Source organism: Peribacillus saganii, assembly GCF_003429095.1.
Taxonomy (GTDB): domain Bacteria; phylum Bacillota; class Bacilli; order Bacillales; family DSM-1321; genus Peribacillus; species Peribacillus saganii.
Map to the genome: position 1 here is coordinate 1 of NZ_QVTE01000005.1, position 57,671 is coordinate 57,671.

General features: G+C 42.2%; 64 protein-coding genes (1 of these 64 running past the window's edge). All 64 read left to right on the forward strand.

Annotation, left to right across the window (positions count from 1 at the left end):
* Positions 1-207: 207 nt before the first annotated feature.
* The gene (locus D0469_RS01750; RefSeq protein ID WP_117324942.1) at positions 208-540 is read left to right on the forward strand and encodes a putative DNA-binding protein; all 333 of its coding nucleotides are present in this window, start codon (positions 208-210) and stop codon (positions 538-540) included.
* Between the two features lie 12 nt (positions 541-552).
* Positions 553-1,908: a signal recognition particle protein gene (gene ffh, locus D0469_RS01755; RefSeq protein WP_117324943.1), complete on the forward strand. Its 1,356-nt coding sequence runs from the start codon at positions 553-555 to the stop codon at positions 1,906-1,908.
* Between the two features lie 207 nt (positions 1,909-2,115).
* Positions 2,116-2,388, forward strand: a complete 273-nt coding sequence (gene rpsP / locus D0469_RS01760) for a 30S ribosomal protein S16 (protein WP_117324944.1) — start codon at positions 2,116-2,118, stop codon at positions 2,386-2,388.
* Positions 2,389-2,398: 10 nt separating this feature from the next.
* Positions 2,399-2,629: a KH domain-containing protein gene (locus D0469_RS01765; protein WP_117325061.1), complete on the forward strand. Its 231-nt coding sequence runs from the start codon at positions 2,399-2,401 to the stop codon at positions 2,627-2,629.
* 144 nt (positions 2,630-2,773) lie between these two features.
* Positions 2,774-3,160, forward strand: coding sequence for a YlqD family protein (locus D0469_RS01770; RefSeq protein WP_117324945.1), 387 nt, complete (start codon positions 2,774-2,776; stop codon positions 3,158-3,160).
* A gap of 11 nt (positions 3,161-3,171) precedes the next feature.
* Positions 3,172-3,690 carry a ribosome maturation factor RimM gene (rimM, locus tag D0469_RS01775; RefSeq protein WP_117324946.1) on the forward strand — a complete coding sequence of 173 codons (519 nt, stop codon included), beginning with the start codon at positions 3,172-3,174 and terminating at the stop codon, positions 3,688-3,690.
* A complete protein-coding gene (trmD, locus tag D0469_RS01780; RefSeq protein ID WP_117325062.1) occupies positions 3,690-4,424 on the forward strand; it encodes a tRNA (guanosine(37)-N1)-methyltransferase TrmD in 735 nt (244 codons plus the stop codon). Before rimM ends, trmD begins: the two co-directional genes overlap by 1 nt.
* A gap of 134 nt (positions 4,425-4,558) precedes the next feature.
* Positions 4,559-4,903 (forward strand): 50S ribosomal protein L19, encoded by a 345-nt coding sequence (rplS, locus tag D0469_RS01785; protein WP_117324947.1) that lies wholly within the window; start codon positions 4,559-4,561, stop codon positions 4,901-4,903.
* A 183-nt stretch (positions 4,904-5,086) separates the two neighbouring features.
* Positions 5,087-5,656 carry a signal peptidase I gene (gene lepB / locus D0469_RS01790; protein WP_117324948.1) on the forward strand — a complete coding sequence of 190 codons (570 nt, stop codon included), beginning with the start codon at positions 5,087-5,089 and terminating at the stop codon, positions 5,654-5,656.
* A gap of 15 nt (positions 5,657-5,671) precedes the next feature.
* Positions 5,672-6,535: a ribosome biogenesis GTPase YlqF gene (gene ylqF / locus D0469_RS01795; RefSeq protein ID WP_117324949.1), complete on the forward strand. Its 864-nt coding sequence runs from the start codon at positions 5,672-5,674 to the stop codon at positions 6,533-6,535.
* Between the two features lie 66 nt (positions 6,536-6,601).
* Entirely contained in the window at positions 6,602-7,384 is a 783-nt protein-coding gene (locus D0469_RS01800; RefSeq protein WP_117324950.1) for a ribonuclease HII, read from the forward strand.
* A 21-nt stretch (positions 7,385-7,405) separates the two neighbouring features.
* Positions 7,406-9,448: a hypothetical protein gene (locus D0469_RS01805; RefSeq protein WP_117324951.1), complete on the forward strand. Its 2,043-nt coding sequence runs from the start codon at positions 7,406-7,408 to the stop codon at positions 9,446-9,448.
* On the forward strand, positions 9,445-9,717 hold the full coding sequence (locus tag D0469_RS01810; RefSeq protein WP_117324952.1) for a FlhB-like flagellar biosynthesis protein: 273 nt from the start codon (positions 9,445-9,447) through the stop codon (positions 9,715-9,717). The genes D0469_RS01805 and D0469_RS01810 overlap by 4 nt, the downstream gene beginning before the upstream one ends.
* A gap of 361 nt (positions 9,718-10,078) precedes the next feature.
* Positions 10,079-11,239, forward strand: coding sequence for an ADP-forming succinate--CoA ligase subunit beta (sucC, locus tag D0469_RS01815; RefSeq protein ID WP_117324953.1), 1,161 nt, complete (start codon positions 10,079-10,081; stop codon positions 11,237-11,239).
* An 18-nt stretch (positions 11,240-11,257) separates the two neighbouring features.
* Positions 11,258-12,160, forward strand: coding sequence for a succinate--CoA ligase subunit alpha (gene sucD / locus D0469_RS01820; RefSeq protein WP_117324954.1), 903 nt, complete (start codon positions 11,258-11,260; stop codon positions 12,158-12,160).
* A gap of 206 nt (positions 12,161-12,366) precedes the next feature.
* Positions 12,367-13,242: a DNA-processing protein DprA gene (dprA, locus tag D0469_RS01825; protein WP_325048923.1), complete on the forward strand. Its 876-nt coding sequence runs from the start codon at positions 12,367-12,369 to the stop codon at positions 13,240-13,242.
* Positions 13,243-13,613: 371 nt separating this feature from the next.
* Complete coding sequence (gene topA, locus D0469_RS01830) at positions 13,614-15,689, forward strand: type I DNA topoisomerase (RefSeq protein WP_117324956.1); 2,076 nt, start codon at positions 13,614-13,616, stop codon at positions 15,687-15,689.
* A 360-nt stretch (positions 15,690-16,049) separates the two neighbouring features.
* Entirely contained in the window at positions 16,050-17,357 is a 1,308-nt protein-coding gene (trmFO, locus tag D0469_RS01835) for an FADH(2)-oxidizing methylenetetrahydrofolate--tRNA-(uracil(54)-C(5))-methyltransferase TrmFO (RefSeq protein ID WP_117324957.1), read from the forward strand.
* A gap of 62 nt (positions 17,358-17,419) precedes the next feature.
* A complete protein-coding gene (xerC, locus tag D0469_RS01840; RefSeq protein ID WP_117324958.1) occupies positions 17,420-18,310 on the forward strand; it encodes a tyrosine recombinase XerC in 891 nt (296 codons plus the stop codon).
* Positions 18,311-18,363: 53 nt separating this feature from the next.
* Positions 18,364-18,906 carry an ATP-dependent protease subunit HslV gene (gene hslV, locus D0469_RS01845; protein WP_117324959.1) on the forward strand — a complete coding sequence of 181 codons (543 nt, stop codon included), beginning with the start codon at positions 18,364-18,366 and terminating at the stop codon, positions 18,904-18,906.
* A gap of 19 nt (positions 18,907-18,925) precedes the next feature.
* Entirely contained in the window at positions 18,926-20,335 is a 1,410-nt protein-coding gene (gene hslU, locus D0469_RS01850; RefSeq protein ID WP_117324960.1) for an HslU--HslV peptidase ATPase subunit, read from the forward strand.
* Positions 20,336-20,495: 160 nt separating this feature from the next.
* Positions 20,496-21,275 carry a GTP-sensing pleiotropic transcriptional regulator CodY gene (gene codY, locus D0469_RS01855; protein WP_117324961.1) on the forward strand — a complete coding sequence of 260 codons (780 nt, stop codon included), beginning with the start codon at positions 20,496-20,498 and terminating at the stop codon, positions 21,273-21,275.
* A 409-nt stretch (positions 21,276-21,684) separates the two neighbouring features.
* Complete coding sequence (flgB, locus tag D0469_RS01860) at positions 21,685-22,074, forward strand: flagellar basal body rod protein FlgB (RefSeq protein WP_117324962.1); 390 nt, start codon at positions 21,685-21,687, stop codon at positions 22,072-22,074.
* A gap of 1 nt (position 22,075) precedes the next feature.
* Positions 22,076-22,534 (forward strand): flagellar basal body rod protein FlgC, encoded by a 459-nt coding sequence (gene flgC, locus D0469_RS01865; RefSeq protein ID WP_117324963.1) that lies wholly within the window; start codon positions 22,076-22,078, stop codon positions 22,532-22,534.
* Between the two features lie 16 nt (positions 22,535-22,550).
* Complete coding sequence (gene fliE, locus D0469_RS01870; RefSeq protein WP_117324964.1) at positions 22,551-22,862, forward strand: flagellar hook-basal body complex protein FliE; 312 nt, start codon at positions 22,551-22,553, stop codon at positions 22,860-22,862.
* Positions 22,863-22,973: 111 nt separating this feature from the next.
* Positions 22,974-24,569, forward strand: a complete 1,596-nt coding sequence (gene fliF, locus D0469_RS01875; protein WP_117324965.1) for a flagellar basal-body MS-ring/collar protein FliF — start codon at positions 22,974-22,976, stop codon at positions 24,567-24,569.
* An 11-nt stretch (positions 24,570-24,580) separates the two neighbouring features.
* On the forward strand, positions 24,581-25,600 hold the full coding sequence (fliG, locus tag D0469_RS01880; protein ID WP_117324966.1) for a flagellar motor switch protein FliG: 1,020 nt from the start codon (positions 24,581-24,583) through the stop codon (positions 25,598-25,600).
* Complete coding sequence (gene fliH / locus D0469_RS01885) at positions 25,584-26,360, forward strand: flagellar assembly protein FliH (RefSeq protein ID WP_117324967.1); 777 nt, start codon at positions 25,584-25,586, stop codon at positions 26,358-26,360. Before fliG ends, fliH begins: the two co-directional genes overlap by 17 nt.
* Complete coding sequence (gene fliI / locus D0469_RS01890) at positions 26,357-27,676, forward strand: flagellar protein export ATPase FliI (RefSeq protein WP_117324968.1); 1,320 nt, start codon at positions 26,357-26,359, stop codon at positions 27,674-27,676. Before fliH ends, fliI begins: the two co-directional genes overlap by 4 nt.
* A 5-nt stretch (positions 27,677-27,681) precedes the next feature.
* Positions 27,682-28,128 carry a flagellar export protein FliJ gene (fliJ, locus tag D0469_RS01895; RefSeq protein WP_117324969.1) on the forward strand — a complete coding sequence of 149 codons (447 nt, stop codon included), beginning with the start codon at positions 27,682-27,684 and terminating at the stop codon, positions 28,126-28,128.
* A 6-nt stretch (positions 28,129-28,134) separates the two neighbouring features.
* Complete coding sequence (locus D0469_RS01900; protein WP_117324970.1) at positions 28,135-28,749, forward strand: MotE family protein; 615 nt, start codon at positions 28,135-28,137, stop codon at positions 28,747-28,749.
* A 37-nt stretch (positions 28,750-28,786) separates the two neighbouring features.
* Entirely contained in the window at positions 28,787-30,154 is a 1,368-nt protein-coding gene (locus D0469_RS01905) for a flagellar hook-length control protein FliK (protein WP_117324971.1), read from the forward strand.
* A gap of 8 nt (positions 30,155-30,162) precedes the next feature.
* Positions 30,163-30,642, forward strand: a complete 480-nt coding sequence (flgD, locus tag D0469_RS01910; protein ID WP_117324972.1) for a flagellar hook assembly protein FlgD — start codon at positions 30,163-30,165, stop codon at positions 30,640-30,642.
* A gap of 145 nt (positions 30,643-30,787) precedes the next feature.
* On the forward strand, positions 30,788-31,174 hold the full coding sequence (locus tag D0469_RS01915; protein ID WP_117324973.1) for a TIGR02530 family flagellar biosynthesis protein: 387 nt from the start codon (positions 30,788-30,790) through the stop codon (positions 31,172-31,174).
* Between the two features lie 72 nt (positions 31,175-31,246).
* Entirely contained in the window at positions 31,247-32,035 is a 789-nt protein-coding gene (gene flgG, locus D0469_RS01920) for a flagellar basal body rod protein FlgG (RefSeq protein WP_117324974.1), read from the forward strand.
* A gap of 51 nt (positions 32,036-32,086) precedes the next feature.
* On the forward strand, positions 32,087-32,299 hold the full coding sequence (locus tag D0469_RS01925) for a flagellar FlbD family protein (RefSeq protein WP_117324975.1): 213 nt from the start codon (positions 32,087-32,089) through the stop codon (positions 32,297-32,299).
* Positions 32,300-32,301: 2 nt separating this feature from the next.
* Positions 32,302-32,730 carry a flagellar basal body-associated protein FliL gene (gene fliL, locus D0469_RS01930; protein ID WP_199478306.1) on the forward strand — a complete coding sequence of 143 codons (429 nt, stop codon included), beginning with the start codon at positions 32,302-32,304 and terminating at the stop codon, positions 32,728-32,730.
* 52 nt (positions 32,731-32,782) lie between these two features.
* Positions 32,783-33,781 (forward strand): flagellar motor switch protein FliM, encoded by a 999-nt coding sequence (fliM, locus tag D0469_RS01935; RefSeq protein WP_117324977.1) that lies wholly within the window; start codon positions 32,783-32,785, stop codon positions 33,779-33,781.
* Positions 33,771-35,045, forward strand: coding sequence for a flagellar motor switch phosphatase FliY (gene fliY / locus D0469_RS01940; RefSeq protein WP_117324978.1), 1,275 nt, complete (start codon positions 33,771-33,773; stop codon positions 35,043-35,045). The genes fliM and fliY overlap by 11 nt, the downstream gene beginning before the upstream one ends.
* An 18-nt stretch (positions 35,046-35,063) precedes the next feature.
* On the forward strand, positions 35,064-35,426 hold the full coding sequence (locus D0469_RS01945) for a response regulator (RefSeq protein ID WP_117324979.1): 363 nt from the start codon (positions 35,064-35,066) through the stop codon (positions 35,424-35,426).
* A gap of 48 nt (positions 35,427-35,474) precedes the next feature.
* Entirely contained in the window at positions 35,475-36,134 is a 660-nt protein-coding gene (gene fliO, locus D0469_RS01950) for a flagellar biosynthetic protein FliO (protein ID WP_407675718.1), read from the forward strand.
* Complete coding sequence (gene fliP, locus D0469_RS01955; RefSeq protein ID WP_117324981.1) at positions 36,131-36,796, forward strand: flagellar type III secretion system pore protein FliP; 666 nt, start codon at positions 36,131-36,133, stop codon at positions 36,794-36,796. The genes fliO and fliP overlap by 4 nt, the downstream gene beginning before the upstream one ends.
* Before the next feature lie 15 nt (positions 36,797-36,811).
* Positions 36,812-37,081: a flagellar biosynthesis protein FliQ gene (fliQ, locus tag D0469_RS01960; protein ID WP_117324982.1), complete on the forward strand. Its 270-nt coding sequence runs from the start codon at positions 36,812-36,814 to the stop codon at positions 37,079-37,081.
* A 3-nt stretch (positions 37,082-37,084) separates the two neighbouring features.
* A complete protein-coding gene (gene fliR / locus D0469_RS01965) occupies positions 37,085-37,861 on the forward strand; it encodes a flagellar biosynthetic protein FliR (protein WP_117324983.1) in 777 nt (258 codons plus the stop codon).
* 1 nt (position 37,862) lies between these two features.
* The gene (gene flhB, locus D0469_RS01970; RefSeq protein WP_117324984.1) at positions 37,863-38,945 is read left to right on the forward strand and encodes a flagellar biosynthesis protein FlhB; all 1,083 of its coding nucleotides are present in this window, start codon (positions 37,863-37,865) and stop codon (positions 38,943-38,945) included.
* Between the two features lie 339 nt (positions 38,946-39,284).
* Entirely contained in the window at positions 39,285-41,321 is a 2,037-nt protein-coding gene (gene flhA / locus D0469_RS01975) for a flagellar biosynthesis protein FlhA (protein ID WP_117324985.1), read from the forward strand.
* On the forward strand, positions 41,318-42,490 hold the full coding sequence (flhF, locus tag D0469_RS01980) for a flagellar biosynthesis protein FlhF (protein WP_117324986.1): 1,173 nt from the start codon (positions 41,318-41,320) through the stop codon (positions 42,488-42,490). The genes flhA and flhF overlap by 4 nt, the downstream gene beginning before the upstream one ends.
* Complete coding sequence (locus tag D0469_RS01985; RefSeq protein ID WP_117324987.1) at positions 42,487-43,359, forward strand: MinD/ParA family protein; 873 nt, start codon at positions 42,487-42,489, stop codon at positions 43,357-43,359. The genes flhF and D0469_RS01985 overlap by 4 nt, the downstream gene beginning before the upstream one ends.
* A 1-nt stretch (position 43,360) precedes the next feature.
* Positions 43,361-44,458, forward strand: coding sequence for a protein-glutamate methylesterase/protein-glutamine glutaminase (locus D0469_RS01990; protein ID WP_117324988.1), 1,098 nt, complete (start codon positions 43,361-43,363; stop codon positions 44,456-44,458).
* 21 nt (positions 44,459-44,479) lie between these two features.
* A complete protein-coding gene (locus D0469_RS01995) occupies positions 44,480-46,537 on the forward strand; it encodes a chemotaxis protein CheA (protein ID WP_117324989.1) in 2,058 nt (685 codons plus the stop codon).
* Between the two features lie 39 nt (positions 46,538-46,576).
* The gene (locus tag D0469_RS02000) at positions 46,577-47,050 is read left to right on the forward strand and encodes a chemotaxis protein CheW (RefSeq protein ID WP_117324990.1); all 474 of its coding nucleotides are present in this window, start codon (positions 46,577-46,579) and stop codon (positions 47,048-47,050) included.
* Between the two features lie 4 nt (positions 47,051-47,054).
* The gene (locus tag D0469_RS02005) at positions 47,055-47,690 is read left to right on the forward strand and encodes a chemotaxis protein CheC (protein ID WP_117324991.1); all 636 of its coding nucleotides are present in this window, start codon (positions 47,055-47,057) and stop codon (positions 47,688-47,690) included.
* Positions 47,683-48,180: a chemotaxis protein CheD gene (locus tag D0469_RS02010; protein ID WP_117324992.1), complete on the forward strand. Its 498-nt coding sequence runs from the start codon at positions 47,683-47,685 to the stop codon at positions 48,178-48,180. The genes D0469_RS02005 and D0469_RS02010 overlap by 8 nt, the downstream gene beginning before the upstream one ends.
* Positions 48,181-48,194: 14 nt before the next feature.
* The gene (locus tag D0469_RS02015) at positions 48,195-48,515 is read left to right on the forward strand and encodes a hypothetical protein (RefSeq protein ID WP_142919146.1); all 321 of its coding nucleotides are present in this window, start codon (positions 48,195-48,197) and stop codon (positions 48,513-48,515) included.
* Between the two features lie 219 nt (positions 48,516-48,734).
* On the forward strand, positions 48,735-49,502 hold the full coding sequence (locus D0469_RS02020) for a FliA/WhiG family RNA polymerase sigma factor (protein WP_117324994.1): 768 nt from the start codon (positions 48,735-48,737) through the stop codon (positions 49,500-49,502).
* A gap of 151 nt (positions 49,503-49,653) precedes the next feature.
* Positions 49,654-49,962: a hypothetical protein gene (locus D0469_RS02025; protein WP_117324995.1), complete on the forward strand. Its 309-nt coding sequence runs from the start codon at positions 49,654-49,656 to the stop codon at positions 49,960-49,962.
* A 9-nt stretch (positions 49,963-49,971) separates the two neighbouring features.
* Positions 49,972-50,697: a DUF6115 domain-containing protein gene (locus tag D0469_RS02030; RefSeq protein ID WP_117324996.1), complete on the forward strand. Its 726-nt coding sequence runs from the start codon at positions 49,972-49,974 to the stop codon at positions 50,695-50,697.
* 156 nt (positions 50,698-50,853) lie between these two features.
* Entirely contained in the window at positions 50,854-51,579 is a 726-nt protein-coding gene (gene rpsB / locus D0469_RS02035) for a 30S ribosomal protein S2 (protein ID WP_117324997.1), read from the forward strand.
* A 134-nt stretch (positions 51,580-51,713) separates the two neighbouring features.
* Entirely contained in the window at positions 51,714-52,598 is an 885-nt protein-coding gene (gene tsf, locus D0469_RS02040) for a translation elongation factor Ts (protein WP_117324998.1), read from the forward strand.
* Between the two features lie 140 nt (positions 52,599-52,738).
* Positions 52,739-53,461, forward strand: a complete 723-nt coding sequence (gene pyrH, locus D0469_RS02045) for a UMP kinase (protein WP_117324999.1) — start codon at positions 52,739-52,741, stop codon at positions 53,459-53,461.
* 2 nt (positions 53,462-53,463) lie between these two features.
* The gene (frr, locus tag D0469_RS02050) at positions 53,464-54,021 is read left to right on the forward strand and encodes a ribosome recycling factor (RefSeq protein ID WP_117325000.1); all 558 of its coding nucleotides are present in this window, start codon (positions 53,464-53,466) and stop codon (positions 54,019-54,021) included.
* Between the two features lie 236 nt (positions 54,022-54,257).
* On the forward strand, positions 54,258-55,031 hold the full coding sequence (locus tag D0469_RS02055; RefSeq protein WP_117325001.1) for an isoprenyl transferase: 774 nt from the start codon (positions 54,258-54,260) through the stop codon (positions 55,029-55,031).
* Positions 55,032-55,251: 220 nt separating this feature from the next.
* Entirely contained in the window at positions 55,252-56,040 is a 789-nt protein-coding gene (locus tag D0469_RS02060) for a phosphatidate cytidylyltransferase (protein ID WP_117325002.1), read from the forward strand.
* A gap of 681 nt (positions 56,041-56,721) precedes the next feature.
* On the forward strand, positions 56,722-57,671 hold the 5' portion of the coding sequence (locus tag D0469_RS02065) for a 1-deoxy-D-xylulose-5-phosphate reductoisomerase (protein WP_117325003.1). The gene runs 202 nt beyond the window's last position; only the first 950 of its 1,152 coding nucleotides appear in the window; the start codon lies at positions 56,722-56,724; its stop codon lies beyond the right edge, outside the window.

The following is a 57,671-nucleotide window of genomic DNA, read 5'->3' on the forward strand; positions in this document are numbered from 1 at the left end:
CGGAATTCGTCTTATGCTTGCCGGACTTGCACAGGATGTGCTGACGCCGACGTTTGGCACAGGACGTGCCAGACGTTAGTCGGCGTTCCTTACTTTAAGACGCTTCCGCATTTGGGTGTAAAGGTTTTACCTTGACATCCAATGTCAAACTGTGTAAACTATACTTTTGTAAAGGGTTTTCACTTAACGCGTAGGGGAGTGTGGCAAATGCTCGAAAAAACGACGCGTATCAATTATTTATACGATTTTTACCAATCGCTGTTGACTGAGAAACAGAAGAGCTATATGTCACTGTATTATCTCGACGATTACTCCCTTGGAGAAATTGCTGAAGAGTACGATGTCAGCCGCCAGGCGGTATATGACAACATTAAGAGAACGGAAGCCATGCTTGAGGAATATGAAGCAAAGCTTTTACTATTTGAAAAATTTCAAGAGCGCAACAGACTGATAGCGGAACTGAAGGAATTGGCCAAAAAGGATTCCATTGCAGGCCAAGAGATTCTGGAAGCTGTCACGAAGCTTGAGAAGTTAGATTAGGAGGCGGCAACAATGGCATTTGAAGGATTAGCCGACCGACTGCAGAATACGATACAGAAGATCCGCGGCAAAGGAAAAGTAACTGAAGACGACGTAAAAGCAATGATGCGTGATGTCCGTCTTGCCTTATTGGAGGCGGACGTTAACTTCAAGGTTGTCAAAGACTTTGTCAAGCGTGTGAATGAACGCGCAATAGGGCAAGAGGTAATGAAAAGCTTAACGCCAGGCCAACAGGTCATCAAGGTTGTTAAGGAAGAGCTTACCGAGCTGATGGGTGGCGAACAAAGCAAGATTGCCGTTTCCAGCAGACCTCCAACCGTCATCATGATGGTTGGTCTTCAGGGGGCAGGTAAGACAACAACATCCGGGAAGCTTGCAAACCTGCTGAGAAAGAAATATAACCGGAAGCCTATGCTTGTGGCGGCAGACATTTATCGTCCGGCTGCGATCAAGCAGCTTGAAACGCTTGGAAAACAGCTTGGGATGCCGGTGTTTTCACTTGGCGACCAGGTAAGCCCTGTTGAAATTGCCAAGCAGGCTATCGCGAAGGCAAAGGAAGAACATCATGATTATGTGCTGATTGATACAGCCGGCCGTTTGCATGTAGACGAAAATCTCATGACAGAGCTGTCGGACATTAAGGATCTCACCAAACCTGATGAAATTTTCCTTGTTGTCGATGCAATGACCGGACAGGATGCTGTCAATGTGGCACAAAGCTTTAATGAACAGCTCGGCCTTACCGGTGTTGTATTGACCAAGCTGGATGGCGATACCCGAGGCGGTGCAGCCCTATCGATCCGTTCGGTAACGAACACACCAATTAAATTTGTTGGTATGGGTGAAAAGCTGGATGCGCTTGAAGCGTTTCATCCGGAGCGCATGGCTTCAAGGATTCTTGGCATGGGTGACGTCCTGACTCTCATCGAAAAGGCTCAGGCTAATGTTGATGAGGAAAAGGCGAAGGAGCTCGAAAAGAAGATCCGTTCAGCGAGCTTTACGCTGGATGACTTTTTGGAGCAGCTCGGACAGGTCCGCAATATGGGCCCGCTCGACGAAATCCTTAAAATGCTGCCGGGGGCAAACAAGATCAAGGGAATGGATAATATTTCCATTGACGAAAAGCAGATTGGCCATGTTGAAGCGATTATCCGCTCGATGACAAAAACTGAAAAAGAACAGCCTGAAATAATCAACGCCAGCCGCCGGAAGCGTATCGCAAAAGGCAGCGGTACTTCGATTCAGGAAGTCAATCGTCTTCTAAAACAATTCGAAGACATGAAGAAAATGATGAAGCAAATGACAAACATGGGTTCAAGAGGCCCAAAAGGCAAGAAAAAGGGTGGCTTTAAATTCCCATTTATGTAAATGCTGGGAAGAAGGTTGAAATCTTTAACTAGTTCTGTTGTCTAGCTGCTGTGCCCATCGTCAGGCCGTGCTAGACCTTAGTCGGTGTTCCGTATGACTGGGCGTTTCAGCTTTTTTTAAACTGTTAAGAAAAAAACCTTTACAAACATATTAACCATTTGGTATTATATTATCTTGTGTGAAACTATTCGGAGGTGCTTATTTAAAATGGCAGTAAAAATTCGTTTAAAGCGTATGGGAGCTAATAAATCTCCTTTCTATCGTATCGTAGTTGCAGATGCTCGTTCACCACGTGATGGCCGTTTCATCGAAACAGTTGGAACTTACAACCCAGTTGCTCAACCTGCACAGGTTGAAATCAACGAAGAGTTGGCTCTTAAGTGGTTGTCAGACGGTGCAAAGCCATCTGATACCGTTCGTAACCTGTTCTCTAAGCAAGGCATCATGGAAAAATTCCATAATGCAAAAAACAGCAAGTAATCGGAAATCAATGAAAGAATTAATTGAAGCGATTGTCACGCCCCTCGTTGAATATCCTGATGAAGTTCAAGTAACATCAAAGGACGAGGATGACCGCATCACCTATTATCTAGCAGTTAACAAAGAAGATATGGGAAAGGTCATCGGAAAGCAGGGCCGTGTTGCCAAGGCAATTCGGACTGTGGTTTATGCAGCTGGAGCATCGCAACATAAGAAAATCTATTTGGAGATTTCCGAATAAGGGAGGGCATACAACCCTCCTTTTTTTGTACATTTAATGAATGATCCCTCATTGGACATACTATAATCAGTTTGTGAAAGCCAATATGCGTGAATTACATATTTATATAGAAAATTAATTGATTACATATTAGGAGGCGCTGGAATGAAAATTCTCCAAACCGTTTTAGTGCATCAAGTGTTGACGGAAACCAGCAAGAATCAACTCCTTGAGAAATATAAAGGCAAACAGGTACAGCTTCAGAAAGAAGGCGACCAGCTTCGTTTTGAACTGAAAAAACTGGAAAAAACCAAGAAATTTCAGCCGACAAGCTTAAAGGCGCACTTTGAAAAGGAAATTAGTAAACGGCAGGAACAAGTCAAACTGCTGGATTTTAAAATAGAACAGCTGGATATATTGCCGGTCGGAAGCGAATTGAAGGAACGCGAGATTCAGGCAATTGTGGAAGTTGAGGTTGGCTCTGATTGGGACGAGCTTGTTCAAACTAAGACGATCATCGTAAAAGACGGAATAGTATCTGAAATTCGATAGAGGTGACAACAATGGAAAAGTGGTTTAACGTTGGGAAAATTGTTAATACTCATGGTATTAAGGGAGAAGTAAGGGTCATTTCCAGAACTGATTTTGCCGAGGAACGGTACAAGATAGGAAATACGTTATTTCTTTTTTTGAATGAAAAGGACCAACCGTTGGAGTTAACGATTACAACTCATCGAAAGCACAAAAATTTTGATTTGTTGTCGTTCGAGGGTTTCAGCAATGTTAATGAAGTGGAACGCTTGAGGGACGGATTACTCAAAGTACCTGAATCGCAGCTTGGAGAGCTGGAGGAAGGAGAATATTATTTCCATGAAATTATTGGCTGCACCGTTTATACGGATTCAGGTGAGGAAATCGGAAGTATCCGTGAGGTACTGGCCCCCGGTGCTAATGATGTTTGGGTGATCAAGGGAAAAAAGGGCAAGGATATACTGATTCCATATATTAAGGATATTGTTTTAGATGTGAATATTGCTGAAAAGAAAATTGTCATTTTTCCGATGGAGGGACTGCTTGAATGATGAAGATCGACATCCTTTCGATATTCCCGGAAATGTTCGCAGGTGTTTTAGGCTCTTCAATCTTGAAAAAAGCAGAGGAAAAGGGTGCTGTTTCATATCGGGTGACCAACTTCCGCGACTACGCAGACAATAAACACCAAACTGTTGATGATTATCCGTATGGCGGAGGAGCAGGTATGGTTTTAAAGCCGCAGCCGATTTTCGATGCCGTCTCTTCTCTATCGGAAGGGAATGAGAAAAAGCCTCGGGTCATCCTGCTATGCCCCCAGGGAGAACGCCATTCACAGGCAAAAGCTGAAGAGCTTGCTAAAGAGGCCCATCTTATATTTATTTGCGGACATTATGAAGGCTATGACGAGCGGATCCGGGAACATCTTATCACTGATGAAATTTCCATTGGAGATTATGTGCTTACAGGCGGTGAGCTTGGTGCAATGGTTATTGTAGACAGTGTGGTCCGTCTTCTGCCCGATGTTCTCGGCAATGAGGAATCACACCGGAAGGATTCTTATTCTTCCGGATTGCTTGAGCATCCCCATTATACCCGTCCAGCTGACTTTCGTGGAATGAAGGTACCGGAAACATTAACATCAGGCAACCACAGCAAAATAGAGGAATGGCGGATTAAGGAATCGCTCAGGAGAACCTGGAAGCGTCGCCCTGACCTGCTGGAGGCATACACCCTGACTGACCTTGAAGCAAAGCTGCTGGATGAAGTGAAAAAAGAAGAGTAAACCCTATTGCAACAGCATTCCTGTTATGGTAAAATGGTTTTTGTGGCTTGGGCTAAAAAACCAAGTCTTATAACGATGTTCCGCTGCAATGACATAATAGCATATGTAAGAGCATCCGGGAGGAGTAGAAGAAGATGAACAACTTAATTCAAGAAATTACAAAAGAACAGCTTCGCAGTGATCTACCTGCATTTCGCCCTGGTGACACAGTACGTGTTCACGTTAAGGTAATTGAAGGTACTCGCGAACGTGTCCAGGTGTTCGAAGGCGTTGTTATTAAGCGCCGTGGCGGTGGAGTCAGCGAAACATTCACGGTTCGTAAGATATCTTACGGCGTTGGAGTTGAGCGTACATTCCCTGTTCACACACCTAAAATTGCAACTCTTGAAGTTGTACGCCGCGGTAAAGTACGCCGTGCTAAGCTTTACTACCTGCGTAACCTTCGTGGTAAAAAAGCACGTATTAAAGAAATTCGCTAATCATTCCTTTACGGGTACTAAGGTAAACGGACAGGAACGATGGAACGATATGTCAAAAAAGGAGCTTGTCCGCAAGCTCCTTTTTCACTTTTTCTTAAGGCAATGCCGAAAGGTTTAATTACTTTCTAATTGTGAAATAACAATGTAATAAGATAAAAGTAACTTTTTTTAAAGGGTGATAACATGTCGGAAGTAACAGAAAAGAAGAAAAAGAATGAGTTTTGGGAATGGTCAAAGGCGTTGGTTATTGCCATCCTACTTGCGGCCGTTATCAGATATTTCTTATTTGCCCCTATTGTAGTAGACGGTGAATCGATGATGCCTACTCTTCATGATCAGGACCGTATGATAGTCAATAAAATTGGATATAATTTAGGCAAACCGAAGCGATTTGACATAATTGTATTTCATGCACCTGAGAACAAGGATTACATAAAACGCATAATTGGTCTGCCAGGTGACCGGATTGAATATAAGGATGACACATTGTATGTAAATGGAAAAGCATACGAAGAGCCATACCTGGATAAGTACAAACAGGAGTTTTTTGATGGTCCTCTTACCCAGCCGTTTAAACTCGAAGATACCGCAGTGGGGAGTGAAACTGTCCCTGAAGGGCATTTGTTCGTAATGGGGGACAACAGAAGGTACAGTAAGGACAGCCGGCATATTGGCGCGGTTTCCATGGAAAAGGTACTGGGTGAGACCAACATGGTTTACTGGCCGGTTGAAGATTTGCGACTTGTAGAATAGAAAGGGCGAAGCCTCTTGACAATACAATGGTTCCCGGGGCATATGGCGAAAGCCAGGCGGGAAGTTACTGAAAAATTAAAGCTAATTGATATCGTGTTTGAACTTGTAGATGCGCGGATTCCGGCTTCTTCCAGAAACCCGATGATTGATGAAATCATCCAGCATAAACCGCGGCTGATTCTCCTAAACAAAGCGGATATGGCTGATGCTGCAAAAACTAAACAATGGCTGGACTATTATGCGTCCCAGGGAAACAAGGCGATTGCAATTAATGCGCACGAGGGGACGGGACTTACGAAAATTACCTCCGCTTCCAAAGAGCTACTGAAGGAAAAGTTTGACCGGATGAAAGCAAAGGGAATCAAGCCGAGGGCTATTCGGGCCATGATAGTTGGCATTCCCAATGTAGGTAAATCAACGCTGATCAATCGCCTGGCCAAAAAGAACATTGCTAAAACAGGCAACATGCCTGGCGTGACAAAGGCCCAGCAATGGATCAAGGTTGGCAAGGAACTAGAATTGCTGGATACACCTGGGATCCTCTGGCCAAAGTTTGAGGACCAGGAAGTTGGCTTAAAGCTTGCACTCACGGGAGCCATTAAAGATACTCTCTTAAACCTTCATGACATCTCCCTGTACGCCATCAGGTTCCTGGAAAAACAGTATCCTGACCGTTTGCAGAAAAGGTACGGTATTAATGAAATACCGGAGGAAATTGTAGAGCTGTTTGATCAAATCGGCACGTTCCGCGGCTGCCTGACGAGCGGTGCCATGGTCGATTATGATAAAACGGCAGAATTGGTTGTCAGAGAAGTGCGGTCTGAGAAAATGGGCCCTCTTACCTTTGAGGTTCCCCAAGACATTCAAGCAGAAGAGTGAAGCTCCTTATTGGGGCTTTATTTTTTATATAGAAATACCGATAAAAAGACTAACGGAGATATAGAGATGAAGGCTGAATTAAGCATAAAAGAGATTGCCGCCAAACTTAAGGTGATTTCTTTTCCCAACGATCCTTTTCTTTCTGAATGTAATAAGGATAAGCGGAAGGGTGTGCAAGATCTACTGAAAAAGTGGCATCGCCAGAATGAAAAAGCTGGCCGGGAAAAAGAGTTATTTGAAACTATGTCGATACATGAAAATGCATTAAGAAAACAGGGATTTCAATCCATAGCAGGGATTGACGAAGCCGGCAGGGGTCCATTGGCTGGTCCAGTAGTGGCTGCGTCTGTAATTCTTCCTGAAGCCTTTTATCTTCCGGGTTTAAATGATTCGAAGCAGCTGACAGAAGCCCAGAAAAATTATTTTCATGATGTAATCCGTTCAGAAGCACTAGCAATCGGAGTCGGAATTTTGCAAAGCGATGAAATTGATCAATTTAACATCTATCAAGCTTCAAAAAAAGCGATGCTTGCTTCCGTTTCAGAATTAAGCATTAAACCTGATTACCTGCTCGTAGACGCCATGGTGCTTACAGTTCCGATGCCGCAGCAAAGCTTGATCAAAGGAGATGCCAAATCCATTTCCATCGCGGCCGCATCAGTAATTGCAAAAGTAACCAGGGACCGGATGATGAAGGATTATGCACAACAATATCCGCAATATGGATTTGAAACGAATATGGGCTACGGTACTCCATTTCACCTCGAAGCATTAAAAAGGTACGGTCCTTGCCCATGGCATAGAAAGAGTTTTGCACCGGTTGCTGAGGCGGTTAAAAGTCGATTGTAAAATTAAAAAGGGAGTGGAACTATGCAGCGGGCCAATGGTATCCAGCTGAACCCCCAGTCAGGAAGCCCACAGAAAGATATTTCTTTTCGAAGCGGGCAGATCATCTACGGAAAAGTGAATAAGATAAATCCAAATCACACAGCTGAGGTTCAAATCGGCAGCATGAAGATCACAGCAGCTTTGGATGCACCATTGCAGACAGGGAGGAAATATTGGCTGCAGGTCCAGCCGGGAGAAGGAACAATCAAACTCAAGCGGATGGCGTCACCTTCAGGACATGAGGCTGCCTCAATTAAATCAACTGTGGAACAGCTGGTGAGCCGCCTGGGCATGCCGAGGAATAAAGAATCATTGGAACTTGCACAGTTTTTATTGAAAAACCAGCTGCCTGTTAGAAAGGATACATTTCAAGCAGCCCTAGAATGGATCAAAGGATCGGAAGCCTCTACTCAGCATGGGTTGAATACTGTTAAAACTATGCACATTCAAAACCTCCCTTTTATAAAAAATGTTTTTCAGGCTCTGCTTTCCATTGAGGAGGGGAAACCATTCCATACATTGCTTGCAGGCCTTGCGGAGCAGCTGGATAAAAGCGGGGAGTCCACGGATACTGCCCTTCAAATTAGGAACCTAATCAGTCAGCAGATTCAGCCGGAAAAAAACCGAATATCGTCAGATGCATTGCAAAGGCTCATAACTGCATGGGCGAGCGGTGAATCTACAGCAGAAAAGCAGCAATCAGCATTCCGCGTTCTTCTGGCTGCAGGTTTTGTTGACAAAAACATCACTGAGGCTGAGTTTGCAGAAAGTTTTGTTCAAAAAGCTCAGGCCTCCCCTCTAGCGGCAAACCCAAGCTCCCGATTAGCAGAAGGGCTAACTCTTATTTCGCAATACAGCCGTGCAATGAAACAAAATAACCTGCCTTTGGCTAATCAGGCTCTGGAAGCGTTTGGACGGCTGATGAGCGGAGTGCTGAATTTAAATGATGGTCCTAATCAGCCGAATGGGATCATGACGGAAACTGGAACATTCACTTTAACGGCGGCCCAAGGCATCAAAAGGCCAGGGGATCCGGCTTCCGATGCGGGCAAGCCGATAGGGGCTCAAGGCGCGGTTCCTCACGCTCCGGCTGAGCAGGCAGTACGAATGGTTAAACAGCTAATCATGGCGTATACAGCGGATGATAGAGGCCCATTAACACTCAATGCTAAGGGGCAGTCTATCGTTCAACTAGAAGCATTGTTTGCAAGTATACAAGGGGTGAAAACGATATCAGAGGCTAAGGATAGCCTCTCCAATATGATTGGAGCCCTTTCGGAATCTGGAACAAGAGCGAATGGTATAGCGGGTTTGGCCTTTCAGGACAGTGAGTTACTGATGAGTCTATCAGATTGGGAATTAAACAGTTCCGACTTTTCAAACGGGACTTTTGTAAGGGACTTTATACAAAAGCTTTCAAAAATGCTAGGGTTAGATATGGAAAGCTATCTTGCTGCCTCCTTCGGCAAGGAGGACTCTGCTGCTTCAGAAGAACTGCTATCGCTGAAGCCATTGCTATTAAAACTTTTGAATGAAAACCAGCCGTACACCGTAAAGGAGGCCGCTGAACAGGCCCTTCACCGATTAACAGCCCAGCAGCTGCTATCAAGTGATGCGGGACCTCTTCAAAACCTGGTTATGCAAATTCCGCTTGCAATGGAAAATCACCGTTCTGATTTAACCATTCAATGGAGCGGCAGAAAGAAAAGTGATGGAAGCATTGATCCGAGTTATTGCCGCATTCTATTCTATCTGGATTTGGCTAATATAAAGGAAACAGTAATCGATTTGCAAATCCAGAATAAAGTCATCAAGGTTACAGTGTATAATGAGTCTGCGGAACAGCTAAAGCCTCTGTTGGATGCTTTCCTTCCAGTCCTGAAACACAATCTGGAGGAAATGGGATATATGCTGTCATCCGTGGGATTTGAACCTTCAGCCGACAGAAATAATCCCGTCAGCAGGCAGCTATCCCCCCTTTCTGTCCATACCGATTCATACAGTGGAGTTGACCTGAGAATATGAAAGAGCCAAAAAGAATAGAAGCAGTCGCCTTATCTTATCAGCGTGACAAAGACAGCGCACCAAGAGTAGCTGCCAAAGGAAAAGGCGTTGTCGCGGAAAATATCCTCCAAACTGCCAAAGAACATAACATCCCGATCCAGGAAGACCCTTCCCTTACCGAACTGCTCGGGAAGCTGGATATTAACACGGCGATCCCCGAAGAACTCTACCAGGTGGTAGCCGAGGTTTTTGCTTTTATTTATAAGGTTGATAAAGAAGTAAAAAGATAGCGCGATAGTGTGGGTAATTATCGCTCTTTTGAATAAATCTTATAGAAAATGATAACCTTGCTTTAAAAAATCTCTCTGGAAAAGTAAACCCAGGGAGATTTTTTTATCATTAAAAGCGGGAGGAACACTTTATTTGCTACTTTCTATTCAAAATATATAAATAATTAAAAGTATTTATAGTCTAATAGTAGACAACTATTTTTAGTTTTAATACAATGAAAGCGCAGTCTATTTTAAGTTTGTAAATATAAGATTGTTAAAGGCTGAGCGAACTGGAAAACAAGAGGGCGATTGGTATACAAACCAATTGGCTTGTACTTGTTTTTATCATTGTGGCTATCGTTGATAAGGAGGATGGGAAATGAATATCCATGAGTATCAAGGCAAGGAAATCCTCAGAAATTATGGGGTATCTGTTCCAAACGGCCGTGTAGCATTTACTGTGGAAGAAGCAGTGGAAGCGGCAAAGGAACTCGGTACTGAGGTTGTTGTCGTAAAGGCACAAATCCATGCAGGCGGCCGCGGAAAAGCTGGCGGCGTTAAGGTTGCCAAAAACCTTGATGAAGCACGTACATATGCAACTGAAATCCTTGGGAAAACGCTTGTTACACACCAAACTGGACCTGAGGGTAAAGAGGTAAAGCGTCTACTGATTGAAGAAGGCTGCGACATTAAAAAAGAATACTATATTGGCCTTGTGCTTGATCGTGCCACTTCACGCGTTGTACTGATGGCTTCAGAAGAAGGCGGAACGGAAATTGAGGAAGTAGCCGAAAAGACACCTGAAAAGATCTTTAAAGAAGTTATCGATCCGGTTGTTGGCCTAACAGGCTATCAAGCCAGAAGAATTGCATTTAATATCAATATACCAAAAGAGCTTGTCAATAAAGCAGTTAAGTTCATGACCGGCCTTTATACAGCATTCGTAGAGAAAGATTGCTCAATCGCAGAAATTAACCCGCTAGTTGTTACAGGCGATGGCAATGTAATGGCATTGGATGCCAAGCTGAACTTTGATTCCAATGCGTTATACCGTCATAAGGACATTTTGGAATACCGTGACCTGGAAGAAGAGGATCCAAAAGAAATCGAAGCTTCCAAATATGACCTCAGCTACATTTCCTTGGATGGAAACATTGGATGTATGGTAAATGGTGCCGGTCTAGCAATGGCTACTATGGATATCATCAAGCATTACGGGGGAGATCCTGCGAACTTCCTTGATGTTGGGGGCGGTGCGACAGCTGAAAAAGTAACAGAAGCTTTCAAAATCATCCTTTCAGATAAAAATGTAAAAGGTATTTTTGTCAATATTTTCGGCGGCATCATGAAGTGCGATATCATCGCGACAGGTGTTGTAGAAGCGGCTAAGCAGCTAGGATTGGAAGTTCCTCTTGTAGTTCGTCTTGAAGGAACGAATGTAGATCTTGGAAAACAGATCTTAAAAGAGTCTGGTTTAAATATTACGCCTGCTGAATCTATGGCAGACGGTGCACAAAAAATCGTAGAGCTTGTAGGATAATAGGCAGGGGGGACCAAAATGAGCGTTTTTATTAATAAAGACACAAAAGTCATTGTTCAGGGTATTACTGGTTCAACGGCTTTATTCCATACAAAACAAATGCTTGAATACGGCACAAAAATTGTAGCTGGCGTTACACCCGGAAAAGGCGGAACAGAAGTAGAAGGAGTTCCTGTATTCAATACAGTCCAGGATGCTGTTGAGGCAACAGGGGCAAATGCTTCAGTCATTTATGTGCCAGCTCCTTTTGCAGCGGACGCAATCCTGGAAGCGGTGGATGCAGAGCTTGATATCGCTATTTGTATCACAGAACATATTCCCGTTCTTGACATGGTGAAGGTAAAGCGCTACATGGAAGGCAAAAAGACTCGCCTTGTAGGGCCAAACTGCCCAGGCGTTATTACGCCTGATGAGTGCAAGATCGGAATCATGCCTGGGTACATTCATACAAAAGGCCACGTTGGAGTTGTATCCCGTTCAGGAACATTAACATATGAAGCTGTTCACCAGCTATCCCAGGCTGGAATCGGCCAATCAACTGCAGTGGGTATCGGCGGAGACCCTGTTAACGGAACTAATTTCATTGACGTATTAAAGGCGTTTAACGATGATCCTGAAACATATGCGGTTATCATGATTGGTGAAATAGGCGGTACTGCAGAAGAAGAAGCTGCTGAATGGGTAAAAGCTAACATGACTAAGCCTGTGGTAGGCTTTATCGGCGGGCGTACTGCACCTCCAGGGAAACGCATGGGACATGCTGGTGCCATCATTTCTGGCGGAAAAGGTACAGCTGACGAAAAAATCCGCGTATTGAATGAATGCGGAATAAAAGTAGCGGATACTCCATCCGTTATGGGTGAAACGTTGATTTCTGTTCTTAAAGAAAAAGGCATTTACGATCAATGTAAAACTCATTAAAATTAATCGTCCTTCACTTGGTGGGGGACGATTTTTAAAAATATCTGTTTTTGTTCAGCTGCGGCATGTTGACTGACTAAAGACGCATATGACGCTGCAGGCAGCAATCCATTTTCCTACACTAACTGTGTATTTTGCAAGGCTGACAGTTCAATGCTGTTCGTTCCGTTTAAAGAAGCAACGCTAAAAAAGGAGAGTGCTTTATTTTGGAAGTCAGAGAAAGGCTGCTTCATCTGCACCATTGCAGGGGAATCGGCTGGAAATCAATCTTTTATCTATTAAAAAAAGATCCTCACCTAAAATCCCTCTACTCAATATCCTTTGCAGAATGGAAACAAATTCTCTCTATTACTGTGAATCAGCTTAACTCCTTTTACCACGATCTCCATACCTTGGATATTTCCAAATTGCTCGGTCAATACGGACGCAGCCACATTGATATTACAACCTTTTTTGATGCCGAATATCCCGACTTGCTTAAAGAAATATATAATCCGCCCTGGGTCCTTTATTCAAAGGGCGATAGAAAAATAATGAAGGAACAAAGCTTATTGGGTATTGTTGGTTCGAGGAAGCCAACAGCTTATGGTTTGGCGGCTATAAAAGAAATTTTGCCGGCGCTTATTAAAGAAAATATTGTCGTAGTCAGCGGCCTCGCATCCGGTATAGATGCAACGGCACATAAGCTAACTTTGGAACACTCAGGCAAAACAATCGCAGTCCTAGGTGGGGGGCTTTTTCACCTTTATCCAAAGGAGGAATTGCCACTCGCATCCAAATTGATCGATCGTGGCCTGCTGATATCGGAAATGCCGCCTAATCGCAGACCTGAACCATGGATGTTTCCCATGCGCAACCGCGTCATCAGCGGCCTTTCAAAAGGGGTGCTTATTGTGGAAGCGGAGGAGAAGAGCGGTTCGCTTATAACCGCTCAATGCGCCATAGAGCAAAACAGAGAGGTGTTTGCTCTTCCGGGGAATATCACCAGCCGATTATCAAAAGGTACAAACAGTCTGATTCAGGAGGGGGCAAAGCCTGTTTTATCGGCCCAGGACATAATTTCCGAAATGAATTTTATTTGATCAGTCGATTTGTAATATAATGCTAAAATCTATCCGGCAGTTGCCGGATTTTTAGTGCACTTATATATAATGAAGAAAAAAGTTCACTGAAAGGGATATAGTATAAAAACCAGGCGAAAAGTCATGTTTTTGTGGCTGATTGCTATTATATATTAAAAATATTTTGATTAAAAAATAATTTTTTAAAAAAATGGTTGAAATATTTATCTAACTGTTATAAATTTTGCAACAAGCGGTTTTTTAATTTGGGATTGAAAGCGGTTTCTTGGGTTTTTTATAAATATAAAAATTGTCAAAGCATTGACAAACGAATTTTTAATGATTAATAATAGTGAAGATTTCTTATTACCTCTTTGAGGAGGAGTTTTTGAATGTCGGAGTATCTTGTGATTGTGGAATCACCGGCGAAAGCCAAAACAATTGAACGCTATTTAGGGAAAAAATATAAAGTAAAAGCATCCATGGGGCATATTCGCGATTTGCCGAAAAGCCAGATGGGTGTTGATATAGAACATGAGTTTGAACCAAGGTATATAACGATCCGCGGCAAGGGTCCTATTTTAAAGGAATTAAAAACAGCGGCTAAAAAAGCAAAGAAAATTTATCTCGCGGCTGACCCCGACAGGGAAGGGGAAGCAATTGCCTGGCACTTGGCCCACAGCCTTGATATTGACATCCATTCCGATTGCAGAGTGGTTTTTAATGAAATAACAAAGGACGCAATCAAGGAGTCCTTTAAATTCCCAAGACCGATAAACACGAACCTTGTTGATGCCCAGCAGGCAAGAAGGGTACTGGACCGCCTAGTTGGCTATAATATCAGCCCGTTGCTCTGGAAAAAGGTCAAGAAAGGTCTTAGTGCAGGCCGAGTACAATCTGTAGCTGTCCGTCTGATCGTAGACCGAGAAAAAGAAATCCAGGCCTTCGTACCTGAAGAATACTGGACAATTAAAGCGGACTTCACAAAAGGTAAGCATATTTTTGAGGGAGGATATTTCAGTATTAAAGGTGAAAGACTGGAACTCCATAATGAAGAGGACGTAAAGAAAGTCTTATCTAGTCTAAAGGGCAATGAATTTACCATTTCCGCAGTAACAAAGAAGGAACGCAAGCGGAATCCTGCTGCACCATTCATTACATCCTCACTCCAGCAGGAAGCGGCCAGAAAGTTAAATTTTCGAGCCAAGAAGACAATGATGCTAGCCCAGCAGCTTTATGAGGGAATAGCACTCGGAAAGGAAGGAACAGTCGGGTTAATTACCTATATGAGAACGGACTCTACCAGAATATCAGAGGTCGCTCAGGCTGAAGCTGCCGGGTATATCGAAAGCGCTTTTGGCAAGGAATATATTTCAGCAGAAAAAAGAAAAGAAAAAAACAAACAGAATACCCAGGATGCCCATGAAGCGATAAGGCCAACCAGTACGCTAAGAGATCCAGCTTCTGTAAAAGAGTACTTGTCCAGGGACCAATTCAGGCTGTACAAACTGATTTGGGAACGATTCGTTTCAAGTCAGATGGCTTCCGCGATTATGGACACAATGAGTGTTGATCTTAAAAATAGTGATGTAATTTTCCGCGCCAACGGCTCTAAAATCAAGTTTCATGGTTTTATGAAGGTCTATGTGGAAGGAACCGATGACACTGTAGAAGAAAAGGACAATCTGCTTCCTGACTTGATGGTGGGAGACACTGCTTTTTCAAAGGATATTGAACCGAAGCAGCACTTTACACAGCCGCCGCCAAGATATACCGAGGCTCGGCTGGTGAGGACACTGGAGGAGCTGGGAATCGGCCGGCCTTCCACGTATGCGCCGACACTCGATACCATTCAGAGACGAGGATACGTTGCACTAGATAATAAACGGTTTGTTCCGACTGAGCTTGGGGAAATCGTACTTGAGCTAATCATGGAGTTTTTTCCTGAAATTTTAGAAGTCAAATTCACGGCCAAAATGGAGCAGGAATTTGACAATGTAGAAGATGGAAAAGTGGAATGGAAAAGGGTCATTGCAGAATTTTTCCATGAATTTGAATCCAATCTAGAAAAAGCCGAAGCCGAAATGGAAAAGGTTGAAATTAAAGATGAACCAGCAGGAGAGGATTGTGAAAATTGCGGGAATCCAATGGTATTCAAAATGGGCCGTTACGGAAAATTTATGGCCTGCAGCAATTTTCCAGATTGCCGAAATACGAAACCGATCGTAAAGTTAATTGGAGTTAAATGCCCGAACTGTAAGGATGGTAATATAATAGAAAGAAAAAGCAAAAAGCGCCGGATATTCTATGGCTGTGACCGTTATCCGGAATGTGAATTTCTTTCATGGGATAAACCATTAGCTCGTACTTGCCCTAAGTGTGACGGAACGCTTGTAGAAAAGAAGCTGAAAAAAGGGATCCAGGTTCAGTGCGTAAATTGCGACTACAAGGAAGAACCGCAAAGCTGATTAAGAGCAGTCGGAGTTGTACCTAGCGGGCTTCCTGCCTTTAATCAAAGCTATTAACACCCGAATTACTCGGCCTTTGCCGAGTTTTTTCATGTGTTATAATCAGCAGCAAAGCATATGGCGTTCACGGATGAAGGGCTGGGATTACTAACTGATGCCAAGAGGATGAATTAGAAAAATGAACTTTTTCACAAACTGGCAGCGGCGTTATACTTGTCTTTGTACGCTTTGAAAATCGTTGCAGTACACAAAACTTTATTCTTTCTGTTTGGTAATGTAAAATGCAATGGACAAACTAAAAGTAAAAAAAATAGTAATACGTTAAATATATGAACATATCGCCATCATGGAGGTCGTACAATGGAAAAAGCAGCAGTAAATGTAATTGGAGCAGGACTTGCAGGAAGTGAAGCGGCTTGGCAGCTTGCAAAACGAAATATAAAAGTTAATCTTTATGAAATGCGCCCGGTAAAGCAAACGCCGGCACACCATACTGATAAGTTTGCCGAGCTTGTCTGCAGTAATTCACTTCGGGCCAATACGTTAACGAATGCTGTAGGGGTGCTAAAGGAAGAAATGAGGATGCTTGATTCGGTTATCATTTCGGCTGCAGACCAATGTGCCGTTCCTGCAGGAGGGGCGCTTGCTGTTGACAGACACGAATTTGCTGACAGCGTTACTGAAAGGGTAAAGAATCATCCCAATGTAACCGTTACTAATGAGGAAATGACTGAAATTCCTGAGGGGATTACAATCATTGCGACAGGTCCTTTGACAAGCAAAGCATTATCCGAAAAGCTTCAGGAGATCATGGAGGAGGAATACTTATATTTCTATGATGCTGCCGCTCCTATTATTGAGAAAGACAGCATTGACATGGATAAGGTATATCTTAAATCGCGTTATGACAAGGGAGAAGCGGCCTATCTTAATTGTCCTATGACTGAAGAAGAGTTTAACAGGTTTTATGAGGCCCTCATAGCAGCTGAGACGGTTCCTTTAAAGGAATTTGAGAAAGAAATTTTCTTTGAAGGCTGTATGCCAATAGAAGTAATGGCTGCAAGAGGAAAAAAGACGATGCTGTTTGGTCCCCTTAAGCCTGTTGGACTAGAAGATCCAAAAACAGGGAAACGCCCTTTTGCTGTTGTCCAGTTACGTCAGGATGATGCTGCAGGTACACTTTATAATATTGTTGGCTTTCAGACTCATTTAAAATGGGGACCGCAAAAAGAGGTGCTGCAATTAATTCCAGGTCTTGAAAATGCAGAGATTGTCCGCTATGGAGTAATGCACCGCAATACTTTCATTAATTCACCGAAGGTATTAGAACCAACATACCAATTCCGCAGCAGAAAACAGATCTTTTTTGCCGGTCAAATGACGGGAGTGGAAGGTTATGTTGAATCTGCGGCATCAGGATTAATTGCCGGAATAAACGCAGCCCGTCTTACAGAAGGCAAAGAAACAATTGTTTTTCCAGCTGAGACAGCAATGGGAAGTATGGCAAGGTATATTACAACCGCAAATCCAAAGAATTTTCAGCCGATGAATGCAAACTTCGGGTTATTTCCTGAATTGGAAGAAAAAATAAGGGGCAAAAAAGAACGGAATGAAATGCATGCCAAACGAGCTCTGGGCACAATTCAGAACTTTGTGAAAACTTTGTGAAATATTTGCGGGAGCCTATAAATTATGGTACGATTTAGTAGTTTTCCGAGGAGTGAGTATTTGTGAAAAGGTCGTTACAATCCTTTGTTGAATATTTACAAATTGAAAAAAATTACTCACACTATACCATTGAGCGCTATCAGCGAGATATAGATGAATTCTACTTATTCATGAATGAACAAGGAATTGACGACCTGAAATCTTTAGAATTTCAAGATGCCAGATTATTTTTGACCGTATTGCATGGGCGAAATTTATCTAAGCGGACGATTGCAAGGAAAACATCCTGCCTGCGCAGTTTTTTTAAATTCCTTATGCGAGAAGAAATCGTTAAAGATAACCCTTTTTCTCTCGTGTCACTCCCTAAAAAAGAGCACTCTCTTCCCCGCTTTCTGTATGAGGAAGAACTGGGCCGTCTTTTTTCATCGATTGATTCAACAAATCCGATTGGAAAAAGAGACCTCGCCCTTCTGGAAATTCTATATGCCACAGGTGCCAGGGTGAGCGAATGCTGTGACATTCAATTAAATGATATGGATCTCACGCTCGGTACAGTGCTCCTTCACGGAAAAGGGAAAAAGGATCGGTATGTACCAATTGGAGAATATGCCAGATTAGCTATTTCTTCCTTTCTCAAGGATGGCAGGGGAGCGCTTTTAGGATCAAAAAAATCCCATAGCACATTAATGGTGAACTTTAGGGGAGACCCCCTAACCCCACGCGGAGTACGGTATATCCTAAGTAGTTTGATGAACAAAGCAGTAGAGGGCAGTACGCTGCATCCTCATATGCTAAGGCATTCGTTCGCAACGCATTTACTGAACAATGGAGCTGATTTAAGGACGGTCCAAGAGTTATTGGGACATTCAGCCATATCATCAACACAGGTATATACCCATGTTACAAAAGAACAGCTACGAAAAGTTTATTTGGCAACCCATCCAAGGGCGTAACCATCTAAGAAGGTTGAAATACAGCAATCGCTTTTCCAGAAAGGAGAATAGTAATGGGTAACTTTCATGCAACCACGATTTTTGCTGTCCATCATAAAGGCAAGTGTGCAATGTCGGGGGATGGCCAGGTAACGTTTGGGAATGCAGTTGTAATGAAGCACACTGCAAGAAAGGTCAGGAAAATTTTTAATGGAAAGGTGCTGGCAGGTTTTGCCGGTTCCGTAGCAGACGCCTTTACATTATTTGAAATGTTTGAAGCAAAGCTTGAGGAATATAATGGGAATCTGCAAAGAGCTGCTGTAGAGCTGGCAAAGCAGTGGCGGAGCGACAAGATGCTTCGGCAGTTAGAAGCCATGCTAATAGTAATGGATGAAAAAAGCATTCTGCTTGTATCCGGAACCGGTGAAGTCATTGAGCCGGATGATGGAATTCTGGCTATCGGTTCTGGGGGGAATTATGCTCTTTCCGCAGGAAGGGCATTAAAACGCTTCTCCGGAGAACATTTAACTGCAAGGGAAATTGCAGAAGCTTCCCTTCAAATCGCTGCTGAAGTTTGTGTTTATACAAATTCCAATATTATTGTAGAAGAACTGTAATCCAAAAGGAGTGACATAAATGAAGGGCAGTCAAGCTAATTTAACACCAAAGCAAATTGTGGAAAAATTGGACCAATACATAGTGGGACAGCGCGACGCAAAAAGGTCGGTCGCCATCGCATTAAGGAATCGATATCGCAGATCGCTTCTGAATGATAAATTACGGGATGAGGTTGTCCCTAAAAATATTCTGATGATCGGGCCAACCGGTGTCGGTAAAACTGAAATTGCTCGCCGGATGGCTAAGCTCGTATCTGCCCCTTTTGTAAAAGTGGAAGCAACTAAGTTTACTGAGGTAGGCTATGTTGGGCGTGACGTAGAGTCAATGGTGCGTGATCTGGTTGAAACTTCAGTCAGACTCGTAAAGGAAGAGAAGAAACAAAGCGTTAAAGGACGCGCAGAGGAAAATGCAAATCGCAGGTTAGTCGAATTGCTTGTTCCATCTGCAAAGAAACAGCCAAATTTCAAGAATCCGCTAGAAGCTTTGTTCGGCGGAGCAGCGGCACAGCAAGAGCAGGAATCTTCCAGCCATGAGGATATCACCATTAATGAAAGACGCAAAATCGTGGAGGATAAACTAAGCCGCGGTGAACTGGAAAATGAAATTATTACTGTGGAAGTTGAAGAACAGCAGCCTTCCATGTTTGATATGCTTCAAGGGTCGGGTATGGAGCAAATGGGGATGAATATGCAGGACGTTCTTGGAAACTTGATGCCAAAGAAGAAAAAGAAGCGAAAGTTAAAGGTAAGTGAAGCTAGGAAAGTGTTGACAAATGAGGAAGCAAGTAAGCTGATTGATATGGATGAGGTCACACAGGAAGCAGTGTTTCGGGCGGAACAGCATGGAATCATTTTCATTGATGAGATTGATAAAATTGCAAGCCGGGGGTCAGGTGGCTCATCTGCTGACGTATCACGTGAAGGTGTCCAGCGCGACATCCTGCCGGTTGTAGAGGGTTCCACTGTCGTTACCAAATATGGCTCTGTAAAAACAGATCACGTCCTATTTATGGCAGCTGGCGCATTCCATATGTCTAAGCCGTCAGATCTCATACCTGAGCTGCAGGGCAGATTTCCTATCCGTGTTGAATTGAATAAGTTAACAGTGGAGGACTTCGAGCGGATCCTGCATGAACCGGATAATGCTTTATTGAAGCAATATGTAGCATTATTGGAAACAGAAGGTATAGAAATTGAATTTTCTGACGATGCTATTCGTAAGATTGCTGAGGTAGCCTTTGAAGTAAACCAAAACACTGATAATATCGGTGCCCGCAGATTGCATACCATCATGGAGCGTCTGCTTGAAGACTTGTCCTTTGAGGCACCGGACATCACAATGGAGAAAATTACAATTACTCCGCAATATGTAGAAGGAAAACTTGGCACCATTTCAAGAAATAAAGACTTAAGCCAGTTTATCCTGTAAAATAAGGTCTCGGCTATGCTTAGTTTGAATGCATCATGTATGGGTAGTATTTTTTATATGTAAGAAGTCACCCTCCTCTTTACAAATGGATAAAATACAAGACGAACTAAACAAAGCAATAAAAAATAGAATAATGGTTGTTATAGGAGGAAGTTTTGAAATGAATTTATTAGGAAAGACAAGAAGGATTAACTCGATGCTGCAAAATGCGGCCGGAAAACCTGTTAATTTTAAAGAAATGGCCGAAAGCTTGAGCGAGGTTATCGAATCAAATGTATTCGTCGTAAGCCGCCGCGGAAAGCTTTTAGGCTTTGCAATTAACCAGCAGATTGAAAACGATCGGATGATCAGGATGCTGGAAGACCGCCAGTTTCCTGAAGAGTATACAAAAGGATTGTTTAATATCCAGGAAACATCGTCCAATTTGGATGTGAACAGCGAATATACTGCATTTCCTGTTGAAAATAAGGAGTTATTTTCAAGCGGATTGACTACCGTAGTGCCGATCATCGGCGGCGGTGAGCGTTTGGGGACTCTAATTCTTGCCAGGCTGGAAGAAAAGTTTCATGACGATGACTTGATCCTAGCTGAGTACGGCGCAACTGTTGTAGGAATGGAAATCTTGCGTGAAAAAGCGGAAGAAATTGAAGAGGAAGCAAGAAGCAAGGCTGTAGTGCAAATGGCGATCAGTTCCCTCTCATATAGTGAACTAGAGGCGATTGAGCATATTTTTGAAGAACTAAAGGGAAATGAAGGCTTATTGGTAGCTTCAAAAATTGCTGACCGCGTCGGAATTACCCGTTCCGTTATCGTCAATGCTCTTAGAAAGCTTGAAAGCGCCGGTGTAATTGAGTCCCGCTCCCTGGGAATGAAAGGCACATATATTAAAGTGTTAAATGATAAATTCCTTCATGAGCTGGAAAAACTAAAAAGTAATTAAAACAAAAAGCATTCCTTTTTTATCGGGAGTGCTTTTTATTTTCCTTAAACCTCTAAAACCTCAGTATTGACAATAGGTAAACTCCACTTATATGCCATTTATTCACAATTTAGTCAAAAAAATAGGCCTTTTGACCGCATTTCTTTGAATATGAATTATTTATTATGAAACAGGGACAATTTCTACTTAAAAAGACCTTCATTTCATAGGACTAAAGTAATTAGTTATCTTCATTATTTTACAAATTTCTTTATTAAATGACAAAATTATTTTAATAACATTACAAAAATTACACAACGTTCGTAGACAGAGTGATTGTTATTCTTTACAATAGTTACAAAGATTATGTCGAATTAGGCAGAATGAACAAATAAAGAAAAAAATGTAAGAGAGGGGAAGCTGCAGCAATATGAAACTTTTTTCCGGCTCCTTCAATCTCCTGGAGCAATCGTTAAATTACTCCAGTTTGAAGCAAAAAGTCATCTCAGATAATATCTCAAATGCAGATACGCCAAATTACAAAGCGAAAGGCGTAAATTTTAATAGTGTACTGGATGATGCAATAAAAGCAAGCATGCAGGCTTACAAAACAGATACAAGGCATTTCTCCTTTAAACAGTCATTAGGCACCCCAGGCGTTTTCACAAAAAACGGTCAATACAACCATAATGGAAACAGTGTCGATGTTGATAAGGAAATGAGCGATCTGGCATCAAATCAAATTTACTATAACGCACTGGTAGATAGGATTAGCGGCAAATTCCAAACGCTTCAGAATGTTGTAAAAGGAGGAAGATAAAATGAGCATGTTCCACAGTATGAATACAACTGCTTCTGCTTTAACATCGCAGAGACTTCGAATGGATGTCATATCTTCCAATATGGCCAACATTGATTCTACTCGAGCTACATACGTAAATGGGGAATGGCAGCCGTATAAACGCAAGATTGCTGTCTTTCAGCCGAATCAAGGTCAATTTTCTAGTTTTCTCGACAAAGCTATGAACAGGACTGAAGGTTCAGCAGTTGGCAGCGGGGTTAAAGTGACAAGAATCATCGATGATGAAACCCCGAACAAGCTTGTTTATGATCCGGAACACCCAGATGCTGATCAAAATGGCTATGTTCAGATGCCCAATGTTGATCCTCTTCGGGAGATGGTCGATTTAATGAGTGCCACTCGATCTTACGAGGCGAATGTTACAGTATTTAACGCTTCAAAGGGAATGATGATGAAGGCATTAGAAATAGGGAAATAAATAGGGGAGGATTAAAATGGCATCAATTCAATCAGTTTCGCCCCAAAACCTTTTCAGGACAGAAATAGGACGTACGTATACTCAGTCTAATACACCATACGAAGCTCAGCAGAAATTTGCGTCCGTTCTACAGGAATCTATTGAAAAAGTTAATCAGGCTCAGGCGGAATCAGATAAAATGACAACAAAGATGGCTAGGGGAGAAAATGTCGATCTCCATCAGGTAATGATTGCTTCTCAAAAAGCGAGTGTCACACTGCAGACGACATTGGAAGTCCGCAACAAAGTTGTGGAGGCATATCAAGAAATAATGAGAATGAATGTATAATTCATTCATCATTGTAACCTCAACTATTTTTATAAAATCAAAAACTGGATGGAGACAAGGGAAAACCTGTCTCCATCCGGTCCGTATTACTAGATTATCCGGGGGATTATGATGAATGAAAAAATAATTGCTTTAAGAAATAAGATTACGGGATTTTGGGCAGGGAGAAGCAGAAGCCAAAAAATGATGATGATCGGCTCCGCTGTAATTGTACTTTTGCTGGTTGCTGTTGCGTCGATTCTGGCTTCCAGGACTACTATGGTTCCTTTATACAGCAACCTATCTCCGTCTGAGACAGGTACGATTAAAGAAAGTTTGGACGGCAGGGGTATACAATCAGAGATTGCAGAAGGCGGAACAACAATACTTGTTCCTGAAGAGAGTGTAGACAGTCTGAAGGTTGAACTTGCAGCAGAAGGCCTGCCGAAATCCGGAAGCATTGATTACTCCTTCTTTGGCCAAAATGCTGGCATAGGGATGACTGATAATGAATTTAACGTATTAAAGCTCGATGCAATGCAGACGGAGCTGGCAGATTTGATAAAGGGTATTGAAGGTGTTGAAGACGCCAGTGTTATGATTACGCTGCCTGAAAAAGGGGTATTCGTGAATCAGACTTCTGAAGAGGCTTCTGCTTCCATCGTGTTAAACACGAAGCCGGGGTACCAATTCGAGGAAGCACAGATAAAAGCACTCTATCACTTAGTATCAAAAAGTGTTCCCAACCTCCCTACGGATAATATCGTAATAATGAATCAGTTTTTTGAGTATTTTGACCTAAAAAATGATAATAATTTACAGCCGGGTGCAGCCTTTGCGGCCCAGCATGAAATTAAAAAGGAAATTGAGCGTGATATACAGCGCCAGGTCCAAAATATGCTGGGTACCCTGATGGGCCGGGACAAGGTGGTTGTTTCAGTCACTGCAGATATGGACTTTACACAGGAAAACAGGGAAGAAAACCTGGTAGCACCGGTTGACGAAGAAAATATGGAAGGAATCGCAATTTCCGCTCAAAGAATCACTGAAACGTTTACTGGGAACGGAGCTGCTGCGGGCGGTCCTACGGCTGCAGGTGGGGCCGATGATCCAGTCGGAACGTATCAGGAAGGAATGAATGGGAACGGAGATTACGAGAAATTAGAAGAAACAATTAATAATGAAGTAAACAGAATTAAAAAACAAGTTGTTGAAAGTCCATATAAAATAAGAGATCTCGGTATTCAAGTGATGGTAGAGCCGCCAACTCCGGATGACCCAGCCACACTTCCACAGGAGCGAGTAGATGACATCACCAGAGTTTTAAGCACGATCGTCAGGACTTCAATTGATAAAGAAACGACTGGCGAACAATTGACAGATGAGGCGGTTGCAAGCAAGATTGCTGTTTCCGTGCAGCCTTTTAACGGTAAGGTAGAATTTGCGGAAGAGCAGCAGCCTTTCTTGCCATTATGGGCATACATTGTCGGGGGCGTCCTGCTGCTTGCCATCATTATCCTGCTGATTCTGTTTATCCGCTCGCGAAGAAAGACTGATGAAGAGGAAGAGGAGTATGTCCTCGAAGAGCAAACGAATCTTGAAGTAGAGGATATAAGCAAGGAGCAGGAATCAGAGGCCTCTTTAAAGAGAAAACAGCTTGAAAAACTTGCTAAAGAAAAGCCTGAGGAGTTTGCCAAGCTATTAAGAAGCTGGATTGCAGAAGACTAGGGGGAAAAAAGGTGTCAAAGAGAGAGAAAAAAGGCGAACTTACGGGAAAACAAAAAGCAGCCATCCTACTCATTTCTTTAGGTCCTGATGTTTCTGCTTCTGTTTACAAGCATCTGTCAGAAGAAGAAATTGAAAGGCTAACCCTGGAGATATCCGGTGTCAGGAAAGTCGATTCCAGCGAAAAAGAAGAAGTATTGGAAGAATTTCATAATATTGCCTTGGCGCAGGATTATATAACCCAGGGCGGAATCGGATACGCCAAGCAGGTGCTGGAAAAAGCACTCGGATCCGACCAGGCTGCAGCCATCATCAACCGTCTTACATCATCGTTGCAGGTAAGGCCGTTTGATTTTGCCAGAAAAGCTGATCCGGCACAGATTTTAAATTTTATCCAAAATGAACATCCGCAGACGATCGCTTTAATATTATCGTATCTTGATCCGGCACAGGCAGGACAGATTCTTTCTGAGCTTTCCCAGGAAGTCCAGGCTGACATAGCGCGCAGGATTGCCATCATGGACAGTACATCGCCGGAAATCATTAACGAGGTAGAACAGATTTTGGAAAGAAAGCTATCGGCTACTGTGACGCAGGATTATACGCAAACCGGCGGAATAGAAGCGGTCGTAGACGTATTGAACGGGGTTGACCGTTCAACGGAAAGAACGATTCTTGATGCGCTGGAAATCCAGGATCCTGAACTGGCGGAGGAAATCAAGAAAAGGATGTTCGTCTTTGAGGATATCGTTACACTGGATGGCAGGGCTATCCAGCGCGTGATCCGGGATGCTGATAATGAGGACCTGAAGCTTGCGTTGAAAGTTGCCAGCGAGGAAGTTAAGGAAATCGTCTTTAAGAATATGTCCAAAAGAATGGTCGATACCTTCCAGGAAGAAATGGAATATATGGGGCCTGTTAGGCTCCGTGATGTCGAAGAAGCCCAGTCGCGTATTGTTGCCGTTATCCGTCGCTTAGAGGAGTCAGGTGAAATCGTGGTAGCCCGCGGTGGAGGGGATGACATCATTGTCTAGAATCATAAAATCGAACCATGCTAGTCAACAAGTTTCAGAGGATAGGACAATAAAGATCCGAACATTTAGTCTCCAACAGGAGGACATTGAGGAAGCAGCTATGCCTGAAGAAATTACCAGTTCCATGCTGCTGGAGGAAGCCAGTATGGAAGCGGAGCGTATCATCGAGAAGGCCAACCAACAAGCATGGGATATCATCCAGGAAGCTAATCTCAGTCGGGAGAGATGGGAGCAGGAAGAAAAACCCATGCTTATGCAGGCTGCCCGTGAGGAGGGGTTCCAAAGAGGCTATGAGGCCGGCCAGCAACAAGGCTATAAAGAAATGGCAGAATCGATTGCTTTTGCAAAAGATATCGTTCAATCTTCAAAAAATGACTATCGTATAAAAATAGAGTCTTCAGAGAAAACGATCCTTGAACTGGGCTTGAAGGTAGCAGAACGAATCATCGGTCTGAAACTGGACGAATCCGAGGAAGCATTTTACTCCATAGTTAAACGGGCAATCAGAGAAGCTCGTGAATATGACGAGGTCCAGCTTCATGTCAACCCTGTTCACTACGGCTTTCTCCTTACCCAGAAGGATGAACTGGAAGGAATCTTCCCTAGGCAAACCGATTTATTTATATATCCGGATGAACAGATGGATGAACACAGCTGTTATATAGAATCCTCTAATGGGCGGATAAATGCCAGTGTGGATAGCCAATTGCTTGAGGTAAAACAAAAGCTGATTGAGCTCTTGGAGGGAGAGGACCAGTGAAAGCATCTGAGTTATTATCCTATATCGACGAAATGGATTCGTTTAAGCGCTATGGCAGGGTGAAGCGTGTTGTCGGGCTGATGATAGAATCACAGGGTCCGGAAAGTTCGATTGGAAATGTATGTTTTATCCATGCAGGGACTAAGGGGAATAAAAAGCTGATCCAGGCAGAGGTAGTTGGTTTCCGTGATGAATATGTCATTCTTATGCCGTATACGGCTGTTAGTGAAATTTCTCCTGGATGTCTGGTTGAAGCATCTGCAAGACCACTGGATATTAAAGTAGGCGCAGGATTAATAGGAAAGGTAATAGACTCTCTCGGTTACCCGCTTGACGGAAGCCCAATCCCAAAAGGGCTTGCCTCCGTACCTACAGAACAGGATCCGCCTAACCCGATGGAAAGACCTCCGATTGATGATCCGATTGATGTTGGGGTCCGCATGATTGATAGCCTGTTAACTGTAGGCAAAGGGCAGCGTGTTGGCATCTTCGCGGGCAGCGGTGTTGGAAAAAGCACTCTGCTCGGCATGGTGGCTAGAAATACGACCGCTGACTTAAATGTCATTGGACTAATAGGAGAACGTGGAAGGGAAGTCAGGGAGTTTATTGAAAAGGACTTGGGACCGGAAGGGTTGGCAAGGTCCATCGTTGTTGTAGCGACATCTGACCAGCCAGCTTTAATGAGAATAAAAGGTGCTTTTACGGCAACGGCGATTGCAGAGTATTTCAGGGATAAAGGGCTCAATGTCATGCTTATGATGGACTCTGTCACGCGTGTAGCAATGGCACAAAGGGAAATCGGACTGGCAGTTGGAGAGCCTCCTACTACAAAGGGCTATACACCTTCCGTTTTTGCAACACTTCCGCGTTTGCTGGAGCGGACAGGCACTAACCAGTTTGGAACGATTACCGCTTTTTATACCGTGCTTGTTGATGGGGATGACATGAATGAACCAATTGCAGATACAGTACGCGGAATCTTGGACGGCCATTTCATTCTCGATCGGCAGCTTGCAAATAAAGGGCAATTTCCTGCTCTCAATGTGTTAAAGAGCATCAGCAGGGTCATGAACAATATCGTGGATGTGCGTCATAAAGAGTCGGCAGAAAATCTGCGCGCTACTCTTTCAACCTATATTGAATCAGAGGACCTCATTAATATTGGAGCGTATAAACGGGGCACATCCAAGGAAATCGATAATGCGATTAAAAAGCATCCGCAGATCATTTCTTTTTTGAAGCAAGGTACCCATGAGAAAGCTTCTAAGGACGACAGTATTGAAAAACTGGTACAACTTATGGAAAAAGGTGAGTGATCTTTATGCGATATCAATATAAATTTGAAAAGATCCTGACAATTAAGGAAAAAGAAAAAAACGATGCATTCACAAAGTATAATGAGTCCAGGAAAAGTTTTGAAGAAGTGGCCGAAAAGCTGTATAAGCTTTTAAAGAAAAAAGAAGACCTTGAAGCATTTCAAAAGGAAAAGCTGGTATCTGGATTATCTGTTCAGGAAATCAGGCACCATCAGCAGTTCATGGAAAATTTGGATAGAATTATTGACCATTATCAAAAAGCAGTAATAGAAGCAAGGTCAAAGATGGAGTTCCTGCATAGTAAATTGCTTGAACACAATATGGAAGTTAAGAAGTATGAAAAGATTAAAGAAAAGGACTTTCAAAGATTCCTGGACGGTATTCGGGAAGACGATAACAGAAATATGGACGAAATTTCAATCCAGCAATTTCTTGGGCGGGAAAACAGGTGATAGATAATGGATAAAACTTTGGAAAATGAGGAGAAGCCATATAGTAAGCTGCAATGGTTTCTGTTTATTGTAGTGATCCCGCTTTTTTTTACCATTACGATAACGCTTATCGTTCTCACGGTGGCGGGCATAAATGTCTTTGAAGCCGGAAAAGAGTACGGCCAGAAAATTCCTTTTGCCTCCGCTCTTTTTAAAGAAGAAGAGGCCACAAAGTCAACTGAAGATTTGGAAAAAAGAATAATCGATCTCAAGGCTGAAATGGAAGACCGTCAGGCTCAAATAGAGAAACTTGAAGGGCTGATCGATAGCAGGGATAAGGAAGCTGAAAGAGCTGAACTGGAAAAACAGCAGCTTGAAAAAGAAATTGCAGAACTTACGGCTGTCAAAGATGAAAATAAGCTGGCTTTCAAGGACATCATCCAAACATATGAAACAATGGCACCTAAAAAATCAGCTCCGATAATATCGGAACTAAAGGAAGAAGATGCTCTAAAAATTCTTTCGACCATCAGCTCAGATACCTTGGCGTCCATTCTTGAACAGATGGAACCGGCAGACGCGGCCAGGCTAACCCAAAAGCTTACGGTCCAATCTGAGCAGGATAGAAATTCAGCTGACTAGAAGCAGAAAAAGAAGACTTGAAAGGAGGTGAAATTATATGAACGCAACAGTTATATCAAGGTCTGTTTCATCTGCTGCACGTACAGCAGCAGGAAAACTGTCTGATACAGAAATTGGCAATGGAGAGAAGGAAATATTTGGTTCAGTCTTACAATCGGTTTTAAGCAGTAATAAGGAAGCAAGCGCAACGGGATTCACATCCATTGATCAGCAAAAGCTTACGAGTGAAGTTAAAGTATTACAAGATCTTCTGGATTTCCTTGAGATTTCCGATTTATCCCAGGTGGAAGGCGGTTTTACTTTTGCGGAGGATGTTATGTTTCTTGGCGCAGATATTGCTTCCCATCCATTTATCCAGGCACTTCTTGGTATTAAAGATGATTCTACACTGACAAATACGGTAAATAATTTAGCAGGTTTAGGCAATCAGCCGACTGAGGGGGAAGATATTTTCCAGGAGAATCGGGCTGAGTTAACGATTGAGTCATTATTTTTTGCAGTACAATCTTTGCTGGAAAAGATAACTTTAAGTCTAGAAGGCACAGGTGAAAAATTGAATCTAACGGATGCAGCTGGAATATTGAAATTAGCGAAAGTACAGGAGCTTTTGACTCCGTATAAGGATTTGTCGAACGGTGATGCAACTTTGTCTGCTAAGCTGAAGGAAATGTTAGAAACCGCTACAGAAAAACTCTCTGTTCTGTTGAAGGAAACCGGTCCAAAAAACAGCTTTGAAAGTACATTTACTAGATTGTTATCTGGAAGCCCGGGCAATAGCAGTTTAGACACAGTACAGAAAGCATTTCAAAGGAATTTCGGCGAGACGATCATAGATGGCAATCAAAAAAATGAACATACAGAAAAGCCATTAATCATGCTGAAAAATACTGAGGGAACAACATCTTTCTTTCATATGCAAACAACAAAAGTCGAACAGCTGGTTTTGACATTAGAAAAGAGCGGCCAGCAGGTAAATCAGCAGCAATTTATCAAAGAGTTTCAGAATTTACTGAGCAAAGCAAATTTCAGCAGCGGCAATGGTATTCAAAAGCTTTTAATCCGGCTTAACCCTGAACATCTAGGGTCCATCAGAATTGAGCTTATCCAAAAGGACGACCAGCTGACCGCGAAGATAATGGCTACCACTGCAAGGGCCAAGGAAATGCTTGATTCTCAGCTGCAAGGCTTGAAGCATGCATTTTCCGGACAAAATTTGCAGATTGAAAAAATCGAAATCTCCCAGCAAATGAACCAATTTTCTCAGGAAAGGTTCTTACAGCGGGATCAGGATAACCATCAACAGCAGCGAAACAACCAGCAGCGACAGCAACAGGACGCCAGTACTGAGAATGAAGATGGTTTTACTGAAAGCTTAGAGGAAGCATTGCTAAATACGAAAGTGTAGGTGAGATAATGAACACTAATTCTATTGATCCTTCTCTTTATCTTTCTAACTATCAGAAGGAAAAGAGGAAAACAGGGACCGATATTTTAGGAAAAGACGATTTTATGAAAATCCTGATGACACAGCTGCAAAATCAGGATCCAAGCAAACCGCTCGAGGATAAAGATTTTATCGCTCAAATGGCGACTTTCTCTACACTGGAGCAAATTACAAATATGAGCAAAAGCATAGATAACCTTGTCCAAATGCAACAGCAGAACCAACTCATTTCTTATAATGAATTTATTGGAAAAGAGGTTAAGTGGCATCGCGTAACAGAAACGGATGGCGCAGAACCTGTTGTAGAGGAAGGAACAGGCGTTGTCTCGTCCATTAAATTCAAGGACAACAATGTTACCTTTGTGTTGGAAGATGGAAACGAACTTTTACCGGGGAATATTTCAGAGGTCAAGAAAGTTAAGTCCGAGACAGCAACCGCAGGCAACTGAGTTGATAGCAATGATATTTTCCATTCTCTGTAGAAAGCAGTACCGAACGCATTAACATATCTGGCAAAGAAAATACTTTTGTTTATAAGTGTTAACAAGAATCTAAGAGAATGCAAAAAACTTTAAGTGACTAAGGAGCGGGAAAATGGAAAAGTCATTCAGGCCCATTTCCCAGGTACCTATTCAAACTGCTTCCCAAAGTATTAAATCCAGACGTTCATTTCAGCAGAATTTTACTCAGCATTTGCAATCAGCATTCAACACAAAAACTCCAGGACTGACTGTCAGCAAGCATGCGCAAATGAGGCTTGACCAAAGAAATATCACGATCGACAACGAACGCTGGGCAAGGGTAGAGGAAAAGATAGGAGAAGCAAGGAAAATGGGTGTTACAGATTCACTGGTCCTTCTGCAGGATGCAGCATTAATCGTAAGTGCCAAAAATAACACCGTAATCACTGCCATGGACAGGGATGAAGCTTCATCTCAAATCTTCACTAATATAAACGGAACGATCTTACTAGATCACTAGGCTGGACCCTATATCGGGAGGCCACGGCTGCGGAATGACAGAAGCAGCCGAATATGAAAGGAGAGCGAAACCATGCTTCGTTCAATGTATTCAGGAATCAGCGGAATGAAAAACTTCCAGACAAAATTAGATGTAATCGGCAATAACATTGCCAATGTAAATACTTTTGGATTTAAAAAAGGCCGTGTGACATTTAAGGATATGGTGAGTCAGCAAATTTCCGGAGCTACTGCAGCAGCTAATGGAATAGGAGGGACGAATCCCAAGCAAGTGAGCTTAGGTTCTCAGCTAAACACGATTGATACGATTCACACTCAAGGAAGCTTGCAGACAACATCACGACCACTTGATTTAGGGATTTCTGGTGATGGCTTTTTCGTACTTACTAAGGGAGACGATACTATTTACACCCGCTCAGGGAATTTTTATTTAGATAATGAAGGAAATGTAGTAAATGGTGATGGATATTATTTGCAGGGAACAGAAGGAAATATAAATATTCCATTAGAATCACAAAGCTTTAGTATCGGTGCTGACGGAAGCATTGCAGTAGTTGGAGCCGATCCTGCAGAGGGTGGCCTCATACAAATTTCAAAATTCCCAAATCCGGATGGACTTCAAAAAGTGGGCCAGAACAATTTCGTGGAAACGGTAAACTCAGGTGCACCAAATGAGGATAATATTACTCCGGGTGTTGGCGGTAATGGTACAATTGTGTCTGGTGCCCTGGAAATGTCCAACGTCGACCTCTCCGAAGAATTCACTGAAATGATCGTCGCACAGCGGGGCTTCCAATCGAATACAAGGATTATCACGACTTCTGATGAAATCCTGCAGGAACTAGTAAACTTAAAACGATAGATTAAGGGAGGGACGGGGCTGGCGGCCGAGAATCCGCCAGCTCTCCTAACATTGATTAAAGTGACAAGGTTAAACGGAAAGAGTTTCACTGTAAATGCTTTATACATAGAGACGGTTGAATCACATCCGGATACTACCATTACTTTCACCACGGGCAGGAGAATAGTTGTAAGCGAGCCAGAGGACGAAATCAATCAAGCTATAATAAATTTTTATCGTACGATCAATGTTCTCGGTCTTCGTGATGATGTGGAGGAACAATAATAATGAAGAACAAATTAGTTATGATCATGGCCATCCTTTTGGTCGCCATTACCTTAGTAGGTGTGATCGCGGTGGTAGTGGTAATGAAGTTTACCGGGGAACAAAGCAAGCCAAAGGAGCCAACGGCAGAAGAAGTTGTTGCGGCATCGGTTGAAATACCAGAAATAACGACCAATTTGGCAAGCGGAGATTTTATTAAGATTTCCTTTACAATCCAAACCGACAGTGAAAAGGCAAAAACAGAACTCGAGCATCGAAACTTTCAGGTTAAAAATATTATCATTACTGAGCTGTCTGAGATGAAATCCGAGGAACTGAAAGGAAAGGCCGGAAAAGAAAAACTGCAGGAATCCCTTAAGTTAAGTGTAAATACCTTGATGCAGGAAGGGAAAATCGAAAAGGTTTATATAACCTCATCTATCCTTCAATAACACAATACGAAATTATAATCTTAGAAAGAAGGAGAAAAGGAGGTGATAGCCGTTGTCCGGTGAAGTGTTATCGCAAAATGAAATAGATGCTCTGCTTTCCGCATTATCAACAGGGGAAATGAATGCAGATGAATTAAAAAAAGAAGAATCAGAAAAAAAGGTCAAGGTGTATGATTTTAAACGGGCCCTCCGGTTTTCAAAGGATCAAATCCGCAGTTTAACCAGGATACACGAAAACTTTGCCAGACTGCTGACTACCTTTTTCTCTGCTCAGCTTAGAACATACATCCAGATTTCTGTCGCATCCGCGGATCAGATTCCATATGAAGAATTTATCCGTTCGATTCCAAAAATGACGATTTTGAATGTATTTGAAGTTCCTCCGCTAGATGGAAGGATATTGATGGAAGTAAACCCCAATATTGCATATGCCATGATGGACAGAGTTCTTGGCGGCAAGGGAATAAGTATGAACAAAGTGGAGAACCTGACCGAGATTGAAACAAAGATTATGTCGAATCTGTTTGAACGAGGATTTGAGCATCTTCAGGAGGCGTGGTCAACAGTAGCCGATATTGATCCGATTTTGACTGATTTTGAGGTGAATCCCCAGTTTTTACAGATGGTTTCTCCGAATGAAACGGTTGTTGTTATTTCACTAAACACGCAAATTGGTGAAGCGTCAGGAATGATCAATATTTGTATCCCTCATGTTGTACTGGAGCCGATTATACCTAAGCTCTCTGTACATTACTGGATGCAGGCCTCAAAGAAGGAGCGGCTGCCGCAGGAGGTTGAGACACTGGAGATCCGTGTTAAAGATGCCGAGCTTCCGGTCGTGGCAACACTGGGGGAAACAAGTATATCTATCCAGGACTTTTTGCAGCTTGATGTCGGCGATGTGGTTGAACTCAACCAGTCAATTGAGTCAGCATTGACTATTAGCGTAGGTGAAGTACCAAAGTTTATTGGCCAGCCGGGGAAGGTTGGCAAGAAACTCGCCATCCAAATTCTTGAAACATTGAAAGGGGGAGACGAAGATGGTAAGTGATGAAATGCTATCCCAAGATGAAATAGACGCCCTGTTAAGAGGGACAGATGACAGTGATACTGAGGAAGCATCCCCCCCAATTGAAGATCATCTGTCTTCTATGGAACAGGATGCGTTAGGGGAGATTGGAAACATATGCTTTGGCAGCTCTGCAACCGCTTTGTCTACTTTGCTGAATCAAAAGGTGGACATAACGACGCCAACTGTCTCTTTGATTCAAAGGAGTATGCTTTCAGAAGAATTTCCGCATCCTTATGTAGCCATCAAGGTCAATTACACTGAAGGTTTTGACGGAATTAATCTTCTTGTCATTAAACAAAGTGATGCTGCCATCATTGCAGATCTGATGCTTGGGGGCGATGGGAAAAACCCGGCAGATTTGCTAGGTGAAATCCAGTTAAGTGCTGTACAGGAAGCGATGAATCAGATGATGGGTTCAGCCGCCACCTCGATGTCGACTGTATTTAGTAAAAAAGTGGATATTTCTCCGCCAAGTATTGATTTGCTCAATATTGAAGAAGGTGAAGGAGCCGATTCAATTCCTCAAGAAGATTTGCTTGCAAGAGTTTCTTTCCGCCTTAGGATTGGCGAATTGATTGATTCAAGCATTATGCAGCTTTTGCCGCTTCCGTTTGCCAAAAGCTTAGTCAATGAATTGTTAAATCCTTCTGCTTCAGAGCCTTCTCAATCAGATACAATGGGAATGGATGATGCAGCAAATAATGCACAAAACAATCCATATCCGCAACAGCAACAGCAAGCACAGTATCAGCAGCAGCCTTATGCCCAGCCGCCAGAAACTGGCCAGCTGCCATACGGTTTCGGAACCCCGGCAGAAAAGCAGCATTATCAGCAGAACGGGTACCAAGCACCTCCGCCCCAGATGGCGTATCAGGTGCCGCCACAGCATTTGGGTAACGGGTTTAATGGGCAATACCAGCAGGTGAATATCCAGCCGGCTAGTTTTAGCAGTTTTCAGCCTCATCAGCTGCAGGAAGCAGAACAAAAAAATCTTAACATGCTGTTAGATATTCCGCTGCAGGTTACGGTTGAATTGGGAAGGACTAAGCGCTCAGTAAAGGAAATATTGGAACTGTCTGCTGGATCCATTATTGAGCTTGATAAATTGGCAGGTGAACCTGTCGATATTCATGTAAACAATCGCTTGATTGCCAAGGGAGAAGTAGTCGTTATCGACGAAAACTTCGGTGTCCGTGTTACGGACATTATTAGCCAGACAGACAGATTGAAAAAACTGAGATAAATAATGGGGGTAAGAGGAATGGCACACAAGATTTTAATAGTAGATGATGCAGCTTTTATGAGAATGATGATTAAGGATATCCTTTCAAAAAACGGTTTTGATGTGGTCGGTGAAGCTGCTGATGGAGCACAGGCTATAGAGAAATATCGTGATACACAGCCGGATTTGGTGACTATGGATATTACCATGCCTGAAATGGATGGAATTACAGCTTTAAAAGAAATTAAAAAAATCAACCCGAACGCTAAAATTATCATGTGCTCCGCTATGGGCCAGCAGGCGATGGTAATAGACGCAATCCAAGCAGGAGCAAAGGATTTTATCGTCAAACCTTTCCAGGCTGACAGGGTTTTAGAGGCTATAAATAAAGCATTAAGCTAATTATTTCATCCAGGCTGTTACGGCTTTTTGTAACATCCTTTTAAGAAGGTGCAGCATTTGTATTCTATTAAAAAGCTACTTCTAATTATACTTGTTACAGCTGTTTCACTGCATGGCATGGGTAACACCGCCCATGCAGCGCAGCTGGATAAGAGTGTAAAAGAATGGTATAAAAGCCCGGAAAGTGATAAAGAAGAGAAAAAAGGAGAGGAGACCCCGTCAGCACCCGGGGCTGCAAGCTCTGCAGGTCTTACGTTTTGGGATTTTCTGCGGATGATATTTGCAACTGTATTCGTAGTTGCTCTTCTTTATTTTATGCTCAAATTTATCAACAAAAAAAGCAGGGCCTATCAAAAAGCAAATTACATTGAAAATCTTGGCGGAACAAGCCTTGGTGCCAACCGCTCCATCCAGCTTATAAAAGTCGGCGGCCGGGTTTTGGTCGTGGGGGTTGGCGAAAACATACAGCTGTTAAAAGAAATAGCTGACGAAAGTGATTATAACGAATTGATTAAGGAACACAACGAAAAGCTTGAACGGCTAGTGCAGCCGAGTGATTTTATCACTAAGCTTTTACAGAAAAAGAAACATTCGGAATCCGGCGATAAGGGTTTTTCCTTTGAATTGAAAAAACAGCTTGAGGAGCTGGCAGGCAGCAGGAAAAAACTAAAGGATGAATTAGACAACAAAGGCAGGGGTAAAGAATGAACGAGTTCATGGATATATTTAATGCAAGTGACCCTTCCAACGTCTCTACCTCGGTTAAACTGCTGCTTATGCTCACGGTTCTTTCATTGGCGCCAAGCATTTTAATCTTAATGACATGTTTTACCAGAATAATCATTGTACTTGGTTTTGTAAGAACATCGCTTGGCACTCAGCAAATGCCGCCTACACAAGTATTGATTGGTCTTGCTCTGTTTATAACCTTTTTTGTAATGGCCCCGACCTTTCAGGAAGTCAACGAACAGGCTCTTACTCCGTTGTTTGATGAAAAAATTGACCTTGAAGAGGCGTATGATCGCGCATCAATTCCATTTAAGGAATTTATGAGCGCACATACCCGGCAGAAGGATTTGGCATTATTTCTTGATTATGCAGGGATTGAGAGACCAAGTGCGATTAAAGACATCCCATTGACCGCGCTGGTTCCTGCTTTCGCAATAAGTGAAATTAAAACAGCCTTTCAAATTGGATTTATGATCTTTATACCTTTCTTAGTTATTGATATGGTCATAGCAAGCGTTCTAATGTCAATGGGGATGATGATGCTTCCGCCCGTCATGATTTCATTGCCTTTTAAAATTTTGTTATTTGTCCTGGTGGATGGATGGTATCTTGTCGTTAAATCCTTACTACAGAGCTTTTAAGCAGGTGATTAGAAAATGAATCCGGAATCCGTTATCCAGATTGCCGAGCAGGGAATATATGCAGTATTAGTTATTTGTGGGCCGCTGCTCATTATTGCACTTGGGGTCGGGCTTTTGGTCAGTATCTTTCAGGCAACGACTCAGATTCAAGAGCAAACCCTTGCATTTGTTCCGAAAATAGTAGCTGTTCTGCTTGGGATTATATTTTTCGGACCGTGGATGCTAAGCCATATGCTCTCATACGCAAACGAAATATTCAGTAATTTAAATAGGTTTGTAGGTTAAAAGATGGACGAGCTTATACCGCAATTTTCTGCTTTTTTATTAATTTTAGTCCGAATCGCTTCTTTTTTCGTGACGATGCCTATTTTTTCCTACAGAACGATTCCCGCTTCCCACAGAATAGGAATCAGTGTCTTTTTAGCGTGGATTATGTACTATACCGTCGATGCACCTATATTGGATATCGACGCGACTTATATTTTATTAATTTTAAAAGAAGCTCTAGTTGGACTTTTGATCGGATTTGTTGCTTATATGATTCTTACTGCGGTCCAGATTGCTGGGGGACTCATTGACTTCCAGAGCGGTTTTGCAATTGCAAACGTTATTGACCCGCAAACAGGTGTCCAAAGTCCGTTGATGGGTCAATATTTATATACAATAGCTCTATTATTTCTGCTGGCGGCAGATGGCCATCATTTATTGCTTGACGGTATTTTTTACAGCTATCAGTTTATCCCGCTTGATAAGGCCTGGATACCGTTCGGAAATGAAGATCTGCTGGAGTTTGTTGTAAGTGCATTTAACCAAACATTCATTATTGCATTCCAGATGTCTATTCCAGTTGTCGGATCTTTATTTTTAGTTGATATTGGACTTGGAATTGTGGCCCGGACAGTTCCTCAGCTTAATATTTTTGTTGTGGGAATGCCATTGAAGATAGGCGTATCATTTATTGTTGTCATTATAGTAATGGGGATAATGATGGTGGCGGTCAGCCGACTGTTTGAATATATGCTTGTTACTATGCGCGGGTTAATGCAGCTGATCGGGGGAACATAACGTGCAATGGCTACAGCTAGATCTACAGTTTTTTTCCGGTGAGAAGACAGAAAAGGCGACCCCGAAGAAGAGGCAGGACGCAAGAAAAAAAGGGCAGGTGGCGAAAAGCCAGGATGTTAATACGGCTGTAACTCTCCTTGCACTATTTTTGCTCTTAATGATTACAGGGCATTCAATGCTGCAATCGATGCTTGATTTATTCCGCCATTCATTTCAGGATCTGATGCTGCTGGAAATTTCCGAGGAAAATATTCAAGTATTAATGGTTGGTATTTTAAAGGACATGGCTGTCATGCTTGCTCCGGTAATGGGAGTCGCCCTGATTGCTGGTATGGCATCCAACATTGGTCAGATTGGTTTTATGTTTTCTCCAGAATCAATCCAATTTAAGCTAGAAAAACTCGATCCAATTAAGGGTTTTAAACGTATTTATTCAATGAGAGCGATCGTAGAATTGCTTAAGTCCATATTAAAAATAACTTTTGTAGGGCTTATTACTTTTTTTGTTATCTGGCAAAGGATGGACGAAATATTAATTCTTTCACAAAAGTCTGTTTATGCTGCTATAGCAACCTTGGCCGATATTACGGTAAGTGTAGGACTCTATGCTTCAGGTGCGCTTTTGTTTTTAGCAATGCTGGATTTTTTGTATCAGAAGTATGACTTTGAAAAAAGCATCCGGATGTCAAAACAAGACATTAAAGATGAATATAAAAATATTGAAGGCGATCCATTAATAAAATCGAAAATTAAGCAAAAGCAACGGGAAATGGCTATGCAAAGGATGATGCAGGAAGTCCCCAAGGCAGATGTTGTCATAACCAACCCAACTCACTATGCGATTGCTTTAAAATATGATGAATCAAAGCAAGAAGCACCCTATATCGTTGCGAAGGGTGTAGATTTCATGGCCCAGAAAATTAAGTATGTTGCCAAGGAAAATAATGTCATTCTAATGGAAAACAGGCCTCTTGCCAGGGCGCTTTATGACCAGACGGAAATAGGACAGGCCATACCCGAGGAATTTTTTAAAGCTGTGGCAGAAATTCTAGCTTTTGTTTACAAGTCAAAAGGAAAAATATAAGACATGATTATTTTTAATTTTTTCATTTTAAAAGAGTTTGAAAGTTTATGAGCGCAATAGAGAAGACAGAAATTAATGATGAAACTGTCGGAGGGCGCTTGCGTTTATAAGTAGGTATAACTATTAAACAAGTACAGATGTCTAGCTCCAGCGCCCAGCACCTCGAGGTCATAAGCCCAGCGATTCGGAAGGCAGAAAGCGCCTTCTGTCAGCGCTTGACTTATGCTTGTCGGGGGCTCAAAGGAGGTGGTCAGAACGGCGTTGCCATAGGACGTGGCGAACGTAGCCGTTCTACCTCTTTCAGGCCGCTTGCGCTTTTCTTAGTAAGGGGAGAAGAAAATGTCAGCAAGAGATTTATCAGTAATAATAAGCGTTATCATGATAGTTGCTATGCTGATCGTGCCTTTGCCTACATGGCTGATAAGCATATTAATCCTATTTAATATTTCTCTTGCCCTTATGGTATTGCTTACGTCAATGAATATGAAGGAGCCGCTTGAATTTTCCATATTTCCATCTTTGCTACTTCTGCTAACACTTTTCCGTCTTGGGCTGAATGTTTCCACAACCCGTGCGATTCTTACACACGGGGATGCTGGAGGCGTTGTCCATACATTTGGAACGTTTGTTGTCGGCGGGAATGTAGTGGTTGGTATGGTCGTGTTCCTAATTTTAATTATCATACAGTTTATCGTTATTACCAAGGGGTCTGAAAGGGTATCTGAAGTAGCAGCCCGATTTACCCTTGATGCAATGCCAGGTAAACAGATGAGCATTGATGCTGATCTTAATGCGGGGATGATTTCTGAAAAAGAAGCCCGTGAGAGGCGTGAAAAGATTAGCCGTGAAGCAGATTTTTATGGTTCTATGGATGGTGCAAGTAAATTTGTAAAAGGAGACGCCATCGCTGGGATCATCATTGTTTTAATTAATTTGATATTTGGAATGGTTATTGGAGTTATGCAGTTGGAATTAACCCTGGCCGAGTCAGCGCAGAGATTCACCTTGCTTTCAGTTGGGGATGGTATTGTCAGCCAGGTTCCGGCATTGCTGATTTCTACAGCGACGGGTATTGTGGTTACCAGGGCTGCTTCCCAGGGTAATCTTGGTGAGGATATTACCTCTCAGCTGTTTGCGTTCCCTAACATGCTTTATATAACTGCAGCCGTGATTTTTCTGCTTGGATTATTCACACCAATTTCCGATCTGTTGACATTGCCAATCTCTCTGCTAATTGCCGCAGGAGGTTATGTAATAAGCCGGACTCCGGTTAAGGATAAAGAAGATTTGCAAGAAATTGAGGAAGAAATGGAAACGGATGAAATGAAAAGCCCGGAGAGTGTTGTCAATCTGCTTAGTGTCGATCCGATTGAATTTGAATTTGGCTATGGGCTTATTCCGCTCGCAGATGCCAATCAAGGCGGAGACCTTCTTGATCGGGTTGTCATGATCCGTAGGCAGCTGGCTATCGAAATGGGACTTGTTATCCCAGTTGTCCGAATTCGTGATAATATTCAGCTCAATCCGAATGAATATCGGCTTAAAATTAAGGGCAGTGAATTGGCGCGCGGCGAGCTCCTTCTTGATCATTATCTTGCCATGAGCCCTGGGATGGATGATGATTCGATCGAAGGCATTGATACGGTTGAGCCATCTTTCGGCCTGCCAGCAAAGTGGATTGCCGAGGATATGAAGGAGCATGCTGAAATGATGGGCTACACAGTGGTGGATCCGCCAAGTGTGGTCTCCACACATATTACCGAAATTATTAAAGCAAACGCTCATGAATTGCTGGGACGCCAGGAGACGAAACAATTGATTGACCATCTTAGGGAATCAGCGCCAATTCTAGTAGAAGAAGTGACACCGAACCCGCTCACAATTGGCGAAGTGCAAAAAGTATTGGCGAAGTTATTAAAGGAAAAAGTTTCAATTCGAAACCTGCCAATCATTTTCGAAACACTGGCTGACTATGGCAAGGTAACAAGCGATACAGACCTGCTGACAGAATATGTACGGCAGAACCTAGCCCGGCAAATCACAAACGCTTTTGCTTCAGGGGGAGAGAGCTTGAAGGTAGTTACCCTATCCGGAAAAGTTGAAAAGCTAATTGTGGATGGAGTGCAGCAAACGGAGCATGGAAACTATCTTTCACTGGATCCAAATGATTCACAATCTATATTAGAATCCATTGCAGGAAAACTTGAGGAATTGGCGCTGATGGAACAGACACCAATTCTCTTATGTTCTCCCGCTGTCAGGATGTATGTAAGGCAATTGACGGAGCGATATTTTCCACAGGTGCCGATACTTTCCTACAATGAACTTGAATCAAATGTTGAAGTACAAAGCGTTGGGGTGGTGAATCTGGAATGAAAGTAAAAAAATATGTTGCCCCCTCTATGTCTGAGGCAATGAAGAAAGTACGAACCGAGTTAGGAAACGATGCGGTTATCCTTAATTCAAAGGTGATATACTCTGGAGGATTTTTAGGATTATTCAAAAAAAGAAGTATTGAAGTGATTGCTGCAATCGATCATGCCGAAGAGGCTGCAGTAAAGACTGTCGTAAAGGAAAAGAACCGCAAAATCCCAGAAATTAATCACAAAGAGATTCAGCCGGCCGCCACTGCATATGGCCAAATTCCTGTTTCTTTTCCTGCTGGCTCTCCTGAGGTATTAAAGGAATTGGCGGAATTAAAAAGCATGATGCATACAATTCAAAAAGGCGGAACTGGCAGCCATACCCTCAAGTATCCAGAACCGCTCCAAAAAATGGATGATCTGCTGGCCAAACAGGAAATTGAGGAAAGTATCCGGTCAAATGCTATGCAGCAGTTGCTTGAAAAATGGTTTCATACAAACGGTTCCGCTTCCGAAGCACAATTAACAGGTTGGCTGGGTGAAATATTAGTAAGCGTAATAGACTATCAAATTCCTGAAAAAATGTTTGATAAGAAATATATCAATGTTGTTGGCCCGACTGGAGTCGGAAAAACTACGACACTTGCAAAAATAGCTGCGTTGACAATATTAAAACAGAACAAAAAGGTAGCTTTTATTACCACGGATACTTATCGCATTGCAGCAATTGATCAGCTAAAAACATATGCGAAAATATTAAACGTTCCCATCGAGGTAGCATACAACCTGGAGGACTTTAAAAAAGCAGCTGAAAAATTTGCACATTATGACACTGTTTTCATTGATACAGCGGGACGGAATTTCCGAAATCAGAATTATGTAAGAGACCTAAAGGAAATCATCGACTTTGAACGGGATATGGAAACATATTTGGTTCTTGCGTTGACCGCTAAACTGACCGATATGGAAGAAATATACCGCCAGTTTTCCATTATCCCTGTCAAGCAAGTAATATTTACGAAAGCAGACGAAACTGCTTCATATGGTTCTATGGTGAATTTTATCCATAGGAACTCGGCAGGGGTAGCTTACCTAACAAATGGCCAAAATGTCCCTGATGATATATTGGAAGCAACGCCGCAATCCATAATAAAAACAGTGCTTGGAGTCGAAACCACATGAGGGATCAAGCTGAAAGTCTGAGGAAAAAGCTGCAATTCCAGCAAAATAATAAAATAGCAAAAACGATAGCCGTAATAAGTGGAAAAGGCGGCGTGGGAAAATCAAATTTTACATTGAATTTCTCCATTTCACTTTCAAAAAAAGGGCATAGTGTCCTGATTTTTGATATGGACATAGGCATGGGGAATATTGATATTTTAATGGGGACTAGTACGGAACGAACTATTGTGGATTTTTTTAATAGGGGCATTCCGCTTGCAGATATTATAAGCAGCGGTCCCGATAGAGTCTCATTTATAGCGGGGGGATCGGGACTTTCCAATTTGTTTGAATTAGAAGATGAAATGTTCGAACGGTATTTGGCAGAACTGGAAGAAGTTATGCAGCGCTTTGATTATATCATTTTTGATATGGGGGCAGGAATCACCAGCGAATCTTCAAGGTTTATCCTCTCTGCTGACGAATTGTTCGTCATAACAACTCCCGAACCTACATCAGTAATGGATGCCTATTCTATAATGAAGTATCTGGTTTCGGTAAACCCGGAAGTGGAGCTATTCCTGGTATGTAATAGGGTCCAGGATGAGAAGGAAGGAAAAGAAACGGTTAAGCGGCTGCAAAACGTACTCTTTAAGTTTTTAAACAAACAAGCAATACCGCTTGGTTATTTACCCGATGATAAAACGGTCATGAAGGCTGTATCCCGTCAGGTTCCTTTTTCAATATTTAATCCAAACTGTGATGCTGCCATTTCTCTTGAACAATTGACCCAGCGGTATGAGAAAAGTTCGTTCAAGGAAGATATTTCGTTAAGAAAAAATAATTTTCTTGGAAAATTAAAAAACTATTTCCTTGGAAGGCAGGCTTAACATGAAGAAAATAAGAGTACTGGTGGTAGAGGATTCAGCGTTCATGCGCAAGCTGATTACGGAATTTTTATCGGAAAGTTCCCAAATTGAAGTCATCGGGACGGCAAGGAACGGTCAGGAAGCGATAAAAAAAGTCAAAAATGAAAGTCCAGATGTCATTACGATGGACATTGAAATGCCTCTCATGACCGGCATTGAAGCATTGAAAATTATTATGAATGAAAATCCTACTCCCATTATTATGCTTTCAAGCCTTACCAGTGAGGGAGCGGAAAACACAACCCTGGCAATGCAGTATGGCGCTTTCGACTTTATTGCCAAACCCTCAGGCTCTATCTCCTTTGACTTACATAAAGTAAAGGACGAATTAATTGAGAAAGTGGTTGCAGCAAGCAGGGTTAATGTCGAAAGATTACAAAATAAAACAAATAACACAGAATCGGCACTGTCAGATTTATCTAGTTATAGTACAATAGGATCGTTAAATAAGAGAATCATTACTAAAATACCTGCAAAAAAAGGGGATTCTGGGAAAAAAATTATTTGCATAGGGACTTCGACAGGCGGCCCTCGGGCTTTGCAGCAAGTTCTTACTGCTTTGCCCAGTGATATTGGTGCTCCTATCCTGGTTGTGCAGCATATGCCTGCTGGATTTACTAAGTCTTTGGCCAGCAGGCTTGATTCTCTTTCCGAAATCAGGGTGAAGGAAGCTGAAGCAGGAGAAATTATCCAAAATGGAACGGCATATATCGCCCCGGGAGGTTTTCATCTAAAGGTAAAAAAAGTCGGCATGAGCCTTGCGGTGGATATTGATCAATCAGAGATAAGAAATGGGCACCGGCCATCGGTTGATGTTATGTTTGAATCCATTAGCAATCTGTCGGATTACATGAAAATCGCTGTAATAATGACGGGGATGGGAGCAGATGGTTCAAAAGGATTGGTGGAACTGAAAAGAAAAGGCCTGGTCAAGGCAATTGCCGAATCACAGGAAACTTCAATTGTCTTTGGGATGCCAAAAGCAGCAATTTCGACGACAATGGTGGATAGTGTTGAGAATGTTCAAGATATTGCCGCTGCTATTGTAAAATATTGTTAAATCTGAGAGGTGTGGAATTATATGGATATGAATCAATACCTGGAAGTTTTTATTGAAGAAAGTAAAGAGCACCTTCAAACGTGTAATGAACAATTATTAGAACTTGAGAAAAATCCTTTGGATCTTAAAATAGTTAACGAAATTTTCCGTTCAGCACATACCCTGAAAGGGATGTCAGCTACAATGGGCTACGAAGATCTCGCAAACTTAACACATAAAATGGAAAATGTACTTGATGCCATTCGAAATGAGAAGATTTCTGTAACCTCCGAGGTTTTTGATGTATTATTTGAGGCTGTTGATCACTTGGAAGAGATGGTTATGTCAATTGCGGAGGGCGGTGACGGAAAACGTGATGTAGCGAAGGTAGTGAACCAGCTCTTATTAATAGAAAAAGGAGAATCTCCAGTAAATGTTGCTGCCAGTTCTGAAGTATCAGCTGCTGTGGCAGTCCTTGCAAACGAATCGGGTTTAAAATCTATCTATGATGAATTTGAATTGACAGTATTAGAGCAATCGAAGGAGCAGGGATTTGAAAGCTACGAGATATCTGTTTCCCTAAGGGAAGATTGCTTGCTTAAGGCAGCTCGTGTGTTCATGGTTTTTGAGGTGCTTGAAAAAGTCGGTGAAGTTATTAAATCCAATCCTCCTGCAGAACAGTTAGAAGAGGAGCAATTCGACTCAGCTTTTCATGTCACAATCGTTACGAGGGAAAGTGCTGATGATATCCAAAAGAAAATTCTGAAAGTCTCAGAGGTAGAAACGGTTGAAGTACATACAATTTCATTAAACGAAATCCGCAGTTCTTTAAACAATGACAGCGAACAACAAGCGCCGGAAGTAAGTAATATTGTCCACCCTGCTGTACCTGAGACTAAAAAACTAGCAGAACCGGAAGCAGCTAAAAAGACCAGCACATCAAAGCAAAGTTCCAGCAAGACTATCAGGGTCAACATTGAGCGGCTTGATATTCTAATGAATCTGTTTGAAGAGCTGGTAATTGATAGAGGAAGGCTTGAACAAATTTCGCGGGAGCTGAATAATCAAGAGCTTCATGAAACTGTTGAAAGGATGTCCAGAATCTCAGGTGACCTGCAAACGATTATCCTGAATATGAGGATGGTCCCAGTTGAAACAGTATTCAACCGCTTCCCTAAAATGGTCCGCCAGCTCGCACGGGATTTAAATAAAAAGATTAATCTTGAGATTATTGGTGCTGAAACAGAACTTGACCGTACTGTTATCGATGAAATAGGCGATCCCCTTGTTCACCTGCTCAGAAACGCAATCGATCATGGCGTCGAAACTCCAGAGGTTCGCAAGGCCAGCGGCAAGGATGAAGAAGGAACGGTTGTCCTTAAGGCTTATCACAGCGGGAATCACGTCTTTATTGAAATTGAAGAAGATGGTGCAGGAATCAGCCGGGAACGTGTTCTGAAAAAGGCAATTTCAAAAGGGATAATCTCTGAACAGGCGGCAGCATCTTTGCCTGATAGGCAGGTTTATGAGCTGATCTTCGCTTCCGGATTCTCTACTGCTGAAAAGATTTCTGATGTATCCGGACGCGGTGTCGGTTTGGATGTTGTCAAAAGTACTATCGAATCACTGGGTGGAACTGTATCAGTTGATTCAAAAGAAGGAACGGGAAGCATTTTCTCTATTCAACTGCCGCTGACATTATCAATCATCTCTGTCATGCTGGTTGAGATTCAAAAAGAGAAATTTGCAATTCCCTTGTCCTCGATCATCGAAACGGCAATCGTAAAAAGGGAAGAAATCCTTAATGCCCATAACCAGAAGGTAATTGATTTCCGCGGCAAGGTTGTCCCGCTTCTCTTCCTGAAGGATATTTTTAAAGTTCCTGTATATCAGGATGATGATGAATACTATTCCGTTGTGATTGTCCGTAAAGGAGATAAAATGGCCGGACTTGTAGTGGACTCATTTATCGGCCAGCAGGAAATTGTATTAAAGGGACTCGGAAATTATTTGAACAGTGTGTTTGCGATATCAGGAGCAACAATACTTGGTGATGGCCAGGTAGCGCTTATCGTTGATTGCAATGCGTTAATAAAATAACCGGATTGCCTCGATTAGAATACTGAAGGAGGAATAGCGATGTCGATCCATACGTCAGTTGCTGATTTAAAAGTGATTGTTTTCCAATTAAAGGGTAAAGAGTATGCAATCCCGGTCAGCCAGGTGCGTTCCATAGAGAAATTACAGCATATAACCCGGGTTCCAGGAACCGTTCCTTTTGTAAAAGGCGTTATTAATCTGCGGGGTGTTGTGACTCCCATTATAGATTTGCGGTCACGGTTTGAGTTAGAGGAAGCAGAGCATTCAGACACCACACGTACGATAATTGTAGCTTTAGAGGATATGGAAGTAGGATTGATCGTCGATTCTGCAAACGACGTAATTGATATTCCTGCTGACAACATCGAACCGCAGCCTGATGTGGTAGGAACGGTTGAAGCTGAATATATCAATGGTGTTGCTAAGCTGGAAAAAAGGCTGCTTATATTAATTAATCTTGAAAAGGTGTTAAACCCGGATCAGTTAAAGGAATCTACAGGGGCAGAAGGATAAGAAAATGACTTTTATTAACAAAATATCATCGATTCATTTAGATATTTTAAAAGAGATTGGTAATATCGGGGCAGGACATGCAGCTACTGCGCTTTCGACCCTTTTGAATAAAAAGATTGATATGAATGTTCCAAATGTCCGGATCTTATCCTTTGATGAAATGATGGAGCTTGCCGGAGGACCTGATAATGTAGTAGCAAGTGTTTTTTTGCGGATAGATGGGGAAGCTCCCGGCAGTATGTATTTTATCCTTTCGCTTACACAGGCCAGCCATTTTATTAAACAAATGACCGGAGAGGATGGGTTTTCCTTTGATTCGGTTCCGTATTCTGAAATATCCGTTTCCGCACTTCAGGAATTAGGGAATATTTTGTCTGGCTCATATTTATCCTCTTTGTCAGACTTTACAAATCTTAATTTGTATCCTTCCGTTCCCGCCCTGAGTATTGATATGGCAGGTGCTGTATTAAGCCATGGGTTGTTGGAACTTTCACAGGTAAGTGATTATGCGATTGTAATAGATACCGAGTTAACTGATCAAGAGGAAGCTAATTGTGTGGATGGGCATTTTTTCCTTTTGCCTGATCCAGATTCCTTTGAGATTTTCTTTGCATCCTTAGGAGTGCCTGCAAATGATTAACTCCATAGAAGTTGTAAAAGTCGGTATCGCGGATATGAACATCGTCCGTGCTCCTCAGCTCATTCGGACTTCTGGCCTTGGCTCATGTGTTGGTGTCGTCATCTATGACCAGGTGCAGGAACTCGCAGGGCTCGCCCATGTGATGCTTCCCGAATCTTCCCTTGCAAAAAATGGAGATTTGAATATTGCAAAATACGCGGATACAGCCGTAAAGGAATTGGTAAACCGGTTAATTAGGCAAGGGGCTAGAGCGACAGCACTGAAGGCTAAAATAGCCGGTGGTGCTCAAATGTTCCAGTTCGCTTCCGGCAACGATATGATGCGTATTGGTCCGCGTAATGTCGAAGCTGTAAAGAAAGAATTGCTTTTCCTGAAGATCCAGATAGTTGCAGAGGATGTGGGAGGAAGCAGTGGAAGAACAATTGAGTTTAACACCAATACCCAACTGCTTAATATTCGAACTGTAAACAAAGGGGTTATGGATATCTGATGGCAGGGTCAATCGTGTTTAATTTGAGTTTTAGCCTTTTTGGCTTTTTTCTCTACTTTCTTTTATCCTTTAATGAAAAATCTGCGAATCGGGCCGCGATTGAATCGCTTATTGCTTTCATTGCTTTTTTCGTTGTTTCATACATAATTAGATGGATGGCCGGTTACGCTCTTGCCGTGAAAGCCACAGAATCTCCAGCTGAGCATAAAGTTGAAAGTCATGCAGAAGATCCGGCTAACGAAGTGATTCAAAATCTGCAAGACCATCCTGCTTCGATAGAGGATACCGAAAAAGTGACGGAGTATGTGAAGCATTTATTAAAGGAAGGTTCATAATCAGCAAAGTTATTTCCAATAACTATGCTGATTTTTTTATGAAAATAATGTAATGTAAGCAGGTCGGAAATTAAACACATACATTTCCAAGTTAAAGTTGCTTACTACAGGGAACTTTTCCCTTTATTATAGGATTTTGGTTTCATTGTCTGTTTTTGTTATAATAGAAGCAGATTGATAGAACGCTAATTAGCTGTTACCAATGTTAGGAGGAATACCATGTCTCAACTGACTACCGGAGAAGAGCAGTTACAATGGAGGAAATGGATCGACTGCCGTGACCCACAAGCAGGAGACATCTTGGTAAAAAAATATATACCGCTTGTTTCCTTTCATGTTCAACGAATTTCTGTTAATCTCCCAAGGAGTGTGAGCAGGGACGATATCAGAAGCCTGGGGATGATGGGTCTCTTTGATGCTCTTGAACGTTTTGATCCAGACCGTGATTTGAAGTTTGATACATACGCATCATTTAGAATCCGCGGAGCCATTCTTGATGGGCTTCGGAAAGAAGACTGGCTTCCAAGGAGCGCAAGAGAGAAGGCAAAGAAAATTGAAGCGGCAATTGAAAAGCTTGAACAAAAGCATATGAGAACCGCCACTCCACAGGAGATTGCCGATATGCTGAATCTTCCTGAAGAAGAGATCTATTCCACTTTAAATGAGAATTTTTTCGCTAATATATTATCGATGGACGAAAATCCTCAGGAGCAGGATGAAAAGGAGCACGGAAAATTCAGCTTAAAGGACGAGAAAGCTGTTTTACCTGAAGAGAACCTTTTAAAGGAAGAGCTATATGAACAGCTCGCACGAGTAATTACTACTTTAAATGAAAAAGAACAAATGGTGCTTCAATTATTTTATAAAGAAGAGCTAACCCTGACCGAAATTGGTCAAATACTGAGCTTGTCTACATCAAGGATTTCTCAAATTCACTCACGGGCTATCTTTAAATTAAGAGCTGCCATGGAGAATGCCATGAAATAGGGGAATGCATCACAATATAAAATTGTGATGGCATATTCTAGCCCCCTTTTAGTCCTAAGTATGCAAAATTGAACTATCACCTGGAGTCAGCAGTGAAGCTTTTTCTAAACAGGGTGAAGTTAACTCGAATCCTCTGTAAGGGAAGAATTATATGAGCCTAAAAAGCATTGAGATGCAAGTGGCCCTACCAAGAACATACGATGCAAGTAAGCTGCAGGAGCAGCTTCAGCAGCGCGGGCAATTGATGCATGATAATGCAGCTAGGGAAATGCATAAGGAAGATAAGAAAAAAAGGACCACTGTTATGAAGCAGAAGGCTAAAGAAAGGCCGGGATTTCCCAACGAAGACCAGTCTAATGGGAGCTACTCCGGTGATCAATCAAGAAAACAAAAGAAAAACATCAAGGAAAAAAATCATAACCATCCGTATAAAGGAAATAATATTGATTTTTCCGGATAGAGGGAATATATGTCAGCCATTGTAATAGCGTTTAGCATCATATTAAATGTAATAACAATTTTTGCTGTGATAATTTTGTACCTTCGGCAAAACAGGCTGGCCAGTCTTGAACAAAAACAACTGAACTCCCAGAATGAGATAGAAGAGATCCTGGCTGGATTTATGATGGAGATGAAGGAGGAAAATGAACAGCTTGTTGCGAAAATAAAGGAATTTAAAAAGGAAGAAAATCAAGTGAGAACAGGTAAAAGCAGCCTTGGTTCAGTTCGAATCCCTCCGGAACAGGCGCATGCAGCCGAATTGAGAGATGCTCCCGGGCAAATCAGAGAACACTCTATGGTAAGTAAGCCGATTTCAGCATCAAAGGTTCAGGTTTCGAAGAAAAAAGCTGCAGTAGCCTATAAAACAAATCCAGGTCCAGATAAAAATGAAGCGGATCAGGAATTTGTTTTTCCTGTCCAGACCGAAGACCTGCTGGAGATTTCAAGCATAACGGAAGAGCCTACTCAGCCTAAGGATGCTCAAGACCAAACGCAAACTATTGAATCATCCCAGCATTTTAGGCAAGCTCTGCAAAATGAGCTGGATCAGCATAAAAAAAGTGAATCGGTTAATCAAAGTGCGGCCGAAAAGGCTGTATTACTCTATAAACAAGGGAAATCGATCGAAAACATTGCTAAAAAGTTAAACAAAGGTAAAACAGAAGTTGAGCTTTTGCTGAAGTTTCATCGATAAATCACAGGATATTGCTTGATTGTTTCTCGGGGATATGCTATATTATCTCTTGGTGTTAATACACACGCTTTGTAATTCAGGCAGATGGTGCTATCTAAGATAGTTTCTGTCTGGAAATGACCATAGCGGAGGAAAACAAACCTAGGAGGAAACAAAATGTCAGTAATTTCAATGAAACAATTGCTTGAAGCTGGTGTGCACTTCGGACACCAAACTCGCCGCTGGAACCCTAAGATGAAGAAATATATCTTCACTGAGCGTAACGGCATCTATATCATCGACCTTCAAAAAACAGTTAAAAAGGTTGAAGAAGCTTACAACTACGTTAAAGAATTAGCTGCTAACGGAGGAACAGTTCTTTTCGTTGGTACTAAAAAGCAGGCTCAAGAGTCTGTAAAAGAAGAAGCTATCCGTTCTGGCATGTACTATGTCAACCAACGCTGGTTGGGTGGAACGTTAACAAACTTTGAAACAATTCAAAAGCGTATCAAACGTCTTAAAGATATCGAAAAGATGCAAGAAGATGGAACGTTCGATGTACTTCCTAAGAAAGAAGTAATCCAACTTAAGAAAGAATTAGAACGCCTTGAAAAATTCTTGGGCGGAATTAAGGATATGAAATCTATCCCTGACGCTATTTTTGTTATCGACCCACGCAAAGAGCGCATCGCTGTTGCGGAAGCTCATAAGCTGAACATTCCACTTGTTGGGATCGTTGATACAAACTGTGATCCGGACGAAATCGACGTAGTTATTCCTGCAAACGATGATGCAATCCGTGCTGTTAAATTATTGACAGGCAAAATGGCTGACGCTATTCTTGAAGCAAAGCAAGGCGAAGAATTGGCTACAGCTGAAGAAACAGAAACTACAACTGCTTAATGCAGCAAAAAGGTGATAAGAGGATAAGGCCTTTTATCACCTTTTTTTGAAATTTTTGTTAAAAACGTCCGGTTTTTGGCAAAATGAAAAAGGACTAAAAATATTTACATAATACAAATAGGAGGAATAACTCAATGGCTATTTCTGCACAAATGGTAAAAGAACTTCGTGAAAAAACTGGCGCTGGCATGATGGATTGTAAAAAGGCGCTTGTAGAAACTGATGGTGATATGGAAAAAGCGATCGACTTCCTGCGTGAAAAAGGAATCGCTGGCGCTGCGAAAAAAGGCGACCGTATTGCTGCTGAAGGTTCAACATATATTCAAGTTGAAGGAAATGAAGCAGTTATCCTTGAAGTAAACTCTGAAACAGACTTTGTTGCGAAAAACGAAGGCTTCCAGGTACTTGTTAAAGAATTAGCTGCACATCTTTTAACAAATAAGCCTGCAAATGTTGAAGAGGCTCTTGAGCAAACAATGGAAAACGGCAATAAAGTTGCTGACCATATCAATGCTGCAATCGCAAAAATTGGTGAAAAGCTTACTCTTCGCCGCTTTGAGATCAAAACAAAAACAGACAGCGACGCATTTGGTGCATATCTTCACATGGGTGGAAGAATCGGCGTATTATCTGTTCTTGAAGGGACAACTGATGAAGCTGCTGCTAAAGATGTTTCTATGCATATCGCAGCTATCAAACCGCTTTATGTTTCTCGTGAACAGGTTTCTTCAGATGAAATTGAGCGTGAGCGTCAAGTATTGACTCAGCAGGCACTAAATGAGGGCAAGCCGGAAAAAATCGTTGAAAAAATGGTACAAGGCCGTATCGGAAAATTCTACGAAGAAATTTGCCTTGTTGACCAGGCATTTGTTAAGAATTCTGATCAAAAAGTTGGCGAGTTTGTTAAATCACTTGGTGCTACTGTTCAAAGCTTCGTCCGTTATGAAGTAGGAGAAGGCATTGAAAAACGCCAGGACAACTTTGCTGAAGAAGTAATGAGTCAGGTTAAGAAAGACTAATTCGCTGTTATTTGCCTATTAATAGGGAACACAATTGTGTTCCCTATTTTTGAACAATCAGCAGAAAGAAATAACAACTCCCGCCATAATATTAGGTTATGCCAGGTTTGCGAAATGATTTTACATAGATGGAGGTTCACATGGGTAACGCGAAATATAAACGTGTCGTATTAAAGCTAAGCGGCGAAGCATTAGCCGGAAGCGAAGGATTTGGAATCAATCCTTCTATTATTAAATCCATTGCAGAACAAGTGAAGGAAGTTGCAGAGCTGGACGTTGAAGTTGCGGTGGTAGTAGGCGGCGGAAACATCTGGCGCGGCAAAGTCGGAAGCGAAATGGGAATGGACCGGGCGACAGCAGATTATATGGGAATGCTGGCTACGGTAATGAATTCCCTGGCCCTTCAGGACAGCCTGGAGCAGCTTGGAATTGAAACACGTGTTCAGACATCTATTGAAATGAGACAGGTTGCTGAGCCTTATATTAGGCGGCGGGCAATCAGGCATTTAGAAAAGCAGCGAGTAGTCATTTTTGCCGCTGGAACAGGTAATCCGTACTTCTCAACAGACACGACTGCTGCCCTGAGAGCTGCTGAGGTTGAAGCGGATGTCATCCTGATGGCCAAAAATAATGTCGATGGTGTCTATAATGCAGACCCGGTAAAAGATAAAAACGCAGTAAAATATGAGACTCTATCGTACCTTGATGTTTTAAAAGAAGGCTTGGAAGTAATGGATTCTACAGCTTCATCCTTATGTATGGATAATGATATACCATTGATTGTATTCTCGGTAATGGAAAAAGGAAATATTAAGCGTGCCGTTATGGGCGAAACAATCGGAACAATCGTAAGGGGGAAATAAACGTGCCAAAACAAACAGTTGCGAATACAAAAGAGAGAATGGAAAAAGCAATCCAGGCTTATACCCGTGAGCTTGCAAGCATTCGCGCAGGTAGGGCCAACTCATCGCTGCTTGATAGAGTAACAGTTGATTATTACGGAGCACCGACTCCGATCAATCAATTGGCTGGTGTTTCTGTACCGGAAGCACGCATGCTTGTCATCCAGCCTTATGATAAAACAATTTTAGGTGAAATCGAAAAAGCTATCCTCAAATCAGACCTTGGATTAAACCCTTCAAACGATGGTTCTGTGATTCGGATTATCATTCCAGCATTAACGGAAGAACGACGTAAGGAGCTTGTCAAGGTTGTTAAAAAGGAAGCTGAGGAAGCTAAGGTAGCAGTTAGGAATGTCCGCCGTGATGGAAATGACGATCTAAAGAGATTGGAAAAGAACGGCGAAATCACCGAGGATGATCTTCGCGGCTACTCAGATGATATCCAGAAGATGACAGATCAATATATCAGCAGAATTGATGATATTACGAAGGATAAAGAAAAAGAGATATTGGAAGTATAAAGCATCCTCAGAGAAACTAAGGAGCGGCTATCTCATTAACCATATAACTAGCTTCTTGTCGAAAAAAACCCTGTCGTTTATTTGATGACAGGGTTTTCGTATTCTAAGAGCTTTAACTTTTTCATAATAATAATAGGAGATGCAGTTATTTTTTGTTATTATAGTATAGATTGAACTTTACATATAGAAGTTTTTTTGTTTTTATTTACGAGTAAGACCTATTGGGGGACTATAGTATGTATTCAATTTGGAAGCGTTTGTTCAAAAAAGATGCTTCTTTGGGATTAAATGAACGGATATTGCAGGCAAAAGGCTTCAATGCTCCGGCTCATATAGCAATTATTATGGATGGCAATGGGCGCTGGGCGAAGAAGCGTGCCTTGCCGCGGGTAGCCGGTCACCATGAAGGCATGAAGGTAGTTAGAAAAATAACAAGGTTATCAAACAAACTAGGGGTCAGGACACTGACTTTATACGCTTTTTCTACGGAGAACTGGAAACGCCCTAAATCGGAAGTCGATTATTTGATGAAGCTGCCCGAAGAATTTCTGGGAACATTTCTCCCTGAATTGATTGAGGAGAATGTTCGGGTGCAAATGATCGGTGATGAAACAGCCCTGCCTCTACATACCCTCAAGGCAATTGAAAAAGCAAAGCTGGATACACGAAATAATGATGGGCTGATATTAAACTTTGCATTAAATTATGGCAGCAGGGCAGAAATCATTAACGCTGTTAACCAAGTCTTAAGTGATGCAAAAAGTGGTATAATAGATGGTAAAGTTACCGAGGACGCCTTTACGAATTATTTAATGACCGAAGGACTTCGGGATCCTGATCTGCTTATCAGAACAAGCGGTGAAATCCGTCTCAGCAATTTCATGCTCTGGCAGCTGGCTTATACCGAATTTTGGTTTACAGATGTCCTATGGCCAGATTTTAAAGAAGAACATTTTTTAGAAGCTATAGAGGTTTATCAAAGCCGCTCACGAAGGTATGGTGGAGTTTAATATTCTTGATGGATTTAACAAGTTTATATGTCTAGCTCCAGCGCCCAGCAACTTCTTTTCGTAGAGAAATAAAGTCCCGAAGCCCATGATATACCAGAGCTTATCAACGTTCTTTTTGTCAGGAATAGGGTCTGGACAGCGGTGCCGCAGAACGTGGTACCTTAGCTGTCTTTTTGCCTGGGCGCTTGCGCTTTTCTTTTGAAGGTGAGGATTCGTATAAATGAAGCAACGCATTGTTTCGGGAGTTGTTGCTGCTGCCATTTTTTTACCTATTGTTATATATGGCAAGCTCCCATTTTTGTTTTTGGTATTTTTACTTGCTACAATTGGGTTATATGAATTATTTCGTATGAAAAAGCTTCCTGTCCTTTCAGCTATTTCTGCAGTTTCCTTTCTGTTGCTATGGCTGATATTGCTTCCAGAGCCTTTTTCGGACTTCCTGGATGAAGCGGATTATTCAAAAACACATGTTTTATTTTGGGGCATATTGCTGATGCTGATTTTTTCAGTTGTTTCAAAAAACCAGTTCACTTTTGATGATGCCGGTTTTGTAGTCCTTTCGGTTTTATATTGTGGATTGGGCTTTTATTATTTTTATGAAACAAGGCAAGAAGGCTTAATATATGTATTCTTTGCACTGTTTTCAATATGGGCAACCGATTCAGGCGCCTATTTTATAGGACGTTCTATCGGTAAACGAAAGCTTTGGCCTGAGATCAGCCCTAATAAGACTGTTGAAGGTTTTCTTGGAGGGATCCTCTTCTCATTAATTGTTGGAGCGATTTTCTTCCTATTCACTTCGATTGATATTTCCGCTGCAAAATTATTTGCCATGAGTGTCCTTATTGGGATTTTTGGACAAATGGGAGACCTTGTTCAGTCAGCGTATAAACGTCATTACGGTGTCAAGGACTCAGGAAACCTAATTCCAGGACATGGAGGAATATTGGACAGAATGGACAGTATGATTTTTATTTTGCCACTGCTTCATTTGCTTCATTTGCTATAACATTGTACAAGCAAACACGTAAAACATAGGAGCGGTTTCGCACCCTGTTCCTTCACGGTGTAGTTTCTAAGGGCTATCACAATTTGTTTGAGGAGCTAACTGTATCGCAACCTAAGTTAGCTTAACATTGTAGCCAGGTTCTGGTTAAGGACTTTGATCAGGTGCTAGATATTCCTTTATGATTAAATGTTAACTTAATTGGATTAGCCTATTTTAGCAGCATCCCGTTCCACAGTACCTGCTATTGCTGGTTCGGAGGTTTGGCCAAGTGCCATGACAACCTTGGTAATTAGCAAATCACTTCTGCATGCCTGCCCATACTATTTCGCATTTCTAACAGGTATGTTGTTTTACTTATTGTATGTATACTAGTGTCTCGCTCCAGCGCCCAGCCCCGACGCACAGGACGTGGCTTTCAAGCCGGCCTCGAGGTCATAAGCCAATCGCTCCGGAAGGCAAAAAGCGTCTTCTGCCAGCGCTTGTCTTATGCTTGTCGGACTTGCACAGGACGTGGCGAACTTAGTCGGCGTTCCTTTTGTCAGGCGGCGCAGCCACAGGGAAAGGATTGCTACGGCAGCGAAACATCGCACGAAACAAAGCGTCAGCTTTGTGAGGACGTGGCGAACTTAGCCGTCCTTCCACTAAAGGGTGCATGCGTATTTCAATTAGGGAGTTGTTTTTTTGAAGAAGATCAGTTTATTGGGAGCAACCGGGTCAATTGGGAGACAAACGGTTGATGTTGTCCGGGAGCACTCCGATCAATTTCAGATTGTTGCTTTATCCGCAGGGAGAAATTTAGGATTATTAAGGGATATAGTATCCACTGTTAAGCCCAGCATGGTATCCGTCCAGTCAAAAGAAGACTGTACAGCCCTTCAGGCGGAGTTTTCTCATCTTGATATTACTTTTACGTACGGGAGCGATGGATTGGCAGAGGTAGCCACCTACAGTGAGGCGGAAGTTGTGGTAAATGCTGTGATTGGAAGTGTTGGACTTGAGCCTACTTTAAAGGCAATCGAAGCTGGCAAGGATATTGCGCTTGCCAATAAAGAAACGCTGGTTACCGCAGGTCATCTTGTTACCAGTGAGGCCCGAAAGGCGGGAGTTAAGCTGATTCCTGTAGATAGTGAGCATTCAGCCATTTTTCAGGCACTTCAAGGCGAGCAGGAAAAAGATATTGAACGATTGGTTATCACCGCTTCTGGAGGCAGTTTCCGTGACAGGAACCGTGCAGAACTCGAAGGGGTAACAGTAGAAGAAGCATTAAACCATCCCAACTGGTCCATGGGTGCAAAAATCACTATTGACTCTGCATCAATGATGAATAAAGGCCTGGAAGTGATTGAAGCACACTGGCTGTTTGGAATTGATTACGATAAAATCGATGTGCTTCTCCATCGAGAAAGTATTATCCATTCAATGGTGGAATTTCAAGACACCAGTGTCATTGCTCAGTTAGGGACACCTGATATGCGAGTGCCGATCCAGTATGCACTAACTTTTCCTGAAAGAATGCCGCTCCCATCAGCAAAGCGTTTGAATCTCTCTGAAATTGGCCGTCTCCATTTTTCGAAAATGGATTTTGTACGGTTTCCTTGCTTAAAATATGCTTATGACGCTGGCAGGACTGG

Coding starts and splice junctions, on each gene's coding strand:
- D0469_RS01750 (WP_117324942.1), top strand. CDS start 208: ATGCTCGAAAAAACGACGCGTATCAATTATTTATACGATTTTTACCAA.
- ffh (WP_117324943.1), top strand. CDS start 553: ATGGCATTTGAAGGATTAGCCGACCGACTGCAGAATACGATACAGAAG.
- rpsP (WP_117324944.1), top strand. CDS start 2,116: ATGGCAGTAAAAATTCGTTTAAAGCGTATGGGAGCTAATAAATCTCCT.
- D0469_RS01765 (WP_117325061.1), top strand. CDS start 2,399: ATGAAAGAATTAATTGAAGCGATTGTCACGCCCCTCGTTGAATATCCT.
- D0469_RS01770 (WP_117324945.1), top strand. CDS start 2,774: ATGAAAATTCTCCAAACCGTTTTAGTGCATCAAGTGTTGACGGAAACC.
- rimM (WP_117324946.1), top strand. CDS start 3,172: ATGGAAAAGTGGTTTAACGTTGGGAAAATTGTTAATACTCATGGTATT.
- trmD (WP_117325062.1), top strand. CDS start 3,690: ATGAAGATCGACATCCTTTCGATATTCCCGGAAATGTTCGCAGGTGTT.
- rplS (WP_117324947.1), top strand. CDS start 4,559: ATGAACAACTTAATTCAAGAAATTACAAAAGAACAGCTTCGCAGTGAT.
- lepB (WP_117324948.1), top strand. CDS start 5,087: ATGTCGGAAGTAACAGAAAAGAAGAAAAAGAATGAGTTTTGGGAATGG.
- D0469_RS01800 (WP_117324950.1), top strand. CDS start 6,602: ATGAAGGCTGAATTAAGCATAAAAGAGATTGCCGCCAAACTTAAGGTG.
- D0469_RS01805 (WP_117324951.1), top strand. CDS start 7,406: ATGCAGCGGGCCAATGGTATCCAGCTGAACCCCCAGTCAGGAAGCCCA.
- D0469_RS01810 (WP_117324952.1), top strand. CDS start 9,445: ATGAAAGAGCCAAAAAGAATAGAAGCAGTCGCCTTATCTTATCAGCGT.
- sucC (WP_117324953.1), top strand. CDS start 10,079: ATGAATATCCATGAGTATCAAGGCAAGGAAATCCTCAGAAATTATGGG.
- sucD (WP_117324954.1), top strand. CDS start 11,258: ATGAGCGTTTTTATTAATAAAGACACAAAAGTCATTGTTCAGGGTATT.
- topA (WP_117324956.1), top strand. CDS start 13,614: ATGTCGGAGTATCTTGTGATTGTGGAATCACCGGCGAAAGCCAAAACA.
- trmFO (WP_117324957.1), top strand. CDS start 16,050: ATGGAAAAAGCAGCAGTAAATGTAATTGGAGCAGGACTTGCAGGAAGT.
- hslV (WP_117324959.1), top strand. CDS start 18,364: ATGGGTAACTTTCATGCAACCACGATTTTTGCTGTCCATCATAAAGGC.
- hslU (WP_117324960.1), top strand. CDS start 18,926: ATGAAGGGCAGTCAAGCTAATTTAACACCAAAGCAAATTGTGGAAAAA.
- codY (WP_117324961.1), top strand. CDS start 20,496: ATGAATTTATTAGGAAAGACAAGAAGGATTAACTCGATGCTGCAAAAT.
- flgB (WP_117324962.1), top strand. CDS start 21,685: ATGAAACTTTTTTCCGGCTCCTTCAATCTCCTGGAGCAATCGTTAAAT.
- flgC (WP_117324963.1), top strand. CDS start 22,076: ATGAGCATGTTCCACAGTATGAATACAACTGCTTCTGCTTTAACATCG.
- fliE (WP_117324964.1), top strand. CDS start 22,551: ATGGCATCAATTCAATCAGTTTCGCCCCAAAACCTTTTCAGGACAGAA.
- fliF (WP_117324965.1), top strand. CDS start 22,974: ATGAATGAAAAAATAATTGCTTTAAGAAATAAGATTACGGGATTTTGG.
- fliH (WP_117324967.1), top strand. CDS start 25,584: ATGACATCATTGTCTAGAATCATAAAATCGAACCATGCTAGTCAACAA.
- fliJ (WP_117324969.1), top strand. CDS start 27,682: ATGCGATATCAATATAAATTTGAAAAGATCCTGACAATTAAGGAAAAA.
- D0469_RS01900 (WP_117324970.1), top strand. CDS start 28,135: ATGGATAAAACTTTGGAAAATGAGGAGAAGCCATATAGTAAGCTGCAA.
- D0469_RS01905 (WP_117324971.1), top strand. CDS start 28,787: ATGAACGCAACAGTTATATCAAGGTCTGTTTCATCTGCTGCACGTACA.
- flgD (WP_117324972.1), top strand. CDS start 30,163: ATGAACACTAATTCTATTGATCCTTCTCTTTATCTTTCTAACTATCAG.
- D0469_RS01915 (WP_117324973.1), top strand. CDS start 30,788: ATGGAAAAGTCATTCAGGCCCATTTCCCAGGTACCTATTCAAACTGCT.
- flgG (WP_117324974.1), top strand. CDS start 31,247: ATGCTTCGTTCAATGTATTCAGGAATCAGCGGAATGAAAAACTTCCAG.
- fliL (WP_199478306.1), top strand. CDS start 32,302: ATGAAGAACAAATTAGTTATGATCATGGCCATCCTTTTGGTCGCCATT.
- fliY (WP_117324978.1), top strand. CDS start 33,771: ATGGTAAGTGATGAAATGCTATCCCAAGATGAAATAGACGCCCTGTTA.
- D0469_RS01945 (WP_117324979.1), top strand. CDS start 35,064: ATGGCACACAAGATTTTAATAGTAGATGATGCAGCTTTTATGAGAATG.
- fliP (WP_117324981.1), top strand. CDS start 36,131: ATGAACGAGTTCATGGATATATTTAATGCAAGTGACCCTTCCAACGTC.
- fliQ (WP_117324982.1), top strand. CDS start 36,812: ATGAATCCGGAATCCGTTATCCAGATTGCCGAGCAGGGAATATATGCA.
- fliR (WP_117324983.1), top strand. CDS start 37,085: ATGGACGAGCTTATACCGCAATTTTCTGCTTTTTTATTAATTTTAGTC.
- flhA (WP_117324985.1), top strand. CDS start 39,285: ATGTCAGCAAGAGATTTATCAGTAATAATAAGCGTTATCATGATAGTT.
- flhF (WP_117324986.1), top strand. CDS start 41,318: ATGAAAGTAAAAAAATATGTTGCCCCCTCTATGTCTGAGGCAATGAAG.
- D0469_RS01985 (WP_117324987.1), top strand. CDS start 42,487: ATGAGGGATCAAGCTGAAAGTCTGAGGAAAAAGCTGCAATTCCAGCAA.
- D0469_RS01990 (WP_117324988.1), top strand. CDS start 43,361: ATGAAGAAAATAAGAGTACTGGTGGTAGAGGATTCAGCGTTCATGCGC.
- D0469_RS01995 (WP_117324989.1), top strand. CDS start 44,480: ATGGATATGAATCAATACCTGGAAGTTTTTATTGAAGAAAGTAAAGAG.
- D0469_RS02000 (WP_117324990.1), top strand. CDS start 46,577: ATGTCGATCCATACGTCAGTTGCTGATTTAAAAGTGATTGTTTTCCAA.
- D0469_RS02005 (WP_117324991.1), top strand. CDS start 47,055: ATGACTTTTATTAACAAAATATCATCGATTCATTTAGATATTTTAAAA.
- D0469_RS02010 (WP_117324992.1), top strand. CDS start 47,683: ATGATTAACTCCATAGAAGTTGTAAAAGTCGGTATCGCGGATATGAAC.
- D0469_RS02020 (WP_117324994.1), top strand. CDS start 48,735: ATGTCTCAACTGACTACCGGAGAAGAGCAGTTACAATGGAGGAAATGG.
- D0469_RS02025 (WP_117324995.1), top strand. CDS start 49,654: ATGAGCCTAAAAAGCATTGAGATGCAAGTGGCCCTACCAAGAACATAC.
- D0469_RS02030 (WP_117324996.1), top strand. CDS start 49,972: ATGTCAGCCATTGTAATAGCGTTTAGCATCATATTAAATGTAATAACA.
- rpsB (WP_117324997.1), top strand. CDS start 50,854: ATGTCAGTAATTTCAATGAAACAATTGCTTGAAGCTGGTGTGCACTTC.
- tsf (WP_117324998.1), top strand. CDS start 51,714: ATGGCTATTTCTGCACAAATGGTAAAAGAACTTCGTGAAAAAACTGGC.
- pyrH (WP_117324999.1), top strand. CDS start 52,739: ATGGGTAACGCGAAATATAAACGTGTCGTATTAAAGCTAAGCGGCGAA.
- D0469_RS02055 (WP_117325001.1), top strand. CDS start 54,258: ATGTATTCAATTTGGAAGCGTTTGTTCAAAAAAGATGCTTCTTTGGGA.
- D0469_RS02060 (WP_117325002.1), top strand. CDS start 55,252: ATGAAGCAACGCATTGTTTCGGGAGTTGTTGCTGCTGCCATTTTTTTA.